The sequence below is a fragment of the Photobacterium sp. GB-56 genome, from assembly GCF_003026105.1.
Lineage (GTDB): Bacteria > Pseudomonadota > Gammaproteobacteria > Enterobacterales > Vibrionaceae > Photobacterium.
The window spans coordinates 115,343-173,013 of sequence record NZ_PYNW01000005.1 but is presented as its reverse complement, the minus strand read 5'-3'; the positions used below and the strand labels follow the sequence as shown (position 1 = coordinate 173,013).

Annotated in this window: 56 protein-coding genes (2 of these 56 running past the window's edge); 24 read left to right on the top strand and 32 right to left on the bottom strand. The window is 37.2% G+C overall.

Going from position 1 to position 57,671, the window contains the following annotated elements; translation table 11 throughout:
• The 5 genes from msrP to C9J42_RS08970 all read left to right on the top strand — a co-directional run.
• Positions 1–37: the final stretch of a protein-methionine-sulfoxide reductase catalytic subunit MsrP gene (msrP, locus tag C9J42_RS08990; RefSeq protein WP_107247185.1), read on the top strand. The gene continues 977 nt to the left of window position 1, outside the view; the window shows 37 of its 1,014 coding nt (coding positions 978–1,014); its start codon lies beyond the left edge, outside the window; its stop codon occupies positions 35–37.
• A gap of 2 nt (positions 38–39) precedes the next feature.
• Positions 40–705, top strand: coding sequence for a protein-methionine-sulfoxide reductase heme-binding subunit MsrQ (gene msrQ / locus C9J42_RS08985; RefSeq protein WP_107247184.1), 666 nt, complete (start codon positions 40–42; stop codon positions 703–705).
• 206 nt (positions 706–911) lie between these two features.
• Positions 912–1,538 (top strand): hypothetical protein, encoded by a 627-nt coding sequence (locus C9J42_RS08980; protein WP_233217636.1) that lies wholly within the window; start codon positions 912–914, stop codon positions 1,536–1,538.
• A 110-nt stretch (positions 1,539–1,648) separates the two neighbouring features.
• Positions 1,649–2,977, top strand: coding sequence for an MATE family efflux transporter (locus C9J42_RS08975; RefSeq protein WP_107287579.1), 1,329 nt, complete (start codon positions 1,649–1,651; stop codon positions 2,975–2,977).
• A gap of 281 nt (positions 2,978–3,258) precedes the next feature.
• A complete protein-coding gene (locus C9J42_RS08970) occupies positions 3,259–3,828 on the top strand; it encodes an outer membrane beta-barrel protein (RefSeq protein ID WP_107287580.1) in 570 nt (189 codons plus the stop codon).
• Positions 3,829–3,877: 49 nt separating this feature from the next.
• Here the strand turns inward: C9J42_RS08970 and C9J42_RS08965 are convergent, their stop codons facing one another.
• From C9J42_RS08965 to C9J42_RS08945, 5 genes are all read right to left on the bottom strand, one after another.
• Positions 3,878–4,351 carry a hypothetical protein gene (locus C9J42_RS08965; protein ID WP_107287581.1) on the bottom strand — a complete coding sequence of 158 codons (474 nt, stop codon included), beginning with the start codon at positions 4,349–4,351 and terminating at the stop codon, positions 3,878–3,880.
• A complete protein-coding gene (locus C9J42_RS08960; protein WP_107287582.1) occupies positions 4,351–5,130 on the bottom strand; it encodes a winged helix-turn-helix domain-containing protein in 780 nt (259 codons plus the stop codon). Before C9J42_RS08960 ends, C9J42_RS08965 begins: the two co-directional genes overlap by 1 nt.
• 149 nt (positions 5,131–5,279) lie before the next feature.
• Positions 5,280–6,674 carry a peptide MFS transporter gene (locus C9J42_RS08955; RefSeq protein ID WP_107287583.1) on the bottom strand — a complete coding sequence of 465 codons (1,395 nt, stop codon included), beginning with the start codon at positions 6,672–6,674 and terminating at the stop codon, positions 5,280–5,282.
• Between the two features lie 407 nt (positions 6,675–7,081).
• Positions 7,082–8,038, bottom strand: coding sequence for an electron transfer flavoprotein subunit alpha/FixB family protein (locus C9J42_RS08950; protein WP_107287584.1), 957 nt, complete (start codon positions 8,036–8,038; stop codon positions 7,082–7,084).
• Positions 8,038–8,871 (bottom strand): electron transfer flavoprotein subunit beta/FixA family protein, encoded by an 834-nt coding sequence (locus tag C9J42_RS08945; protein WP_107262104.1) that lies wholly within the window; start codon positions 8,869–8,871, stop codon positions 8,038–8,040. The genes C9J42_RS08950 and C9J42_RS08945 overlap by 1 nt, the downstream gene beginning before the upstream one ends.
• A 131-nt stretch (positions 8,872–9,002) precedes the next feature.
• On the opposite strand from C9J42_RS08945, the gene C9J42_RS08940 reads away from it, so the two are divergent.
• From C9J42_RS08940 to C9J42_RS08925, 4 genes are all read left to right on the top strand, one after another.
• Entirely contained in the window at positions 9,003–10,712 is a 1,710-nt protein-coding gene (locus tag C9J42_RS08940) for an electron transfer flavoprotein-ubiquinone oxidoreductase (protein ID WP_107301908.1), read from the top strand.
• A 383-nt stretch (positions 10,713–11,095) separates the two neighbouring features.
• Positions 11,096–13,393 carry a formate C-acetyltransferase gene (gene pflB, locus C9J42_RS08935; RefSeq protein WP_107207221.1) on the top strand — a complete coding sequence of 766 codons (2,298 nt, stop codon included), beginning with the start codon at positions 11,096–11,098 and terminating at the stop codon, positions 13,391–13,393.
• Between the two features lie 287 nt (positions 13,394–13,680).
• Positions 13,681–14,514 (top strand): C13 family peptidase, encoded by an 834-nt coding sequence (locus C9J42_RS08930; protein ID WP_107287585.1) that lies wholly within the window; start codon positions 13,681–13,683, stop codon positions 14,512–14,514.
• A gap of 285 nt (positions 14,515–14,799) precedes the next feature.
• Positions 14,800–15,213 (top strand): hypothetical protein, encoded by a 414-nt coding sequence (locus C9J42_RS08925; protein WP_107207223.1) that lies wholly within the window; start codon positions 14,800–14,802, stop codon positions 15,211–15,213.
• A gap of 155 nt (positions 15,214–15,368) precedes the next feature.
• Here C9J42_RS08925 and murP read toward each other — a convergent pair whose 3' ends face one another.
• A complete protein-coding gene (gene murP / locus C9J42_RS08920; RefSeq protein ID WP_107207224.1) occupies positions 15,369–16,823 on the bottom strand; it encodes a PTS N-acetylmuramic acid transporter subunit IIBC in 1,455 nt (484 codons plus the stop codon).
• A 31-nt stretch (positions 16,824–16,854) separates the two neighbouring features.
• The gene (murQ, locus tag C9J42_RS08915; protein WP_107207225.1) at positions 16,855–17,760 is read right to left on the bottom strand and encodes an N-acetylmuramic acid 6-phosphate etherase; all 906 of its coding nucleotides are present in this window, start codon (positions 17,758–17,760) and stop codon (positions 16,855–16,857) included.
• Positions 17,761–18,012: 252 nt separating this feature from the next.
• Here murQ and C9J42_RS08910 point away from each other — a divergent pair, with 252 nt between their 5' ends.
• Entirely contained in the window at positions 18,013–18,864 is an 852-nt protein-coding gene (locus C9J42_RS08910) for an SIS domain-containing protein (RefSeq protein ID WP_107301907.1), read from the top strand.
• A 66-nt stretch (positions 18,865–18,930) separates the two neighbouring features.
• Here the strand turns inward: C9J42_RS08910 and C9J42_RS08905 are convergent, their stop codons facing one another.
• Positions 18,931–19,446 (bottom strand): GNAT family N-acetyltransferase, encoded by a 516-nt coding sequence (locus C9J42_RS08905; protein WP_107207227.1) that lies wholly within the window; start codon positions 19,444–19,446, stop codon positions 18,931–18,933.
• 159 nt (positions 19,447–19,605) lie between these two features.
• Between C9J42_RS08905 and C9J42_RS08900 the strand changes: the two genes are divergently transcribed.
• Positions 19,606–20,409, top strand: coding sequence for an arylamine N-acetyltransferase (locus C9J42_RS08900; protein WP_107207228.1), 804 nt, complete (start codon positions 19,606–19,608; stop codon positions 20,407–20,409).
• A 165-nt stretch (positions 20,410–20,574) separates the two neighbouring features.
• Here C9J42_RS08900 and C9J42_RS08895 read toward each other — a convergent pair whose 3' ends face one another.
• On the bottom strand, positions 20,575–22,371 hold the full coding sequence (locus C9J42_RS08895) for a GTP-binding protein (RefSeq protein WP_107207229.1): 1,797 nt from the start codon (positions 22,369–22,371) through the stop codon (positions 20,575–20,577).
• 345 nt (positions 22,372–22,716) lie between these two features.
• On the opposite strand from C9J42_RS08895, the gene C9J42_RS08890 reads away from it, so the two are divergent.
• Positions 22,717–23,556, top strand: a complete 840-nt coding sequence (locus C9J42_RS08890) for an SDR family oxidoreductase (protein WP_107301906.1) — start codon at positions 22,717–22,719, stop codon at positions 23,554–23,556.
• Positions 23,557–23,776: 220 nt separating this feature from the next.
• Here the strand turns inward: C9J42_RS08890 and C9J42_RS08885 are convergent, their stop codons facing one another.
• A complete protein-coding gene (locus C9J42_RS08885) occupies positions 23,777–25,039 on the bottom strand; it encodes a dicarboxylate/amino acid:cation symporter (RefSeq protein WP_107207231.1) in 1,263 nt (420 codons plus the stop codon).
• A 972-nt stretch (positions 25,040–26,011) separates the two neighbouring features.
• On the bottom strand, positions 26,012–26,422 hold the full coding sequence (locus C9J42_RS08880; RefSeq protein WP_146144064.1) for a hypothetical protein: 411 nt from the start codon (positions 26,420–26,422) through the stop codon (positions 26,012–26,014).
• Positions 26,423–26,556: 134 nt separating this feature from the next.
• On the opposite strand from C9J42_RS08880, the gene C9J42_RS08875 reads away from it, so the two are divergent.
• Both C9J42_RS08875 and C9J42_RS08870 read left to right on the top strand, forming a co-directional pair.
• Entirely contained in the window at positions 26,557–27,480 is a 924-nt protein-coding gene (locus C9J42_RS08875) for a DMT family transporter (protein ID WP_107207233.1), read from the top strand.
• Positions 27,481–27,613: 133 nt separating this feature from the next.
• Positions 27,614–27,907: a hypothetical protein gene (locus C9J42_RS08870; protein WP_107207234.1), complete on the top strand. Its 294-nt coding sequence runs from the start codon at positions 27,614–27,616 to the stop codon at positions 27,905–27,907.
• A gap of 522 nt (positions 27,908–28,429) precedes the next feature.
• Here the strand turns inward: C9J42_RS08870 and C9J42_RS08865 are convergent.
• Positions 28,430–29,320, bottom strand: coding sequence for an acyltransferase (locus C9J42_RS08865; protein ID WP_107287587.1), 891 nt, complete (start codon positions 29,318–29,320; stop codon positions 28,430–28,432).
• Complete coding sequence (locus C9J42_RS08860) at positions 29,317–29,496, bottom strand: delta-aminolevulinic acid dehydratase (protein ID WP_107247169.1); 180 nt, start codon at positions 29,494–29,496, stop codon at positions 29,317–29,319. Before C9J42_RS08860 ends, C9J42_RS08865 begins: the two co-directional genes overlap by 4 nt.
• A 205-nt stretch (positions 29,497–29,701) precedes the next feature.
• On the opposite strand from C9J42_RS08860, the gene hemB reads away from it, so the two are divergent.
• Complete coding sequence (hemB, locus tag C9J42_RS08855; RefSeq protein WP_107247168.1) at positions 29,702–30,694, top strand: porphobilinogen synthase; 993 nt, start codon at positions 29,702–29,704, stop codon at positions 30,692–30,694.
• 150 nt (positions 30,695–30,844) lie between these two features.
• On the opposite strand, the gene nagE is transcribed toward hemB, so the two are convergent.
• Positions 30,845–32,326 (bottom strand): N-acetylglucosamine-specific PTS transporter subunit IIBC, encoded by a 1,482-nt coding sequence (nagE, locus tag C9J42_RS08850; RefSeq protein ID WP_107287588.1) that lies wholly within the window; start codon positions 32,324–32,326, stop codon positions 30,845–30,847.
• A 284-nt stretch (positions 32,327–32,610) separates the two neighbouring features.
• On the opposite strand from nagE, the gene C9J42_RS08845 reads away from it, so the two are divergent.
• Positions 32,611–33,492, top strand: coding sequence for an AraC family transcriptional regulator (locus tag C9J42_RS08845; protein ID WP_107287589.1), 882 nt, complete (start codon positions 32,611–32,613; stop codon positions 33,490–33,492).
• A 74-nt stretch (positions 33,493–33,566) separates the two neighbouring features.
• On the opposite strand, the gene C9J42_RS08840 is transcribed toward C9J42_RS08845, so the two are convergent.
• Positions 33,567–33,884 (bottom strand): DUF4144 family protein, encoded by a 318-nt coding sequence (locus C9J42_RS08840; RefSeq protein ID WP_107287590.1) that lies wholly within the window; start codon positions 33,882–33,884, stop codon positions 33,567–33,569.
• 281 nt (positions 33,885–34,165) lie between these two features.
• On the opposite strand from C9J42_RS08840, the gene C9J42_RS08835 reads away from it, so the two are divergent.
• A complete protein-coding gene (locus tag C9J42_RS08835) occupies positions 34,166–34,522 on the top strand; it encodes a YibL family ribosome-associated protein (protein WP_006643799.1) in 357 nt (118 codons plus the stop codon).
• A 138-nt stretch (positions 34,523–34,660) separates the two neighbouring features.
• Here C9J42_RS08835 and C9J42_RS08830 read toward each other — a convergent pair whose 3' ends face one another.
• The 5 genes from C9J42_RS08830 to C9J42_RS08810 all read right to left on the bottom strand — a co-directional run bounded on the left by C9J42_RS08830 (position 34,661) and on the right by C9J42_RS08810 (position 38,736).
• The gene (locus C9J42_RS08830; RefSeq protein WP_107208540.1) at positions 34,661–35,326 is read right to left on the bottom strand and encodes a YdcF family protein; all 666 of its coding nucleotides are present in this window, start codon (positions 35,324–35,326) and stop codon (positions 34,661–34,663) included.
• A gap of 436 nt (positions 35,327–35,762) precedes the next feature.
• On the bottom strand, positions 35,763–36,302 hold the full coding sequence (locus C9J42_RS08825) for a YaeQ family protein (protein ID WP_199187085.1): 540 nt from the start codon (positions 36,300–36,302) through the stop codon (positions 35,763–35,765).
• Between the two features lie 179 nt (positions 36,303–36,481).
• Entirely contained in the window at positions 36,482–36,790 is a 309-nt protein-coding gene (locus C9J42_RS08820) for a GIY-YIG nuclease family protein (RefSeq protein ID WP_107247164.1), read from the bottom strand.
• A 124-nt stretch (positions 36,791–36,914) separates the two neighbouring features.
• On the bottom strand, positions 36,915–37,574 hold the full coding sequence (locus C9J42_RS08815) for a YceH family protein (protein ID WP_199187080.1): 660 nt from the start codon (positions 37,572–37,574) through the stop codon (positions 36,915–36,917).
• 187 nt (positions 37,575–37,761) lie between these two features.
• Positions 37,762–38,736 carry a diguanylate cyclase gene (locus C9J42_RS08810; protein WP_107208536.1) on the bottom strand — a complete coding sequence of 325 codons (975 nt, stop codon included), beginning with the start codon at positions 38,734–38,736 and terminating at the stop codon, positions 37,762–37,764.
• Positions 38,737–38,971: 235 nt separating this feature from the next.
• Here C9J42_RS08810 and C9J42_RS08805 point away from each other — a divergent pair, with 235 nt between their 5' ends.
• Positions 38,972–39,424 (top strand): DUF3069 domain-containing protein, encoded by a 453-nt coding sequence (locus tag C9J42_RS08805; RefSeq protein ID WP_107208535.1) that lies wholly within the window; start codon positions 38,972–38,974, stop codon positions 39,422–39,424.
• 319 nt (positions 39,425–39,743) lie between these two features.
• Positions 39,744–41,027, top strand: coding sequence for a winged helix-turn-helix domain-containing protein (locus tag C9J42_RS08800; RefSeq protein WP_107208534.1), 1,284 nt, complete (start codon positions 39,744–39,746; stop codon positions 41,025–41,027).
• A gap of 35 nt (positions 41,028–41,062) precedes the next feature.
• On the opposite strand, the gene C9J42_RS08795 is transcribed toward C9J42_RS08800, so the two are convergent.
• From C9J42_RS08795 to cobU, 8 genes are all read right to left on the bottom strand, one after another.
• Complete coding sequence (locus C9J42_RS08795; RefSeq protein WP_107208533.1) at positions 41,063–41,512, bottom strand: NfeD family protein; 450 nt, start codon at positions 41,510–41,512, stop codon at positions 41,063–41,065.
• Positions 41,509–42,438, bottom strand: a complete 930-nt coding sequence (locus tag C9J42_RS08790; protein ID WP_107208532.1) for an SPFH domain-containing protein — start codon at positions 42,436–42,438, stop codon at positions 41,509–41,511. The genes C9J42_RS08795 and C9J42_RS08790 overlap by 4 nt, the downstream gene beginning before the upstream one ends.
• Positions 42,439–42,627: 189 nt before the next feature.
• Entirely contained in the window at positions 42,628–42,903 is a 276-nt protein-coding gene (locus tag C9J42_RS08785; RefSeq protein WP_105062330.1) for a hypothetical protein, read from the bottom strand.
• 506 nt (positions 42,904–43,409) lie between these two features.
• Positions 43,410–44,015 carry a histidine phosphatase family protein gene (locus tag C9J42_RS08780; protein WP_107208531.1) on the bottom strand — a complete coding sequence of 202 codons (606 nt, stop codon included), beginning with the start codon at positions 44,013–44,015 and terminating at the stop codon, positions 43,410–43,412.
• 325 nt (positions 44,016–44,340) lie between these two features.
• On the bottom strand, positions 44,341–44,820 hold the full coding sequence (locus C9J42_RS08775; RefSeq protein ID WP_107208530.1) for a hypothetical protein: 480 nt from the start codon (positions 44,818–44,820) through the stop codon (positions 44,341–44,343).
• Positions 44,821–45,549: 729 nt separating this feature from the next.
• On the bottom strand, positions 45,550–47,016 hold the full coding sequence (locus C9J42_RS08770; RefSeq protein ID WP_107291086.1) for a cobyric acid synthase: 1,467 nt from the start codon (positions 47,014–47,016) through the stop codon (positions 45,550–45,552).
• A 35-nt stretch (positions 47,017–47,051) separates the two neighbouring features.
• A complete protein-coding gene (locus C9J42_RS08765) occupies positions 47,052–47,678 on the bottom strand; it encodes a histidine phosphatase family protein (RefSeq protein WP_107247160.1) in 627 nt (208 codons plus the stop codon).
• Between the two features lie 15 nt (positions 47,679–47,693).
• Complete coding sequence (gene cobU / locus C9J42_RS08760) at positions 47,694–48,248, bottom strand: bifunctional adenosylcobinamide kinase/adenosylcobinamide-phosphate guanylyltransferase (RefSeq protein ID WP_107301905.1); 555 nt, start codon at positions 48,246–48,248, stop codon at positions 47,694–47,696.
• A 258-nt stretch (positions 48,249–48,506) separates the two neighbouring features.
• Here cobU and C9J42_RS08755 point away from each other — a divergent pair, with 258 nt between their 5' ends.
• A complete protein-coding gene (locus tag C9J42_RS08755; protein WP_107247159.1) occupies positions 48,507–49,610 on the top strand; it encodes a nucleotidyltransferase family protein in 1,104 nt (367 codons plus the stop codon).
• 90 nt (positions 49,611–49,700) lie between these two features.
• Here the strand turns inward: C9J42_RS08755 and C9J42_RS08750 are convergent, their stop codons facing one another.
• The gene (locus C9J42_RS08750; protein WP_107208525.1) at positions 49,701–50,156 is read right to left on the bottom strand and encodes a helix-hairpin-helix domain-containing protein; all 456 of its coding nucleotides are present in this window, start codon (positions 50,154–50,156) and stop codon (positions 49,701–49,703) included.
• Between the two features lie 380 nt (positions 50,157–50,536).
• Between C9J42_RS08750 and C9J42_RS08745 the strand changes: the two genes are divergently transcribed.
• A complete protein-coding gene (locus C9J42_RS08745) occupies positions 50,537–51,346 on the top strand; it encodes an alpha/beta fold hydrolase (protein WP_107208524.1) in 810 nt (269 codons plus the stop codon).
• Between the two features lie 93 nt (positions 51,347–51,439).
• Here C9J42_RS08745 and C9J42_RS08740 read toward each other — a convergent pair whose 3' ends face one another.
• From C9J42_RS08740 to C9J42_RS08730, 3 genes are all read right to left on the bottom strand, one after another.
• Positions 51,440–52,258 (bottom strand): alpha/beta fold hydrolase, encoded by an 819-nt coding sequence (locus C9J42_RS08740; protein ID WP_107208523.1) that lies wholly within the window; start codon positions 52,256–52,258, stop codon positions 51,440–51,442.
• A gap of 36 nt (positions 52,259–52,294) precedes the next feature.
• On the bottom strand, positions 52,295–53,641 hold the full coding sequence (locus tag C9J42_RS08735; RefSeq protein ID WP_107301904.1) for an MATE family efflux transporter: 1,347 nt from the start codon (positions 53,639–53,641) through the stop codon (positions 52,295–52,297).
• 87 nt (positions 53,642–53,728) lie between these two features.
• Positions 53,729–54,307, bottom strand: a complete 579-nt coding sequence (locus C9J42_RS08730) for a nucleoside triphosphate pyrophosphohydrolase family protein (protein WP_107247158.1) — start codon at positions 54,305–54,307, stop codon at positions 53,729–53,731.
• 346 nt (positions 54,308–54,653) lie between these two features.
• Between C9J42_RS08730 and C9J42_RS08725 the strand changes: the two genes are divergently transcribed.
• The 3 genes from C9J42_RS08725 to C9J42_RS08715 all read left to right on the top strand — a co-directional run.
• Complete coding sequence (locus C9J42_RS08725) at positions 54,654–55,376, top strand: glycerophosphodiester phosphodiesterase family protein (RefSeq protein WP_107208520.1); 723 nt, start codon at positions 54,654–54,656, stop codon at positions 55,374–55,376.
• 287 nt (positions 55,377–55,663) lie between these two features.
• Positions 55,664–56,947: a sodium:proton antiporter gene (locus C9J42_RS08720; protein WP_199187082.1), complete on the top strand. Its 1,284-nt coding sequence runs from the start codon at positions 55,664–55,666 to the stop codon at positions 56,945–56,947.
• 312 nt (positions 56,948–57,259) lie between these two features.
• On the top strand, positions 57,260–57,671 hold the beginning of the coding sequence (locus tag C9J42_RS08715) for a DMT family transporter (protein ID WP_107208519.1). 494 nt of this gene lie beyond the right edge of the window; only the first 412 of its 906 coding nucleotides appear in the window; its start codon is at positions 57,260–57,262; its stop codon lies off the right edge, out of view.

Here is a 57,671-nt window from a genome sequence, read left to right as displayed (position 1 = left end):
CTTGTATAAAGGCATGGATCTAAAAAGGAACTACTAATAATGAAATCTCAAAGAAAGAAGCGTTTTTTAAAGCTAACCCCTCAACATATTACTTGGCTGAAAGTAATAATTCATGCCGTTAGCTTATTCTTTCTTACTGTATTAGTTCTCCAAACATTCAATGGTGGTTTTGGTGCTGATCCAGTTAAGGACATTGAACACTTCACAGGAAAAGCGGCATTGAATACATTATTTATTACAATGCTTATTAGTCCAATTGCCATGTATTTAAAACAAGGGGCTTTGGTAAAAACACGGAGAGTATTGGGCTTATATAGCTTTTTTTGGGCATTGCTACACTTGAGTGTTTATGTCTCGCTTGACTTAGGATTTGACTGGTCTTTAGTCGGTGAGGAAATCACTCAACGTCCGTATTTAGCTATTGGTGCAATTAGCTGGCTAATTTTATTATTATTGACTTTGACTTCTACTCAGAAGTTACAACGTATATTAGGAACAAGCTGGCAAAAACTTCATAACTGGGTATACCTTGCTTTATTATTGAGCCCAATTCATTATTTATGGTCTGTCAAATCTGGTATTACTGAACCAGTCATCTATATCGTTATTGCAAGCTTGCTTTTATTAAGTCGCAGAGACAAATTTAAACGTGGATTAACTAACCTTGGTATCAACAGAGATCAGAAAACGACGACATCAAATTAATCCACACAACACCTATTAATTTTAGTGAATGCTTTTCACTGTCTAGTAACCTGTACCTAAATCCCAATTGGTACAGGTCTTTTTTTATCTACTTGTCATTTATTATTAAAACCTCATGAATTACATGACATTGCAAAATTTTATGCTACGATAAACTCCTTGCATCTTTAGTTGTTGTGTCTGTTATTTCATGAAGGTCATTCATTTTGTTCAGTGATATTTTAGCAACGAGCCTTGAGGAATTTGCTCACGATTGCATGTTGCTATGTGAGCAACACTACCCAACGATTCATAGCCGAGGCATGCAAGAAGATCATTTAGCGAAAACACTTTGCCGCCGTATTGCAGCTAATTGTGCCCAACAAAACACACCTGTCAAAATTACCCACACAGATCAAAGCCAACATGCATCGCAAGCTATCTATTGCTTACAGCACGAACATTCATATATCTGGGTGATTGCCCATCACTTCATTAGTGCCAATAAAGCCCGTAGAGATGCATTACTTAATACTATTGAGCAAGTGAAAAACAAGTTTTCTACTCATGGTGAACATTACCTTATGGTGATTGCTGATCATTGGTTCGATCGCAGTAAAGCGAGTAAGGAAATTCCCGCTTGGTGGCTTGGTGAATTACCTGATAATCATCTTGAATATGCTGCAACAGGAATCAAGCTTCAACCCAGTGAGAGCAGTTTTGCTGAGTCGGTAAAACAACGCTTTCATTTAACAAATGGCAGTGTGTCTCTAAAACATCCTTTTGTACGACATGATAATCAATCCCCTGTTTTACGTTATCTATTCTTAACTGCAATTTATAAGATTGACTAACGCCCCATTCCGATTAAAATGCGCCAAATTTTTAATCTAACCGAATAAGTGTAATGCAACTTAAACGGTTTTAGTGTGATATCTCCTATCACCATACACGGAATGTTCTTATGTCTGTCTCATCGTCTCAACCGTTATCATTACGTGACGATTCTATTTTTCGTTTATTTTGGCGTTATACACTTCCAACTATCGCTGCCATGTTGGTCACCGGCATTTATGTGGCTGTCGATGGCATGTTTGTGGGCCACTTTATTGGTGAAGACGGACTTGCAGCGATCATACTTGGCTATCCGATTGGCTCCATTCTTTACGCCATAGGTGCTCTTATTGGTATGGGTGCATCAGCATTAGTTTCGATAAAGCTGGGTGAAGATAAAACAGAGGAAGCGAGAAATATTGTTGGTAACGCATTCAGCTTATGCCTAATTGCTGCACTGATTATTTGTGGATTAGGGGTCACATTTGGCACAGATATACTGCAATGGGTTGGCGCAAAGGGAGAGATCCTATCAATGGCAGAAGATTACCTCTTCTGGTACTTCAGTATGGGTTTCTTTGCCATTATCTCAATGGCCTTTTCGTCACTATTACGTAATGATGGACAACCCAAACGCGTGACTTACATCATGATTTTCGGTGGTCTACTGAATATTTTCTTAGACTGGCTATTTATTGTGGTGATCCCTTGGGGATTAACAGGTGCAGCTATTGCCACAATGCTATCGCAAGCTGCTACTAGTATATTGTGTTTACAGCATTTCTTTAGCAATAAGTCAGTACTACGCATTCATTGGGAAAGCCTCAAACTTAAACTTGATACCTGCTTACAAATATTACAACTCGGTACTTCAAGTTTACTCATGTACATGTACCTATCTGTCGTACTAATTTTGCATAACAAAGCTTTCTTGATGGTCGGTAAACCGATTCATGTTGCTGCCTACAGCATCGTGAGTTATACGGAGGCTTTCTTCTATTTAATTTTCGAAGGCATTGCATTAGGCACACAACCGATCACCAGTTTTAATACAGGTGCAGGTTTAAAAGATCGTGTGATCAAAGCACGAAACCTTGCTTTTGCTGTTACTCTTGTTGTCGCGTTCATTGGCGTCACAATACTTTATAGTTTACCCGATTATGTCGTGTATTTATTCGCGGGTGATAATCAACTGCTTCAACCTGTTGCGATAAACGGTATGCACCTTTATTTTTGGGGATTACCTTTTGAAGGGTTATTACTCATTGGTGCAACCTATTTCCAGTCAATTAACATGGCAAAAGAAGCGTCGATACTAACTGGTGGCAAGTTAATCCTGATCTCTATCTTTATCTTTACGTTCGCGCATATTTTTGGCGTTGACGGTGTATGGGTCGCATTACCTTTTTGTAGCTTACTTCTGACATCATGGATGATATATAAACTCAAAAGCCTTTAATGTCGACAAAGATCGGTAGTGATTGTTAAACATTGCTACCGGTCTATTTAAAACACCACTCAATTAATATAAAGCAATGTATTATTACTTCATTCCTTGAGGAATAATTATAAATACTTCTAAAACAAAAAAGTTAACTTACTGTTTTAATTTGATTTATATTTTATCCGCGTTTCTCCTTGCTATTCCCTTAGCATTTAGGTCATTCCAACTTATTGTAATTAGCAACTTAGGGTGACAAACACTTAGTTTTAAAATTCATACAATAAATAGGATAAAACATGAAAAAGATTATTACTCCATTAGCACTTGTTATTTCAGCATTCGCAGTTACTTCAGCACATGCAGAAATTAAACAAGATTACTTTGTCGGAGCTGATCTTGGTTTACGACTTTCTGGCGCAATGGAAGCAAAGTCAGCTCTTGGAAATAATGATTCGGATTTGGACAATAGCGCGATTTACGGTATTCATGGGGGCGTAACGCTTAATGATCATCATCGCTTAACCTTAGGTTACACTCATGAAGAACTGGCTTTTAAAGACGAAAGTGATTCAACAGGCTTAGATACAGTAAAAGCTAAGTATGATTACGTCTTCAACTTAACTAATAATTTTAATCTTACCGCTGGTGCTAACCTAGGCTACGAAATGGCTGAAGACAACAGCAATCTTGATGGAATGGTATATGGTTTTCAAGCAGGCGCTGAGTATAACTTAAACCATTGGGCATTTGGTGGCGAGCTAGGCTATACACTTCATACTGCTGAGGATGATTCCACTTTTGCTCTATTAAAAACTAGCCTCCAAAACGAAGCAACGCTAATGACAAATGTGACATACCACTTCTAATTCGATCTGATGCTGAACGGCGATATTGCATTTCATATCGCCGTTATTTTTATTGACTAGGGTTACTCTTAACATATAACTGTACATAGTCGTTATCATTAACATGAATAATCACTACATGCTGGTCGTTATATATCATCTTAAAATTTCTATACTTTCCTTGTTGAGAAGTAAATAAAAAATGTGTGTAAGGGGATGCTTTTGTTGCGTTATCCACTTTTGCTTGTTGAAGTAAAGTAAGATCTGATTTCACACGGTAACTACCATTGTAGAAACTATACAAACGCCCTTTCTCTCTAAAAATGGCAGTTTCATCAATACCACTTCCATCAACAAAAACTTCTGCTGTATATTTATTGTTCGTAAAATTAACCTTGGTAAGAATATGCCAATCACCATGTAGTTCAGTGGACTCACGTAGTTCGGAAGAAAAATTATCGTGATTAACAAACTGATTATGGCTAAACCAGAGTGAAGAGCCGAATATACATGCTGAAATAGCAAACAGTAACCACATTTTCATTACTGCTCTCCTTGAGATAAGTTTACTCTTAACCTTTCAACAAGGTTTTTCTCATCAAAAATAAAGCTTTTCCCTTTTGCATTCTTGGGATCAAAGTAAGAAATATTAAAATGGCCTGAAATTTTATCGACGAAAAATAGGCAGTTACACTTCTGCTGCGATAATAAAAAGCTAAGCTTTGGGTTTAACTCCATTCCTTTACGAGTGATAACTGTATGAGAAAATCCGCCACTAGTCAGCTCTGTTACATGATAACCTTCTGCAATAAATTGTTCATTTTTAGAAGGGAGTAAACGTAAAAAATTAAATAACGATCCACCAATTAATAATATCGATAATGTAAGTAATATTTTATTACGCACACTTATTTTCGATTTTATTTTATATTCAGTAGGTTGAAGATTTTCACTTTCATCACTTTTAATTGTAATAGGTTCTTCAATACTCGTTTCGACATTAGCTATAGTTATCACATCGTTAGAAACAAATTTATAGCCTACTCTTGGAATAGTTATTATTAATTCTTCATCCTCGAAAAAAAAGACCAGCGCTTTCCTGAGCTTAGCGATAGATTTCGTTAAAGAAGAATCAGTTACTACAGTATGTTGCCAAGCAAACTCTTTTAAGGTTTCCTTGAACACTGTTTCATTAACCTTGCTTAACAAAATTTCGAGTAACTTAGCTTCTGTGAAGTTCAGTACTTGTTGTTTTTCACCATTACTTAAAACGGCACGGTTAGAGCAAAAAGTTACATTTTTAATTCTATAGTTATTTAGCATCTATAAGCTTACAGCCTTTTTCGATATCATTTATCTAATACCTGCCATATTAATTTTCGAATATCTAACAGTTACTTTTCAAATTATAACAAAAAAGCCCATAGCTATTCCTAACTATGGGCTAAACGAAGAGATGAATCGTTTAAATTTTAATTTGCTTCTGCAAGTGTAGCTTCCGCTTCTTTCATTGCAGTCGTTGGTTGGCCTTCTGCACCGTGCATCCAGTCAACTAACTTTCCTGAGAACACGATAAGAATAAGACCTGATAGCGTTGCAGCAATTGCGATACCACCAAAGATAGATAGCGCACCAGCATCGCCAATATGTGAACCAATAATACCCGCCGCATAGTTCGCTAATGCGTTAAACGAGAACCACACACCCATTAGTAGTGAACATAAGCGTAATGGTGCAAGTTTCGTTACCATCGATAAACCGATTGGTGATAGACATAGTTCACCCAATGTATGGAAGAAATACGCACCTACAAGCCATAGCATTGATGTTTTAACCGTTAAATCACCACCTTGTTCTAACGCTGCTCCCACCATGAATAAAAAGCCAATTGCTAGGAAGAACAATGCTGCTGCAAATTTAATTGGTGAGCTTGGCTCCTTCGAGCCCATTTTTACCCATAATGAAGCAATAACAGGCGCTAACGTAATAATGAAGAACGGGTTAAGTGATTGGAACCACTCTGTTGGTACAGTAAAGCTGCCAATAATACGATCTGTATACTGTTGGGTGTAAATGTTCATCAATCCACCGGCTTGTTCAAAGCCAGCCCAAAAGACAATAACGAACAGACCCATGACCATAATAACTTTTAAGCGATCACGTTCAACTTTTGTTAATGGCTCTTTTTTACCTGACTTGTTTTTAGCTGCATCACGTTTAGCCGCAGCCTCAATACCAATATCGCCCAAATAACGACGTGCAAATAACATTTGAAGCGTTAAACCAATACAGATACCGATACCAGCAGTTGCAAAGCCTGCTTTATAACCCCAGATTGTTACAGCTGTACCTGCAATAATACCAGCAAGTAGCGAACCTAAATTGATACCCATATAGAAAATGGTAAATGCACCATCACGACGGTTATCACCTTCATCATAAAGATCACCAACCATAGTTGAGATATTGGCTTTAAATAAACCATTACCGATGATCATCAACGTTAGGCCAGCATAAAAAACATGCAATGCAGAATCCCCAACAACCGAGTTAGGTAATGCAAGAACAAATTGTGCAGCAGCCATTGCCACACCACCTATCATGACGCAACGGCGTTGTCCTAAAAAGTTATCGGCAATCCAACCACCGATGAGAGGAGTAAGATAGACAAGTCCGGTATAAGTCGCGTAAAGACTTAGCGCATCTTTTGCTGTCCAGCCAAAACCACCGTCCATTGTTTTTGAAGTTAAATAAAGGACAAGAATGGCGCGCATGCCATAAAAGCAAAATCGCTCCCATAGTTCAGTACCAAACAATAAGAACAGCCCCTTAGGGTGTCCTAGTAATGTGCTAGAGTCTCTTCTCATAATTATTCCTTTTAATTCGTTTTTCATTCAGTAAATGAATACTGGCATTACTTATAAGGAATAACTATTCACATATCAAATTAGCACTAAATTGCTATAAGATTTGTTTTTTAATAAGCCTATGATTTTAAAATAGAATAAAAATACAACAACGATAATGAAAAATAATATTTAACTTTAACAGTAGATTAATGAACCACTCAACCATAAATTACTAGTCTTTTAAACCAAAAAGGAAGTGATAATTAGTGAATACCTATAAATATTTCATTTAACTTACAAATATAACAAAAATGCCATCATTTAGAGTGCTTTTTAAACAAGGATCAGTTTCTATAACTTGTATTGCTTAAGAAACATACTCATCCCTTTTAAGATAAAATGTGAAAAATTATTCTCAACGCACCCTATTTACATTTAGATGAAAGCTCAGGGACTAAATCGAATAAATCTCCCACTAAACCGTAATCGGCATAAGAAAATATACTTGCATCAGGATCATTATTAATAGCCACAATCACTTTTGCATCTTTTATCCCAGCAATATGTTGAACTGCACCCGAGATCCCAACAGCAATATAAAGTTCTGGAGCAATAATTTTCCCGGTTTGCCCTACTTGGTAATCGTTAGGTACGAATCCAGCATCCACGGCTGCGCGAGAAGCACCAACCGCACCGTCTAAGGTACCTGCTAATTGCTCAATCAATAAAAATCCATCTTTACTTGCAACACCTCGCCCACCTGCGACCACAACACGTGCTGTAGTAAGATCTGGTCGCTCATGGTTACTCGTTTGCATACTGACAAATCGGGTACGGGTTAATGAATGACTTATCTTTAGCAATTCTTGCTCGGCGGGTTGCTCCGATAACCCACAAGGCTCGAAACTAGCACTGCGAATTGTTGCCACCATAACAGCCTCACAAGACTTAACCTCAACCGTTACGTTACCGGCATAAATAGGACGAACGACTGCATCTAAACCAGTAAATGCCATCACATCGGATAATTGCTCTATACACAACATCGCAGATACTCGCGGCAATAGATCTTTACCTGATGTGCTACTGCTCATAAAAATATGACTATAGTTTGATGCAATATCCTTAATGACCTTAGAGACGTTTTCTGCCAAACCATGCTGATAACAAGCATCATCCACCAATAACACTTTATCAATATCGGCTAACTCTGCTGCCTGCTGTGCAACACATTCACATTGAAAACCAACCACGACAATATGGATACTTAACCCCTTGCTAAAACACTGTAATGAAGCTGCCGCAGTAACAACTTTACGTGTAGCTAACGAAATATTCTGATGATCATGCTCTGCGATAATCAAAATGTTTTCTGTCTTCATTAGATCACCTTTACTTCATGACTTAACTTATCAATAAGTGCATCAACATTGTCGACCATAACCCCAGCTGTCCGTGGTTTTGGCGCGTTATAGTGAAGTATTGTTTGAGACGTTGTCTTTATCAGATTTTCCAGCGATGGGTACTGCACGCTATTTTTTTCAATAAAGTCTTGCAACGAAATAGTCGTTAATGGTTTAGCTTTCGCTTTCATAATATTTGGAAGTGATGCAAATCTGGGTGTATTAAGTCGTAAATCGCAGCTAATCACACAAGGAACTTTAACCGCCAAAGTTTCAAGACCACCATCGACTTCACGAGTCACAATAAGCTCATCTAATATCGAAGGGTTGTCATAGTTAATCTCTGAAGCATAAGTCGCTTGTGGGCAGTCTAATATTCCCGCCAGCATTTGAGGTGTTTGATTGTTATCGCCATCAATAGACTGTTTCCCCATTAACACCACATCACTCTTGTTCTGTATAGTTAATACAGATAACAGCATTGCTATTTTTAGCGGGGTGATATTTGTTACATCGTCACTTTCAGTTTGATTAGTATTGATATGAATAGCGCTATCGGCCCCTAGCGCGAGTGCCGTCCTTAATGATTCATTGCAACTATCATCCCCAATACAAACAACAACGACCTCTGACGCTATCCCTTGTTCTTTAAACTGTACGGCTTGTTCAAGTGCGATTGCACAAAAAGGATTAATGGTTTTCTTCACATTATGATCGTCAATACCACTATTATCATCCTTAACACGGATCGCTACATAAGGATCAATCACGCGCTTAATCGCCACTAATATACGGATTGTAGATTCTGCCATATCACATACCTCTAATAAGAAGTCGTTGATTTAACGGCTAATACAGGAACGCCTTTGTTTCTTTGAGCCTAGTTGAATTTACGTTTACGTCAACTGGACTATAGTTAAATAAAGCAATAAAGGAGTCATCTATGGCAGAGGAAGAAAGTGCTCAAGACAGTATCTCTTTTGATGTTTTAATCGTCGGCGCAGGACCTGCCGGGCTTGCTAGTGCTATCCAACTTGCGCAATTAGCCAAAGAGCATCAGCGACCATTCTCTATTGCTGTAATAGAAAAAAGTGCCGAAATCGGCGGACATATTTTATCTGGCGCCTTATTTGATCCCCACGCACTCAACGAATTATTACCAAACTGGCAAGATACTGATTGCCCAGTCCGTACCAAAGTAAAACATGATGAGTTTTATTGGTTAACCAACTCACAATCAGTATTTTCAATCCCACCTTTATTACGTCCAAAAGTGTTTGAAAATCACGACCATTATATTGTTAGCTTAAGTGAGTTATGCCGTTGGCTAGCAAAACAAGCCGAGCTATTGGGTGTCGAAATCTACCCTGGCTTTTGCGCTGACAAAATACAGTTTGAACACCAAAGGAGTGACAGCGTAACAAGTGATAATGCCGATTTACCCATTTACATGAGCACCGTAAAGGGGATTACAACCAAAGCAATGGGATTAGACAAACAAGGTCACAAAAAAGAAAACTATCAACCCAGTATGCTGATTAATGCGCGTTACACTATTTTTGCCGAAGGTAGTCGAGGACATTTAGGAAAAGCGCTAATAAAACAACTTAAGCTCGATAAGCACAAACAACCGCAACATTACGCATTAGGGATAAAAGAAATTTGGCAGGTTCCCAAGCAACAGCATCAACAAGGCAGAGTGATCCATAGTTTGGGCTGGCCACTAAGCGAATCAAGTTCAACGGGTGGCGCTTTTATGTACCACCTTGGTGATAACCATATCGCAGTAGGGCTTATTACCGACTTAAACTACCGTAACCCTTACCTTAGCCCGTTTGATGAATTTCAACGGCTAAAGCATCACCCTCTATTTGCGCAAGTTCTTCAAAACGGAAAACGAATTGAATACGGTGCAAGAGCGATTACCAAAGGGGGGTTAGCCTCCCTACCCAAACAGTCATTCCAAGGCGGTGTATTAATAGGCTGTGATGCTGGTACCCTGAATATGAACAAATTAAAAGGCTGCCACACCGCGATGAAATCCGGGATGTTAGCGGCAAGCGCGGTATACAGTGAGTTAATTCGTGATCATTCCCATACCGAGCCTTGCTATAACGCTCTTTTTGAAAGTAGCTGGCTGTATGATGAACTTCATCAAGCGAGAAATACCACTGCAAATATCCATAAATTCGGTCAACTGAGTGGCGCTATTGCAACCTATTTAGAGCAAAGTCTATTTAGTGGTCGTGCAAAATGGCAGCTTAATAACAATGTGCCAGATCATACTTGCCTACTGCCTATATCAAAAGCAAACAAGATAAATTACCCGAAACCTGATAACCAATTAAGCTTTGATAAAACCTCTTCACTCTATCTTGCTTCTATTAGCCATCCTGACGATCAACCTTGTCACCTTCAATTACAAGATCCTCAAATACCAATAAGCCAACATCTAAAAGCGTTTGATGAACCTAGCCAACGTTACTGCCCTGCAGGTGTTTATGAAGTTATTGAAGAAAATAACCAAGTGAAATTTCAAATCAATGCAAGTAACTGTTTGCAATGCAAAGCCTGCGATATAAAAGATCCTTCTCAGAACATTTCTTGGACGCCACCAGAAAGCGGATCAGGGCCTAATTATAGAAAAATGTAATAAGTCTAAACTTTTTTTGAATTAAAGTTCTTAAACACAACAAAATGCTTCTAACATCATATTGATACAAATAAACGTATAACACATTGTTTATTAATACATATATCTATCTATACATCATGTATTATTCACATGTATGCATTCAATGCATTTAAAAAATGAAAACCATTCATTTTACTCATAGCCTTATAAATCATAGTATTTATCTCAAGCCAAGAAGCAGTTAAGACAGCGAAATGACGACTGTTGAATAATAAAAAATAGGCTTCCAAAGCAGTGAATTAAATCAGCCGATCGTGCTCAACACACATCAGATTTTAAGTTTATGGTGAGTCAGTTTCATCATAACGCATTCGCATATATCACCTATTGAGGTAAACATTATGACAATCCCTACTACAGAAATGTTAGAAGCGTGGAAAGGTTTTAGCGCAGGTAACTGGCAGCAAGAAGTTAACACTCGTGACTTCATCCAGACTAACTACACGCCTTATGAAGGGGATGAGTCTTTCCTAGCCGATGTTACAGAAACAACAACATCACTATGGAATACCGTTCTAGAAGGTATTAAAGAAGAAAGCCGCACTCACGCGCCGGTTGATTTCGATACTGATTTACCATCAACAATTACTTCTCACGATGCAGGCTACATCAATAAAGATCTCGAAAAAATCGTAGGTCTACAAACTGATAAACCACTTAAGCGTTCAATCATCGCTAACGGTGGTATTCGCATGGTGAAAAACTCGTGTGAAGTATACGGTCGCAAACTGGATGAAAGTGTAGAGAAGATCTTCACTGACTACCGTAAAACACACAACAAAGCATGTTTCGACCTATACACTAAAGAAATCCTAGCATGTCGTAAATCTGGTATTATCACAGGTCTTCCAGATGCTTACGGTCGTGGTCGTATCATTGGTGACTACCGTCGTCTAGCGCTATACGGTATTGATTTTCTAAAAGCTGACAAGCAAGAACAATACAAGTCAACTCAAGCATTCCTAGAGCAAGGCCATGATCTAGAAAAAACACTTCGCCTACGTGAGGAGTTAGCAGATCAAGTTCAAGCACTAGAAGACATCCGTCAAATGGGCTTGAAATACGGCATCGATATGTCTGCACCTGCTCGCACAGCACAAGAAGCGATTCAGTTCACTTACTTTGGCTACCTAGCAGCGGTTAAATCTCAAAACGGCGCAGCAATGTCACTAGGTCGTACATCAACATTCCTTGATGTATTTATCGAGCGTGATATTCAAAACGGCTTGATCAACGAGCAAGAAGCGCAAGAGATGATCGACCACTTCATCATGAAGCTACGTATGGTTCGTTTCTTACGTACACCTGAGTACGATTCACTGTTCTCTGGCGACCCAATCTGGGCAACAGAAGCAATGGCTGGTATGGGTGTTGACGGTCGTACTTTAGTAACGAAGAGCACATTCCGTTACCTACACACACTACACACAATGGGTCCTGCACCAGAGCCAAACATGACTATTCTTTGGTCTGAGCAACTCCCTATTGCCTTTAAAAAGTACGCAGCGAAAGTATCGATTGAAACATCATCTGTTCAATACGAAAACGATGATCTAATGCGTCCTGATTTCAACAACGATGACTACGCAATCGCATGTTGTGTAAGCCCACAAGTTGTTGGTAAACACATGCAGTTCTTTGGTGCACGCGCTAACCTTGCAAAAGGTCTGCTATACACTATTAACGGCGGTATTGATGAAAAATCTAAAGCCCAAGTTGGCCCACAAGTAGCAAAAATTGAAGATGAAGTATTAGACTTTGATTCACTAATGCCACGCTTTGATTCAATGTTAGATTGGTTAGCAACACAATACGTGACAGCACTGAACATCATCCACTACTCTCACGACCGTTACAGCTACGAAGCATCACTAATGGCATTAATGGATCGCGATGTACGCCGTACTATGGCATGTGGTATTGCAGGTCTTTCTGTTGTTGCTGATTCATTATCAGCAATTAAATTTGCGAAAGTAACACCAGTACGTGACGAAGATGGCGTAGCAATCGATTTTAACATCGAAGGTGACTACCCTAAATTCGGTAACAACGATCCACGTGTTGATGATATCGCTTGCGACCTTGTTGAGCGCTTCATGAAGAAAATTCAGAAAATGCACATGTACCGTGAAGCAATTCCAACACAGTCAATCTTAACCATCACATCAAACGTTGTGTACGGTAAGAAAACAGGTAATACCCCTTGTGGTCGTCGTGCTGGTATGCCATTTGGCCCAGGTGCAAACCCAATGCACGGTCGTGATGAAAACGGTGCGGTTGCATCACTAACATCTGTATCTAAACTCCCATTTGCTTACGCGAAAGACGGTATCTCATACACCTTCTCTATCGTGCCAAATGCATTAGGTAAAGATGAAGAAACACAGAAACAAAACCTTGCAGCACTAATGGATGGTTACTTCCACCACGAAGCAGCAGGCACAACAGATGGCATTGAAGGTGGTCAACACCTAAACGTGAACGTATTAAACCGTGACATGTTACTTGATGCTGTTGAGCACCCAGAGAAATACCCACAGCTAACAATTCGTGTTTCTGGTTACGCAGTGCGTTTCAACTCACTGACTCGTGAACAACAACAAGATGTAATTAGCCGTACCTTTACTAATAAGATTTAATAAATAGCTACTACATTGGTAATATCCGACTAACTACCTAGGTATTACCATTTTGTCGCCATAGTTCCCTACCTAACTATGGCGGCTTTTTTATTCATTATTTACAGAAAATATAATCGTGAAACCTACTCTTTCAGCTTCTTAATTAACAAAGTTTTTATACTTACAATGTAAATAAATTACAAATGAGGTTGTGAAGCCACTCGATAAACTGTATTTATTGCTCTAATTTAAGTCTTCAGTTTTGTATAAAGAATTATCAATGACTAAAAAGATCAATAAAGAACATGTTAAATGCAACCATTCAGCCCATTACTTCTGTTCCTAAATTAATACTTATCGCACTTTCTTTCGCAATTCTTTCAGGCTGTGCGTCGAAGGAACTTCTGCTAGCTCAACCATCTTTAGTTGAACAGCAAACTTCAAAATTGTTACCACAACGCCCAAATAAAACAGACTTATATTTTGTAGGTTTTGCTGCAGACTCTAGTCAGAACGTATTTAGTAAAGAAGTTAAATATGCACAACAGTTATTTGATAACAAATTTGATACCAAAGGACGCTCTGTCACATTGATTAATCACTCATCAACTATCAATGAAGCTCCGATGGCTACACTATCGAATCTTGATAATGTATTAAAAGATATTGGTAATACTATCGACAAAAATGAAGATATTGTTTTTCTTTTTCTTACTGGACATGGTTCTTTTGAAAAAGGCTTACACTCTAAATTTTGGCCGCACCATAAAGAGTTAATAACACCTAAAGATCTTAAAAAATCCCTCGTTGAGTCAAAAATAAAGTGGAAAGTTGTCGTGGTTTCATCGTGTTTCTCAGGACAATTCGCTAATGAAATTGCAGGTTTACATACTTTAGTTATTACCGCGAGCAATCCAAGCCAACCATCATTTGGTTGTACCAACACCTCTGAATTTACCTATTTTGGTGAAGCTTTCTTTAAAGAACAGCTTGCACAAAATGCTTCATTTATAATGGCCTTCATCGCGGCAAAAGCCAGAATCACAGTTAAAGAAAATAAAATGGGATTCGAGAATTCACAGCCAATGATGATTACGTCAAAACCCATTATCGATAAGTTAAAAGAAATATCTCAATAATATTATTATTTCAAACTATATCGTTCTCTGGAGTAACAAACGACAAAGCGGAGCCTTTTGCTCCGCTTTATTGCACAAGTGTTGGTAAACTTTTTTATAATTAACTTTTCAGATCGTAATAATAAGTCTTAAAGCTCCAAAAATTTTATATCGTTAATTTAACAAATTATTACACTTATCACATTCAGAATATTTCCCATACATAAAAGTAAATTTTTACTTGATAATGCTTAATGTTAAATACTACTATTTTATTCTTAATTAGTAAGTCAAACAGGAAGTATCATGTCTAAAATAATTCTTAGCTCTATTTTTTTGATGATTACATTGACAGGATGTCAAACATTAAGTATATCTCTTCCAGAATCTGAATATCAAGGAAATCTACCTCCGCAAATTAAGAATGAAATAGCAAAAAGTGTTAATGATACTGAAATTGAGGGTATGAGAGGCGCTACAGCTAAAGTATATTTTGATAGTGAAAAATCACTAATGACTATTGCATACATGTTACGAAACCCACACTGGCAATGGACAATATATAAATCAGATGTAGAAAAAGACTCCTTTCCTTACTTATGTGAAAAATACGGCTATGAGATACACAATGGACTTGGTATACGTTATTGGTTTTCAGGATCTGGTGGCTTTACAACTGACACTGTAACAAAAGAAGTTTGTAATTCATTATCTAGCTAATGATTCTTTATTATATAAAAAATTTAATTTTTATGAGCGGTAAGTTAAACCATAAATATATCACTTTTAAAAACTCAACTTACCCTGAAAACGGTGCACTTTGCACCGTTTTTTATTTACTTCATCTTTTATACTAAGAAGCCTTCCTTATCATTTTAACTTAAATCGACATTTTTCGTACCAAAGAACCATGTTGCGACAAAACCTACGATATAAGCAATCAGCAAACCAATGGTAAAAATGGCCATACCTGCAAAGATACCAGAACTTGAGGTCATTAACGGTAAAGCAACAATACCAGATGGACCAAATACTGTATTTAAACCAATCGGTAATCCCAGATACGATACTAACCCAATAAAGAAACCACCCGCAGAGCCCCCCACACATGCAGTAACAAAAGGTTTAACCCGCGGTAATGTCACACCATAGATAAGCGGCTCGCCGATACCTAATAATCCCGGAATGATCGCCCCTTTTACCTGCAGACGTAACAAAGATTCTTTTTTCGCTTTAGCATATAAAGCCAGTGCTGCACCTACTTGCCCTGCTCCTGCCATGGCTAAAATCGGGAAAAGTGAGTTAAATCCTTGTGCGTCCATAAGAGCAAAGTAAACCGGAACAAAACCTTGGTGAATACCAAACATCACTGAGATTAAGAATAAACCGGCTAAGATCGCACTACCGAATGGATTACCATTTAAGTTGATAAATAACCATGACATCCCCTTAAATAGCTCACCACCAATTGGCATGATAATCACAAAGGTAACAGCGCCCATAATCAACAAGGTGATCATAGAAGTTAAGATCATATCTAAATTATCTGGAATATATTGGCGGACTTTTTTCTCAACGCCTGCACCAATAATGGCAGCAATCAGAACCCCAATAATATTGCCTCGTGGATCGATACCATTGCCGAAAAAGTCGTTCATTCCAGAGAAAATGCCAGACGTTGCATCTGGGTTATAACCAAGTACAAACAGTGACGCTAAAATCGCACCGTTTACCCCTGAACCACCAAACGCTTGCTGCGCATTGTAGCCAATAAGGATACTTAAGAAGCTAAATAAACCTTTACTGAAAACTTTCATATACGCAATTAAATCAAGTAAATGCGCATTAGGCGAGGCCTGCCCTATAACAAAAAGTTGTTCCAGCAAGGTCGCGATACCGAGTAATAAACCTGCAGCAATGAAACCGGGGATTAAAGGCGTAAATATAGTTGCAAACTTGCTTAGAAAGCGTTGTGCTGCACTGGTTTGTTTTTTCTTTAATTGCTGTTTATGTGCAGAAGCCACATCTTTTAGGTCGGAATGTGTTTTTGGAGAAGTTTTCTCCTCACCTTGCTCGTTCTCAAGCATACTATTCATCATTTCAGCTGCAGTTTGTGCTTTGCCCGGTCCTAACACAATCTGAAATTGATCGTCACTTTCAACTAACCCCATCACGCCTGCAATACGTTTGATTGAGTCACGATCAGCTAAGCTGTCATCTCGTAGTGTAAGACGTAATCGCGTCATGCAATTACCGCATTTAATAACGTTTTCGTTACCGCCGATTGCAGTGAGTATCTCTTGCATCATTGAAGCAGTTACTTTGGCCATCTTATGATCCTCGATATAACCGATTGTTTTATTATTTTTGGTCTAAAAGTGCATGACGAATAAAGCCATGATGCTTACCGAGTTTTGCAGTCGCCAACTCAGCATCAATATCAAGTAAAATCATAAGGATTGCGGTTTTACAATGGTTATTACACTGCGCAAGTGCCTCCGCTGCTTGTAATTCACTGCACCCTGTCGCTTCAACTACAATATTTTTTTGACGTTGGATAAGTTTGGCGTTGGTTGCTTCAACATCAACCATTAAGTTTCCAAAGACTTTCCCAGTACGGATCATTGCCCCTGTGGTTAACATATTTAGTACTAATTTCTGTGCAGTACCGGCCTTCATTCTTGAAGAGCCCGTTACCACTTCAGGCCCAACAATGGGGGTTAATGAAATATCTGCTATCTGCGTCATTGGACTATTCGCATTGCAACTTAAGGTAGCAACGGTTGCACCGATACTTTTTGCGTAATTCATTGCACCTAAGACATACGGCGTACGTCCGCTTGCAGCAATGCCAACAAGCACATCTTTTTCATTAAAACCAATCTGTTGTAAGTCACTTGCACCTAATTCAACATTATCTTCTGCATTTTCAACCGCCTTTAAAATCGCTGTATGACCACCAGCAATTAAGCCAACCACCAAATCGGGATTAGAACCGTATGTAGGAGGACATTCACTGGCATCCAAAATACCTAATCGACCTGATGTACCCGCACCGGTATAAATCAAACGTCCACCAGATTGGAAAGCATTAGCGATAAGATCAACAACCTTGGCAATTTCAGGAATAATGGCTTCTACTGCAAGTGCCACTTTCTTGTCTTCTTGATTGATAACTTTCAACATCTCAACCGTTGATAGCATATCGATGTTTTCACTATCTTTATTTCGGCTTTCTGTCACTAAGGTTGTTAGATCAATTTTCATTATCTGCTCTCTTCACTTGGAGGTTTTGTTGAGAGGCATCATATAGAATAAAAAATTCATTTAAGTGATAGTTATCACAACTAAAATTATTCATTTTGTGCCAAAATTAGAGAATAAATACGAGTCACAACTCTTTTAAACATTCTAAAGAATATAAAAATAACTTATTTATTCAGATAGTTAATTCCATTCAGGTTAAATGAATAATGTTTAGGTCTCGTTGAATAATTAATTCAATAAAATTAGGGAAATATGAGTATTTTAGAGCGAATGCAAAACCAAAGAAGTAGCTTATCGAGTAATGGAGTAAAGATATTAGACTTTATTCTTGAAGACCCAGCTTCGTTAAGTGCCTATGTCAGCCAAGATATAGCGAAAAAGGTAGGTGTTTCACAATCTGGTGTGATCAAATTTGCTCAACGGCTTGGTTTTAAGGGGTTTACAGCACTAAAACTTGCCATAATTGAAGATCTTGCTCAACAAAATGCCATTCTAGAACCCAAAAGACCTATTCATAACAAGATCCATAGCGATGATTCTTCAATAACGATTGCACAAAAGTTAATACAAGAGAAAACACACGCTATGATTGCGACAACCAACGCTATCAACTTTTCAGAATTTGAAGCTATCGTAAAACGGCTAAATCAAGCGCATCGCATACAAATTGTAGGCATTGGGGGTTCAGCATTAACCGCCAAAGATCTCACTTTTAAGCTGTTAAAATTAGGTATTACTGCACTCACTGAACAAGATACACATGTGCAAATCGCAACAGCGAATACATTAACGAAAAACGACATACTCATCGCTATTTCATTTTCAGGAAAACGGCGTGAGATAATAATGGCAGCACAATCAGCTTACGACAAAGGCGCGACAGTCATTGCGTTAACAAATATAAAAAAGAGCCCCTTACGGCAATTAGCCCACTATACGATTGACACTATTGCCGATGAAAAACAATTTCGAAGCTCTTCAATTTCTTCGCGAACCTCACAGAATGTTATCACTGATCTCCTTTTTATGGCCTTATTACAGCTGAAAAGCGATGATGCAAAACTACTTTTAAGTGATATATCATCAGTCATTGATAGAATTTAGCTTAATAATTACCAATACAACATTTGCAAATGTATTTTAATGTCAGACCGTGTCATTAAAGTGAGCTTATAATGTAGAAAGGTAAACACAAACCTCACGCTCTTTTCCTTGCATGTGGTTTATCTGATTACCTTTATAGGTTACGCCAAGCTTGTTGATAACCGATCTTGAACGTGCGTTATCAGCTAAATGGGTTACTTGTAACTGCGTTAAGCCACAGTGCTCTTTCATGTACGAAATTAATAAGCTTGACGCTTCAGTCGCATAACCATTTCCCCAAAAAGGAACACCCAGCCAGTACCCAAGCACACCTACGCCATTTTCTATTTTCGGGAAACTAACCGTACCAATGACTTCCATTGTTTGTTTTAAAACGATGGCGTAAACAATACCTGTACCGCTTAAGAACATGTTGCTATGTCCCTGAATCCAAGTGTGTGCATCCGATACAGAGTATGGATAAGGTATATTTGCTGTCATGTCAGAAATTCTTTGATCACTTAGCAAGTTAGCTACTCGTTCAGCATCTGTTAGCGTAAATGGTCTCAAAATTAAGCGTTGGCTTTCTATTGTTTGCTGCATCACATTTGGCTCCGTTTCCTTAATGATGAAATATATGGCTTAAGTGTAAATAATATTCAGCTCCCCCTTGACCTCAACTTAACTTGAGGGTGCAAAGTCGCTTTAACAAATGAATGTATTGAAGCATTCCCTCAGCAAGAACAAGTTTAGAGATCCAATATGAATAAAGAAATGCTATCAGCTTATTTAGAAAAAATCGGTTTTCAAGGAAACACATCCCCTGATTTAACGACTCTATTCGCTCTGCATCAAAGCCAACATAGCAGTATCCCTTTTGAAAATCTTGATATCGTCAATGGTTATACGATCGAACTTGAAGAAGATAAAATCTTTAATAAGCTCGTTTATTCTAATCGAGGCGGATATTGCTTTGAATTAAATAGCTTAATGAATCGCGTACTTAAAACGCTTCAATTTAATGTGGAGAAAAAGTTAGCTCGAGTCCACTTATCTGAAAATCCATCCGGTCGCGGGCATTTAGTCAATATTGTGACTTTCAATGAACAACAATGGCTTGTTGATACTGGTTTTGGCTCAAATACCCCCAGAGCACCACTACCAATTACGTTTAATCAAGAGCTTAAAGAAGAGAAACAAACCTTTCGATTTATCGAAGATGCGTTCTTTGGAATGATGTTGCAATGTAAAGTTCAAGAGCAATGGATAAACCAATATAGCTTAGATATGAGTTATGTCTGTGATGGCGACATTGAATATGCAAATCATTATGCATCCACCCATAGCAACTCACGATTTACAACTCAGGTAGTTGTCGTGGCAAGAACAGAGTATGGTAATAATATTCTTTTAAATAACCGTTTGAAGTTAGCTCACGCCGATGCCGTTACAGAAACTTTTATCAATGATGTCTCGTCTTTTCATCAAATATTAAAACAGCACTTTGGTATTGATAATCCAGTGCAGTTAGAAACATTCGAACAATACTTAGTCAATGAGAAATAACAGATTAATAGCCTAACAAGCAATGGATTAACTCTACAATTAAATAGATTTATTGCTATAAATGTTAGACACAAAAAAGCCCAGCAAAACTCGCTGGGCTTAAAGTGTAATTATTTTAAAACATGCGCTTATGCACAATAATGGTTAAGCCTGTTTTGTTATAAACTAATAGCTGTACATCGCTTTTCTAAGACGAATAGCTTTTGGCGTTACCTCAATCAGTTCATCACTATTAATCCACGTTAGTGCTTGCTCTACACTGAAATTCATAATGGCTTTCATGGCATAATTTTTATCTGCCACTGTTCTCCACATCCGAACGAGGTTCTTACCTTGGCGGCAGTTCACCCATAAATCGGTGTCATTAGATGCTGCTCCAATAATTTGCCCCTGATAAACCTGTTCACCATGGTTAATCATCAACCTTCCTCGCTCTTGTAACGAAGATAAAGAGTAAATTAAAGCTTTGCCAATACCATTTGAAACCAGTACGCCTTCACGCCTACAACCAATATCACCAACGATTTTTTTACCGTAGCCAACATCTTCCTTATGAATACTTGCAGAACCTTCGGTCAAACTTAGTAAAGTATGTCTAATACCTAACAATCCACGTTTTGGCCCTAAGAATAATAATCGTTGATGACTATTATCCAATGGCTGACTATGCTCGAATTGTGCTTTACGGTAAGCCATCTCTTCAATAACCTTGCCCATAAATTCATTGGCGCAATCAACGTAACATTTCTCGTAAGGCTCTTGCGTCTTACCTGCATCGGATTTCAACAAGATCGTCGGGCGAGATACAGAGAACTCGTACCCTTCTCGACGCATACTCTCAATTAAGACCCCAAGGTGTAATTCACCACGACCTGAAACTTCATAGACGCCTGCCTCTTCTGCCTCAGTAACATGCAGAGATACATTGTGTGAAGCTTCGAGATACAAGCGTTCTGCTAATTCTCGAGATTGTAATACCTTACCTTCTTGACCTGAAAAAGGAGAATCATTCACGCTAAATTTCACAGAAACAGTTGGCGTATCAATTTCTAGTGCTTCAAGCTCAACATCATTGCCACGTGAAGTAACAATATCTGAAATCGCAATATCAGATATCCCTGTTAAGGCTATAATATCGCCAGCCACACCGTAATCAACGGCAACACGACTTAATCCTTGTTGATGATAGACTTCTTTGATCTGACAGAAACGTGCATCTTCACCAGGCGCATTAACTGCTACTTTTTGGCCTCGATGAAAGGATCCTGAAATAACACGCCCTATCCCAATCAAACCAAGATATTCTGAGTAATCAAGTTGATGAATTTGAATAACAGGTTCTTGTTCAACGGTTACCGTTGGTGAAGCGACGTTTTCAACTAACATATCTAACAATGGCGCCATGCCATTTTCAGTATCAGCCTCACCAAAGGTGTCATAGGCAAATGCTTCTTTCGCAGAACATGATACTGCAGGAAAATCGAGCTGCTCGCAATCAGCACCTAGCGTTACAAATAAATCATAAAGTTGATCAATTGCCTTTTCTGGCTGTGCCTCTGGACGATCGACTTTATTCACTGCAACCAATAGTTTCAAACCTTTATTTATCGCTTTTTGAGCAACAAATCGTGTTTGTGGCATCGGTCCTTCAACTGCGTCAACAATAACAAGTACCGCATTTGCCATATCTATAACACGTTCAACTTCGCCACCGAAATCAGCATGTCCCGGCGTATCGATAATATTTATTCTTACCCCTTTCCAGTCGATTGCCGTGACTTTAGATAAAATAGTGATGCCTCTTTCTTGTTCTTGAGCATTACAGTCCATCACCAATCGTTGTGTGCTTTCTCTACGTGTTAATGCATCAGCTTGTCTTAATAGTTGATCGACAAGTGACGTTTTGCCGTGATCAACATGAGCAACAATCGCAATATTACGAATGTCTTTAGTATTTAACATTTTGTTATCCCCATATCGATGTGATAGCAACATCTTACATGGGTTTAATGAGCACCCAATAACGACATTTAGACTATAAGTATCAATTTAAGGACATTTATTAAATTAACTATTGGGAGTTATGGGTTATATATTTTATTTGTAATCCACAGAGACTTTGCAACGACAGTAAAATTTATTCCCCCGTATACATTCAACAAAGCTTCACTCGACTTTGGCTAAACCATGATTTTCAACGCTATTCAGCATTCCATATCACTGCAAACCTCAAAACTGTTGACACCTGTAAATTTAAAGGTGTATTTTAAATGCAACTTTATTGACCTAGATTAAGGAAATATTAAAATGAATAAGAAAACGGTATTTATTACAGGTTCAAATTCAGGTATGGGCTTATCTACAGCAAAACTTTTTGCGGCAAAAGGATATAAAGTTTACGGAGGAGTTCGTAATGCTGAAACTGGAGAGACATTAAAAAATGATTTTACTGTTAATGACCTAACTATTACGCCGGTTATCTGTGATGTAACAAATACTGATAGCGTCAATTCGGCTATTGAATCTATTGTCAAAGATTGCGGTAAAATTGATATTCTCGTTAATAATGCGGGTTATGGCCTCGTTTCTAGTGTTGAAGAAGGGACTGATGAAGAACTCATACTCCAATACAATGTAAACGTATTTGGTGTGTTCAGAACTTGTCGTGCAGTAATTCCATTCATGCGTGAAGCCGAAAGCGGTATGATCATTAACGTTGGCTCGTTCTTAGGTAAGATGGGTCTTCCACTGTTAACTCATTACAACTCAAGCAAGTATGCGGTTGAGGGTATTACTGATTCGTTACGCTATGAACTAAATCCATTTGGTATTAAGGTTCATACGGTCGCGCCAGGTCTATTCAAAACTGGATTTGTAAAAAATGGGCTTAAAGCGAACACTAAAACAACAAGTGAAGATACGCCTTATGCCACTCAAGCGAGCGCCCTTCTCCCTCAACTTGTAGATATGATCAACAATGGACCTTCACCAGATTTAGTCGCTGATGCCATACTGTCAGTCGCCGAAGGTAAAATTACAGATGCACGAGTTCCTGTTGGTGAAGACTCGGTTTACTTCAGTGATACATTGAATAAGCAAACCCAAGAAGAATTTGAAACCACAGTTAAAAACGCACTTTCACTATAACGAATTCAACACAGTAGCCTATTTTATTACCAAGTTGTTTTACAGCTTTATTCAGAGTCGCTTGGATTGATTTTAGTTGAATAATCGATGTAATAAGTTGAAAAAATTGATTTACGGGAACGGAAAGATAAACAGTAAGTAGTTATAAAATCCGAATTATCAATCATCAACTATAAAAAAGCGGAGCCTAAGCTCCGCTTTATCATTGTGTTAATTTCGTTTAAGCAGGATTTACTTCTGCATTTACTGGCTCTTCAATAGCACCTTCGGTTTTAGCAACAATGGTATTTACTGCCGTATCCCCAACTACATTAGATGACGTACAGAACATATCGTTAATACGGTCAACAGCTGCAACAATAGCTAAACCTTCTGCAGGTAGTCCTAATTGGTTAAGCAATACACCTACCATCACGATACCGCCACCCGGTACACCACCCGCGCCCACAGACAGTAGCAAGATAGTTAAACCTAATGTCACAATATCTGAAGAGTTAATAGGTTGACCAAATGCGTTAGCCACAAAGATGGTTGCTAGTGCAATATAAATAGATACGCCTGACATGTTCATTGTGGCGCCTAGTGGTACACCAAAACCTGCAACAGATTTCGAAACGTTTAACTTTTCCGTTAGGGTTCGCATGGTAACTGGGATGGTTGCATTTGAACTTGCTGTTGATAGCGAGAATAAAACCTGCTCACGTGTTGCACGCAAAAATGTCTTAGGTGATGTACCCGTTGCAATGCTTACAGCCATTGGATAGAAAATGAAGATCCAGAACACCAACATGCTAACAACTAACGCTACGTAACCTGCAACAGATAACAGCGTATGTGAATCCAGTGTTGCCCCTAATTGGATCATTAGCGCGAATACACCGTATGGCGCAAGACTCATCACTAAGCCAACCAGCTTCATCATAATTTCGTTAGCTACTTTAAAGGTACGAATAGCTGGACCACCACGTGAATCTAATGCTTGAATCGCAAGCCCCGTTAAAATTGCCATAAAGATGATTTGTAACATGTCACCATTAGCAAAAGCTTGAACTGGGTTACTTGGTACGATATTCACCACTAAATCAAAGATATTAGGCGTTTCTGTTGTTGTAAGTTTAACGGATTCAGACACGCTTCCTGCTAAATTCGCGCCTTTACCCGGTTGGAAAATCATACCTACAGCTAACGCAGCACTGATCGCAATAATGGTATTAATAATGTAAAGCGCAAAAGTTTTACCACCAAGACGACCAAAAGCTTTAACATCTTTTAGCTCCACGATACCGCAGACAATAGACACAAAAACTAAAGGTACAACAAGCAATTTGATTAGGGATACAAACATCCCCCCAGCCCCTTCTGCTGCCCCTAATAAGTAAGTATCAAAGAGTGCGATATCATTAAAAATATATTGGATTGCTGTGCCGATTATTAGACCTGCAAAAAGACCGACAAAGATCTTTTTTGAGAGCGATTTATCCATTGCTCATCTCCGATTGTTATGTTGTATTTTTATAATTTGATAGTGGCTAATAACACTATTTTGCTGTCGAGCCAGTGCATAATACACAACAACATAACAATTCAAAGTATTTATTTACAAAAGTGCAACATCGATCATTTAGAGTAAACAACTAAATTTACATCCATTTATCGCATAACACATTGAGAGATAATGTGTAAATCACCTGTTTCACCTCCAAAAAAGGATATTATCTTGCGAGCAACAAAAAACACCACTGGCTATTTTTCATACAAGGTTTTACTGAGTGTGTTACATGCAATATCTTGGTGAGAATTAATTTTGTATTATGTAGCCATTAAAAAAGGCCACCTAAGTGACCTTTAAATTATTTTTAGTTGCCTACTAACTCTACGTTTACGCACTAAAAACTGTACCAAATAGCAGAAAAAGAACTATAAAATTAAGACTGCCGCCACCGCCACCATTATTATTATCGTTATTGTCATGATCATATGGAATTAAGTCATCAGATTTGGCCTTATTAACAACATTCACTTTTAGTGAATTACCTAAAGAGCCTAACTCAATAAAAGCATCTTTTTCATTATTAACGCTAAAGCTTAATTGACAAACATTAAATGGTTTTATTAATCGATTACAGTCCGAATCAGAGTTTAAGGTAATATTATTTACCGTTAAATTCTGAACCGTAATATTATAATCTTTTCCAATATCATTTACTTCAACAACAGTTGGCGCGTTCCAACCATTAATTTATTGGGTTATTACATCAATCGCATTTTTACTGAATGTTTGATAAATGACTGTTTTATTTGTCATGTGAGAATTTGGTACTAGTGTACCAACAAGTGTTACACCATAAGTAAAATCATTACCATGTTCTGTATAATTATAGGCATATTAGGGAGTAGTGAAAATATCGCTGACACTTTATCTTTTTATAAAGTAAAAGGCACGTTTATGGATTGATCATTTAAGCCAAATTACCAGCCCTACGATAAGCAATAACGAAATGATTGGAGTAATAAAGTAAAACGCACCGATAAAAAAGACTGTCTCTTTGCGGTCTGCTTTATCTATTTCGATGTAGTTCCATGCTTTTTTTACATTATCGATTTTACTGACAATATGATTAATCATCAATGCAGGTCCAATAGTAGCAGCCCCTATCAAAACAAACATCAATTCAATAGGAATATGAACGCTAAAAAAACTCTCTAGGATGATGTTAATGGTTAAAAGTACCATCTGAAAGGGTATAGTGAGAGCGAGAACCGTCTCCCAAGATTTCATTCTCCTATTAGAATGAGTTAAATTCTTAGGCGCTATACTGATATAGACAACAGATAGTAATAGCTTTAACTGATCAATTTTTTTCAATGGCGTAACCTAATAGTTAAAATCTCGCTTTTATCCAAGTATTTTCACATCTGGTTTCTTTCTGGTTCAGCATACCTCTTTATAATTACTTTTTGATATGTATACAGAACGTTTAGCAAAATGGCTAGAACATCATGAAACCTCAATACAATAATATGCTTGGCGCACTCTTAATCATTATTGCGACACTATCACTTACTATTAAAGACAGCGCTGATAAGTATTTGATACAGCATGGTTACCATCCCGTTCAAATGGTATTTTTCCGCTTTGCGATCCCGTTTGTATTTATGCTGCTTTTTATGCCAAAACAGACGAAAACCGCAATACTGGCCACCAACGGTAAATTATTGATCCGTGCTGCGATGTTCCTAACCTGTGCTGTAGTTTCGGTGATCTCTTTAAAATATATCCCTTTAGAAATCTATATCGTTATTGTACAAATGAGCAGTGTAGCGTATATGCTCGGTGGTGCCATTTTTTTTAAAGAAACCCTAACCTTACCAAAAATTATCGCAACAATCTTAGGCTTTATTGGCGTAGTTGTTGTTATCAATCCCACTAATGTCGATGGCTTGCATTGGGTCTATTTATTGCCGTTACTTATTGCAGCAACGACCTCTGGCTATAACCTGATAACCAAGACTATCGACTCAAAAATATCTCTTATTTCTGTTTTAATTAACTCGTTTTTTGTTTTAGGTTCAGTTGCAACAATACTACTCATTGCTCAGCCTGATATTTGGAAAACACCGACATTAACAGCATTACCCTATTTTCTCACAATTCCAATTGTGACTATCGTGTCACAATTGTGTTTAATCAAAGCCATGAACGTGGCTGAAGCCTCTCACGTAGCGCCATTTTTCTATTTTCAGATATTGTTTTCATGTATTTTTGGCTACTGGCTTTTCAATGAAATTCCAACAACATATACCATCATTGGTGCAATTTTCATTGTAATATCAGGCTTAATTATAACTTACGCTAACTATAAACCTGGTTGTGGAAAAGCCCTAAAGCAGTCCAATAAAAAGTTAAATTCTGCACCAGAATAGTTCAAAAGCTCACCCTTTAAGTGCAAGATCATAGGATCCATACATATGTGACAAATAACTTATTGTTATAAAAGGATTAAATATTGGTATAGATTTTGGATTTAATTTTGTGGCAGATATATAAGGAGTGAATATGTATATTGAACATAAGCATTTTAAACTACCTAATAATACCTCAGAGGTTGACGTTTTCATTAGTCCAACAGGCGATATTGAAGTAATGATAGAAGGTAATCAACAAGTTCTAAAAGGCGATTTTCATCATCTTTCATTCAAGATAATAAATACAGGAGTTGATTTGATATATAAAACACGTTCAAAAAAAAGTTCTTGGGATATTATCCTTACTCAACAGGATGCAGAAACCGTAAGTAAAATGATGAATGAAGCCGATGAATATTATGAAATTATTATGCGCGATTTATAATAACATTGGGGTTAGATACATAACCCCTTTGATAATAAAATTTATAACGCTCATATAATTACTCTCATAGTCAATATACAGTTAACAATATAATTAAGAATATTAAAAAAAATATCACCACTTCAACCACCCATTAGAAAATTATTATTAATTTTTATTTGGCCTGACAAACTCATATAAAGATAAAGTTTATGATGTTGACATGTATTTTATTGGAATCAATTGTAATCATATATAAATGATATGTTATGTATAACATCACGCCATGTTATGTGTAGAAGTTGAATACTCGATAAATACTATAATACCAATAAGATAAATAGATGTATTTCCTACCCAATTTACTCACTGTTATCAATCCATTTTTCTAGCCTCATCTTTTAAATAGCGGCTTCTTTTGCTCGCGGTAATGTTTACCAACAAAAAAACACCAGCTAGCATATTGCAATAATGAGTAAAATTATCTGCATTCCTTTTGTGGCTTTATCCATTGTTCTTCTTATATCACTGCAAATAATCACTTTAAAATATCTCTTTAAGCTTCGGTGTTTTACAAATCACACCAGCTAAAGCGAACGCAATGATCACGCTTGGTATACCTACGACAACAAAGTTAATCAGTGGGGTTTGTGTCATCAAGGGCTGATAAATCTTAGCGACAGAATATAAAGCGATATCTTGAAAAACATAGGCTGCAAAAGCAGTTCTAGATAACCATTTAGTCCAGTCATTATTTTTATTGAAAAAAGTTTTAAATACATAAAGTACACACATTGACATACCGATAGCGGTAAAGCCTCTAATCAACACATATGAAGATGAAGCGTATTCGCTATTAATTGCGTGTAAGTAAAACATAGTAATAAATGCGAACAGCCACATACAAATACCGACACTTGCATGTTTAACGGTTAGCTTATCTAACCATTGATATCTATAGGCTTGAATACCTAAACAAAACATGGCCATATAAGCAGGGAAATTACCCAAGCTACGAAAGCCCATTAAATTATATCCACCCACGTTTTGTAAGTATAAGAATATGTTATTTAAAGGTATCAAAATAAATGCAAAGACAATAATTATCCAAACAGTAGGGAATGGTGAATCTATACCCTCTTCTACCATAGCTTTATTATTTACAACAATTGAGTAAACAATAGAAAAAACAATTAGTGTCCAACAAAACCATGTTACATCAAGTTCTATATTTCCAGTTTTAATAAAAATGGTGAAATTATTGATAAAACCATTATCAATAAATGGATTAATAACGACTAATGAGATTAAAACCGGGATACCTAATCGAATACATTTATCTTTTATAAATAATCGTTGGCCTTTACGTTCTTGAGAAGATGTTACAAAGTAAGCTGATATGAAGAAAAAACAAACTTGTGTTATATGGTTCAATTATCATTGTCAATCCATCGTTCAAGTCTCGCTTTTATTATAGCGGCTTCTTCTGATTTTTCTTTCGCAAGATCGGCGTGTTCACGATAGGCTTGACCTGCAAAAAAACCGGCTACTAAGAAACATAAAACCAACAAGATGAATAAGCTAATTTTCGCTTTCTTTATATTTAACATCGCTATATGTCTTCTTTTTCTCTCTAAATTGTACCTTAAAAGTATAAATTCTAACTTTATAATAATAGTTATAAATATCCAATATGACCGCTCTAACTACTCACCTTCCTATTGCTGTAATAGCTACTTTCTTTGCATAAAAATTTGATCTGCGTTGTAATATTTGTATGATATATGTCTAATTATTATTAAAAGACATAATCCAATGACTACTACACTAACTTCCCCATTAAAACGTATCCGTCGTATGCGTCGCAGTGCAAATATGCGTGATCTTGTTCGTGAACACGAATTCAAATTAGCCGATCTGATCCACCCTATCTTTATTGAAGAAACGTTAACTGAAGAAGTGCCTATCAGCACGATGCCAGGGATCTCACGTATTCCTGAAACTCTGTTGGCAGATGAAGTGAAAACGCTTTATAAACTGGGCGTGCGTTATGTTATGCCTTTTGGTATTTCGCACACCAAAGATGAGATTGGTAGCGATACATGGAATGATGATGGCTTACTGGCACGTATGGTGAAAACGATTAAAGCAGCATGCCCAGATATGATGGTGATCCCTGATATTTGTTTCTGTGAATACACTACGCATGGTCACTGTGGTGTTTACCATGACGAACATGTTTTAAACGATGAAACATTAGAACTATTAGTTAAACAAAGTGTTACGGCAGCCCGTGCTGGTGCAGATATGCTTGCGCCATCAGCCATGATGGATGGTCAAGTTAAAGCTATTCGCGAAGGGTTAGATGCCGCAGGTTTTGAGCATGTGGCTATTCTTGCTCATGCGGTTAAGTTCGCCTCATCATTTTATGGCCCATTCCGTACTGCGGTTGATTGTGAATTAACAGGTGATCGCAAAGAATACCAAATGGATTGTGCTAATGGTCGTCAAGCATTACAAGAAGCATTACTTGACGAAGAAGAAGGCGCAGATATTTTAATGGTGAAACCGGGAACACCTTACCTTGATGTTGTTGCGAATCTTCGTCGCGAAACTCACCTTCCTCTTGCTGTTTACCAAGTCGGTGGCGAGTACGCTGGGATCAAATTTGCAGCGTTAGCAGGTGCGCTTGATGAAAAACGTGTGGTATACGAAACATTAACAGGCTTCAAACGTGCAGGTGCTGATTTAATTGTCAGTTACTATACCAAGCAAGTGGCTGAGTGGATGGCGCAAGACAACGCGTAAGAAACTTATTTCTACTTCCATCTTAAACCTTGTGCAATCTACAAATGGTTAAGACGACATTTAAATGAATATTTAATCGAAAAAAGTAAACAAAAAAGGAGTAACTGGTTGGACAGTTACTCCTTTTAGCTTAAAAATTAACTCAAAATTTTAACTCATCGTCGCCTTAATACTATTGGCTATAGATTCCGCTTTAGGACCTAAAATTACCTGTGCACTTTTCTTACCAATCCGCACTACACCTTTTGAACCAAGGGCTTTAAGTGCTTCTTCATCAAATAAACTACAGTCATTCACACCTAAACGAAGTCGTGTAATACACGCATCAACAGAGATAATATTACTTTCGCCACCCAACGCTTCAATATAAGCCACAGGATTAAGCCCGACTTCTTGTGATACTTTACTTTCGTCATCATCAACTGAAGGTGTAGGTAATTTAAATACCTTGATAACAAAGTAGAAAATCACAAAATAAATCATAAAATAAGCACCAATTAATGGCACCAGTAACCATGGCTTCGTTGCTAGTCCCCAGTTGAGAACAAAATCAATCAATCCAGCTGAGAATCCAAAACCATGTAAGATACCCAGTGAGTTACAAATCACCATCGATACACCAGATAACAGTGCATGAATACCGTATAAAACTGGCGCGATAAATAGGAAGCTAAATTCAATCGGCTCTGTAATACCGGTTAAAAATGCTGTAAAAGCAAGTGATAACAACATTCCACCGACTAACTTACGTTTGTTTTTCGGAGATGCTAGCGTTAAGGCTAGAGCCGCTCCAGGTAAACCGCCCATCATTACTGGATATGCCCACGCCATATAAACACCAGCAGTTGGGTCGCCAGCAAAGAAACGATTTAAATCACCACGGGTTGTAATATCAGCAATCTTAGTAATAACTGAACCATCAATATTCGGCACCATTTGCCCTATTGATAAATGTGAAACAATACTTGGGTTTAAACAAATCTGATGCAGTGATGAACCGAGTTCATACGACACTTTGGTACATTCGCCAAGACTGAACCAGAACACAGAATGTAGGAAGTAATGTAGACCTAAAGGTATTAACGCACGATTTAATACGCCATAAATAAATTCACCGATATAGCCACTATGAGCTATCCACCCACTGAAATTATCAATACCTTGCTGCACATATACCCATACTTCACCGCATACGACAGCCATAATTAAACAGCACAATCCAGCAACAATCGGGGTTAATCGCTTCCCTGAGAAAAACGCTAAGAAATCAGGCATTTTTGCTTGATAGGAATAATTATAAGCATGCCCTGAAATAATACCGGCAATAATGCCAGCAAAGAATCCTAGTTTTACGTCAGGATTAATAGCCGTTGTCGCTTGTGTCAAAATAAAATAACCCACAACCCCAGCTAATGCTGCAGCACCTGAGCCGTCTTTTGATAAACCTACCGAAATACCTAAAGCAAAGATTAAGGGAAGATTATCAAAAATACTGCTACCCGCTTTGGCAATAAAAGAGATGTCTAACAAATCGGGTTGTCCAAAGCGCAGCAATAACGCCGCTATCGGTAATGTCGCGATAGGCAGCATCAATGCTTTACCTAATCGCTGAAAATAAGCGAAATTAACCATATATGTATGCCTTTTATAGAGGATAGATAAGGCAGGTGAAATATAAGGGGGAATTTATATTTCACCTTAAGTATACGGACAACATTCATTGTTTATCCCTACGCTTGCCTTTAGCCATACAATAATCTTTTCACCAATCAAGCTTTGATACTTTTTTACCAGATAGTAATACTTTTTTATCACAACCGTATTTTTAGCGGTAATTTCGATACTATGTTGCTAGAAAATAATACTTTTCTATCAGTTCTTATTTTTTAGTTAAAATCATCTTAGGGGTTCAGAATTTGAAAGCGACATTAGAAAAGGTACCACAGCGTATAGGTTGCTCATGGCGATTTAAAAAGATCCTAGAGCCGGCAAAAGAGTTTAGTTGGCATTATCACCAAAAAGAATTTGAGTTACTGATCCACCGTAACTTCCGCTCACGCTGTCATATTGGTCACTACCAAGATGACTTCGATCAAGCCACGATGATCTTAATTGCACCTAATGTGCCGCATGGCATCGAGTCAATTAACCCTCCTGATAGCAAAGACTATGAAACTTTGGTGGTGTGGTTTAAGCAAGACTGGATCGCGAATATGATGTTCAGTTGTCAGGAGTTAAGGAAAGTTGACTCGCTACTAAAGCGCGCAGAGAAAGGCTTACTTTTTAGCCCAGAGACGACACAAAAGGTGATCACTATCGTCGAGGCTATCGATGAAAAACATTTTGATCCGATTAACTTATTGGCTGCCTTGATTCATATATTTGAAGCGCTTTGCCAAGATAAAGCCAGTCAAACCTTGCTCTCCCATAATGTTGAAAGCAAAAACCACGACCAATGTAATAAAGAGAAAATTGAGCGTCTGTGTGCATTTATCGATCAACATTACGCTGAACCTATAACGTTAGAAGATGTGGCTAACTTTATCTGTACCAGTGAAAGCACTACAATTCATCGCTTATTTGAACAGCATTTTAATGAAACCTTTATCCAATATCTGAAGAAACTTCGCTTAAACCATGCATCTGAATTATTGGTATCAAGCCGTGACCCTATTTCTCATGTTGCAGAGCAAGTCGGTTATCGAAATCAAGCCAATTTTAACCGCCAGTTTAAACAATATAAGAGTATGACTCCGCGTGAATATCGGCGTACTTATAAACTTGATGCTAAGGTCTAAAAGGTGTGTTTTAACTTTCTGGTTAGAAATGATTAGGCCGATTAAGCGTTGATAAATAAACAAACCTTTTATTGTTAAAATGACAATGATTCAATCGCATCATCTATTGCTCTAAACTGAATTTTGGTTAAACATATTTCTGCTTTTGAAAATTCATGGGCTTGAATCAAAGCTGTCACGGCCCCTAATGATAGAGGATCACCTTGCATTTGAAAGCAAAACGTATTGTTTTTGGAAAGAGTAAACGTAAACTGTTGACCATCACTATCGACGATAACATCTGCATCACTCCAAATAAGTGACTGGCATTCATCCATTAAGTCACTTTCTGAGCCTAGGTAAATGAGTTCATCATCACCTTCTAACTTAAAGAAACACGGCCAATTAATCATCACTCTTACCTCTTAAGTAAGTCGATATTTATCAAAAAAGAACCACAATACAAACACGGTTTACTGTCCGATAAGTGGCTAAAATAAGCGCTATACCATGTCACCAAAGATGAGTCGTGCTGCTTTTAAGTCTGTTTCCCTATCAGAACTAAAAATACTTTCATGATATTGCTCACGATTTAGCATATATAAGGTATAATATTCAGAACTCAATACCCTACTCGCTGAAAACACTGCGATTTGGTGTATTGCGAGCGTAAATACGAAGGTAATGAAAACACATGAATTTAAACCAAGAGCTTCAAAATCTTAATAACCGTATGGACAAGTGCCAGCGTAAACTTGCTGCTGCTATTCAACGAGATGACAAAGTTATCATCAAACAGTTTAAAGATGAGCTTACCAAGCTAAATAAAAAAGCTCAAAACGTTAAACACCGTAAATCATCTGAAGTGAGTAGCAAAGGTAAAGATGTTAAGTCTCTTGCTTTTAACCGTGTACTAACTAAAGCTGAACAAGCAGATATGGGCAAACTGAAGAAAACAGTTAAAGGCCTAGTTGTTGTTCACCCTATGACGGCTTTAGGCCGCAGCATGGGTTTAAAAGAAGTTACAGGTTACGCACCTAAAGCATTTTAATAGACTTTAAGTGTCAAAGAAAAAGGCGAACATTCATTGTTCGCCTTTTTGCTTTCTAAACGACTTTCTAAACTATAAGTTATTAAATAAAAATCAACTCAGCTCATCTTCTTTAACCAATACTATACGATAAAAGCATTAAGACGCTTTTGCTGTTAATTCTGCTGATAAATGCTGATCAAAACCGTAACTGACTAAACGCTCAAACGCATCCCATACTTCATTAGGTATTGGTTGTGGTGTTGAGAATCCTAACTCTGGGTAAAAACGGATACGCTGTAAATCACCAACCATCACGTTAATCAAATCACCAAAACTGATTGTATCATTTGCATAATCATCAAAACGAATTACCGGAGATGTCACGATAGCTTTCATGTTAGGCCATTGTTGTTCAAACGTCGCCAGTGTACGTCGCTCCATAAAAGGCTTTTGAACGAGAATAAAGCTGCTCGGTGTCAGCCCTTTTTGCTGTAATAAACGACGGGTAAAAAGGACATTCTCACCTGTATTGGTTGACTCAGGCTCAATCAAAATCGCCTCTTTTGGCACCCCCATATCTAGCGCTATTTTTGCAAAATGTTCGGCTTCTGAAGTGTTAAATAAGCCTTCGGTTAGCTCACCGACGCCACCAGAGAAAATGATACAAGGTGCAAGTCCTTGCTTATAAAGTTCTACCGCTCGCTCAGCGACACGTTCATCGTTACTTCCTAGCACAAAGATACAATCACTCTTTACTATCTCATGATTCAACTGGTGATAATCCCAAATTATGGTTGCTAGTTCATAAATTCGTTTAGGCATAAATCGTCCTTATTCGCAGCAAGATGAATGAATACTCTCTGATATTTCACGCTGTTGATACAGCCCTACATTGTTTTGTAATAAGGGATAAGTAGCATAATGCGTCTTAGTTATGATTGCATAATGACAAAGATAAGAAACTCACTTAATACTGATAAAACTGTTTCAATATTGATAATCATAATTAATCACAACTTACAAAAACGTAAAGCTGACACTGCTTTATTATATAAGGCACCGACTAATAAAAACTGAATCAAATCATAAAACAAGCAAAAAAAAGGTGACATAGACTCGTCTACGTCACCTAGTATGTTTGGTCTTAACATTATAACTTACGGTATGACACGTTTAACTCGCTACTAATCCACTTCGGGGTTATGTCGTAAATTATTCGTATACAACCAATGTTAAGCGAAACATTTAATAATTAAAATTAGCGCTTCCACCATTCAGGGATGATTGTTACGTTCGCATTCGCCGCACTCAACCAAGCCTGTTCACCTTCGATTGTTAGCTGTAATTGCATGGTACGTTCCACCACACTTTCTAGCTGTTTCAACACTTCATCGCGAATATAGACCACAGAAACATTATCTAATGCATTGATTTTACTTTCATTTGCTTGCCACCAAATAGAAGCGGCATTATCACCATAAGCAAAAATAATCACCTTCTCTGATTTATGTGACGCTTTACGGATACGTTTCTCATCAGGCAAGCCAAGCTCAACCCATAATTCAATATCGTCAATTAAACTTTTCGTCCATAAATCAGGCTCTTCCGTACTACTTACACCTTTTGTAAACTGCAAGTTGTGATCCGCATTTAAGCCCCAAGCAATGACGCGTAACATGAAACGTTGTAAAGTTTCTGATGGATGACAAGCAATAGTATGTTGCTGATCTAAATAGACATGTCGATCCATGTCTGCCACGTTCATTTGTACTTTGTAAATAGTGGCATTGGTAGCCATATAGTAAACCTTATTATTCTGTTGCATGTTATACGCCCTCCGTTGAGGTTATGTCTTACATAATTAGTGCCATTTCTGGCGCGAATAACAGTAAAATTTTTGTCCTTTCGGCTAACTGTTTAAAAACAATTAGTTATCAATATGCTTTACAGCGGATGAGGATTGTATGTTACTGCGGCTTAATTTTGCGGAAATAACAGATAAAGATCAGTGTTTATTTTTATTAACTGTTCTTTGCGTGCTCTAGTCAGTGTTTTTTTTATTTTATATTCAAACACCATCGCATCACGCTTATTGAGTACTTTTTGCGACCAAGCCAATGTGAGTGGTCCTTTTCCTTTAAGGTACTTTGCACCTTTTTTACCGTGTTGATGCTCTGCAAACCGACGCTCTATATCGGTCGTTACACCGCAATATAACGTATTAGAGGAAGTTCTGATTAAATAGACATACCAAGATGTTACGTCTTTTGTCGTTTCTTTACTCATCCAATACTCGTCTCATGAAAACAAAAACAGGTTCAGCAATGCTGAACCTGTTCGTGTGGGTATTCAATCATGGATGGTTTAATAGCGCAATAAAACAATGCTAAACGTATCCATTTAATCAGATCTATTCAGTTAATGAAGTAATGATTGCCTGTAACTCTGCCACTTTTTGTTTTAATTCTTCTACATCGTTTTCAAGTTGGCTAATACGTTCATTATTGCCTGAACCACTTGTTACAGCTTGTACTGCACTTTCATATGCTGAAATATCAATCTGACCACTTAGCAAATGCATGTAACGACAATCACGTTTACCTGGCTCTCGAGGTAGTTTTACAACATATGGGCCTTTCTCATCACTTGATAGCTTAGTTAACACAGCTTCAGCTTCACGTACGTCAGTAAATTCACACAACCGATTAGTACGAGTACGAATTTCACCGGCAGTTTGCGGCCCTCGAAGTAATAACACTATCATTGCTCCGAGCTCTTGTTTTGTAAATTGTAAACTACCAAACTCGGTATTACAGAAGCGATGTTGAAATTTTGATACTCGACTACCAAAACTGCTGACATCGGCAACCATACGTTTTGCTTTTAATTCCTCAACAGTGTCGAGTACTGTTGCTTCATCAAGTGACATAACAGGTTCACGGCTACTTTTTTGATTACATGCCGTGGTTAACGCATTAAGTGTCAATGGGTATTGATCTGGAGTTGTGATTTCTTTTTCAAGCATACAACCAATTACGCGAGCTTGATTTTGCGTTAAATTAATTTCCATGCCCATCTTTCACCCTTTATAAAACTAACTCATTAAAATTAGATAATATCGATATATTAACGACTACATTGAAGCTTTATTTTTGTTCTTAACAAGAGATTATCACGTTATATGCCAACAGCAAGCTGTAAAATTACAGTTTGTCTGCTTTTCAGACAACAATAACTTACTCTATTAACTCACAATATTAGTTTTCACTTTGATCAACAGGTAGATTAAGGTAATCCGCAGCAACATAATGATTACGCCCTTTTGCTTTCGCTTGATAAAGCAACTTATCTACTTCCTGATATAAATTCTCAATACTTTCTAAACCTGTAGGTATCCAAGAAATAGCACCTTGGCTCACGGTTAAAATTTTCGCTGTATCAGAATATTCATGTTTAATTGCTAAAGAGATAATCCCTTCTTTCAAGCGTTCACACTCTTTGATAGCTTGTTGACTATTACAATTACTTAGAAGGATAACGAACTCTTCACCACCATATCGTGCACAAATTTCTCCCGCACGGCTGAATTTAGTTTTCAACTGATATGCCAACAGCTTTAAGATAGTATCTCCTTCAATATGACCATAATGATCATTGAATGATTTGAAGTGATCGACATCAAGCATAATAATCGTTAGCGGCAAACCATTTCGGCCATGTAGCGACACTAGCTCACTCAATTTTTGATCGAGATAACGACGATTGGCTAAAGTAGTAAGGCCATCTTCATTGACTTGCTGTGACAATAGATCATTTGCTTGCTGTAGCTGAATTGAGGTTTGTTTTAATTGGCGTCTCATGACCGATATACGTTGCATAGCTTTAATTTTAGCCGATAGCACCATGCTATTAACAGGCTTGATCAGATAATCATCGCCACCTTTATCAATCGCCTCTGCGATGAGTTCAGGCTCTGAATGCGCACTCAGAAATATAATTGGTACCCATTCAGGAAAACACGCACGTATTTTCTGTGCAAGTTCAGTACCTTGCATATCTGGCATACAGATATCTAAAAGCACTAAATCGGGATCAAAGCTAGCATAACTGTTAAGTGCATCCTGTCCTGAAGAAAAAGCTTTAACCATATGACCCAGATTTTTCAACCTTAGTTCAAGATACAGTCGTTCAGATAAGACATCATCAACTAATAAAATGTTCATCGGCTTCATCAAGATACCTTAAGAGTATTTTTAGTCTAAGTTATTAAGCATTTTACATGCCTAATTTAATTTAGGCTTACAATGGATCAATAGTTGAGATAAAAACAAGCTTTTTAAGCATGATGGGACAATAATCACATCAAGGTAAAACATCGATTTATTACTGTTCTCTACATGATATATTGACATTTGACGTTAGAAATATAGGATTCTCCTCCTTAAACTTATGCTGTAGGAAAAAGCCATGTCTGAGATGAACAAAAACGATGATCAAATCGTTGAAGAAGAAACGTTAACGCTAGAAGACTGTTCACCAGAACTTCGTCAAGTTGTAAAGTTTGAGAAAGTACCAGCAGAACTTATTGATATGCTAGTTAATGTCTACAAAGTTTCTGAGCCAAGTACACGCGAAGCATGGAATTCACTGCCTGCAAGTGCGCAAAATGTATTAGATAACTTCGAGCAATTTCATGCTCTAGTTGCACTAAGCCAAAGCTACTCAGGTGTTGATTTCCTAAGTGAAATGCAAGGTACAACGTTCCCTGAAGACATGAGTGCTGAAGAGCAAGCAGAATACAAAGCATCTGCACTTGATAAAGTTCTTCATAGCTGTGTGAAAGATATGTGTAAGCAACTTAAGAAAGCACGTCAAAATCCACCAATGAAACGTGAATTCAATATGATCTTTCAAAAGTAGTTATATTTTTATAACTATAGAACATAAGGAGTAGCATTTGCTGCTCCTTTTTTTGTTGGAAAAATGAAGTGCGAATGTAATCAAGATAACAAAGGAATAAGCATAACATCAATTTATAAAATGATATTCAACGCCTCAATTTGTCTTTTTGACTGCTGATATTATTTTCATTTTACTAATCATACTCTACGGTTAAATCCCCTCTTAATTAAAAAGTTGCAACAATTTAAAATGCTCAATGCAAACTTAATGCAGCAGTTTTACATAACTTCGTGATATTATACAAAATTGAATGATTTCAATAGTTAGAGGTTCATGGATGCCAAATACTGAGCAGATAAGATTCCAGACAAATGTGTGTTATGTAGAGAGCCAAGGCGTTCTTAAAACACCAGAATCTACGCTCAAGTTAAACTTATCTGAGCAATACATTTTATCGTATCTCATAGATAATTATGGTAAACCCGTAACAAAAAATGAACTCTTAAATGTAGGTTGGCCCGATCGCATTGTAACTGAAGCTTCTTTATTTCAAGTCATTCGCGCTCTACGTGTGAAGCTGAATGAAGAAAAAAAAGGTGATGTAATAGAAACATTGCCACGTGTCGGTTATCAAATTCGAGAATTCACTCGAGAGACGGTTGATTTATCAGACTCTCAACGTTTATCTCCATTAAAGAAAATCGGAAAAAAAACAATCGCTCTTTCCGCCATTAGTTTAGTGGTGATCATAAGTGGAATCGCTTGGATGAAATATCCTTATTCTGGATCGCCAAAATACTATTTAATTGATAAAGATCGAGTTGGTAGCAATGATTTTACTTATATAGCGTCAAATGCTGAAGATCTCGCAGATCTACGGGGTAAAGTAAAAGAGATTATTAATCAACAAGTTAATAAGTTCGGTTCAATTACGACTAAAAATCAACGAGTCTATCTTTATAAGACAGATAGTTTTTATTCTGCGGCATGGTGCACTGTAGACAGCAATAAAGTTTGTAAAAAGAATAGTGATTTTAGCTATAAAATAGTACCAAATGAGTGGTCGACATTTGCTGATATTGTCGTTAACAATAAAAAGAACTATCACGGTACACCGATTATTCATACTGAGAATACGCAAGAACCAACGTCAATTGCCTACACGTCATATATTGATAAATCAGGTATTCAATCAAAGGTTACGCATCTCTTTCTTACTCCAACAAATAAAAACGGCATCTTTAATTATTCAATGATGTCTTTTATTCAAGAGAAAGAGAGTGGCATGTTTCACCCTCTCTCTATCAGCGCAGCCAAAGCAATATTGTATGATAAAGGTTCTCAATTTTTGAAAACGGTAAAAATTGAACCTGAAATGTTTCACTGGTCTTATCAACCAAGTGTAAATTTTGATGAAAAGAAATCACTCGCTTTAAAGCATAGTAGTTTAGTTGAACAAGGTTTTCAAAATAATAAACCTTTTTTTAGTTACTTAGTGTACGAGCAACCTCATCTAGTATTAATGCTTGATAATACAACAGGATTTGTCTGGAATAACACCAGTGAAGCAAATCCTTATGCGATTTTTTCATACTCTTCATCAAGCTCAACAAATAAATAACTAAATGCGCAGTACTCTGTACTGCGCATTTTTTATTATGAAGGTTTTACAATTAAGGTTATTCCTTCTACATCAACGACCACAACCTTCTGCCCTTCAACTAAATCAACGTCTGTTTTAACACTCCATGTGGTATCACCAAGTTGCAATCGGCCATTTCCAGCATTCATTGCTTTTTCTACTGTAATAATTTGACCAATCAATTGAGCGCCACGTTGATTTAATTTTGAAACAGAGGCATCCGTTTTGTCTTTTTTATGCTGGTATCTCCACCATAACCAAGTGGTAAATAGCGCAAATACTGCAAAACAAACCCACTGTAAGGGCCATGAAACAGGTAACATTATTAATAAGACGCCGACTAGAACAGCTGAAATACCAAGCCATAATAAATACCCAGCAGTGCCAAGTAGTTCAAGTAGCAATAACACTAAGCCTAATGCTATCCAATGCCAGAAATTCATTTGTTCTAGTAAGTCGATCATGCATTCCCACCTTTATCTGTTTTATTACCCCATAACTCGGCAATACCGGCAACAGAACCCATCAAGCCCGTGGTTTCTAATGGCATCATGATGACTTTACCATTCTCAGACTGCCCTATCGCTTTTAGTGCTTCCGTATAGCCTTGCGCGACAAAGTAATTAATTGCTTTAACATCACCATTCGCTATTGCATCTGATACCATTTTCGTTGCTTTGGCTTCAGCTTCAGCTTCACGTTCTCTCGCTTCTGCTTGCAGAATCACTGACTGTTTTTCACCTTCAGCTTTTAAAATTTCTGATTGCTTTTGTCCTTCAGCACGGAGAATTTGAGCTTGGCGCACACCTTCAGCTTCCAAAATTTCAGCACGTTTGTTTCGTTCAGCTTTCATCTGCGCGTTCATTGCTGCGGTTAAATCTGTAGGCGGTTGTACGTCTTTTATTTCAATACGAGTGATCTTAATACCCCACGGATTGGTTGCTTGATCGACAATTGTGAGTAGGCGGCTATTAATGGTATCTCGTTGCGATAACATTTCATCAAGCTCCATAGAGCCCAACACCGTACGCATATTCGTTAACGTTAGATTACGAATAGCGAGTTCAAGATCTGATACTTCATATGCTGCTTTTGCCGCATCGAACACTTGAATAAAACAAACTGCATCAATTGTTACTGAAGCATTATCACGAGAAATAACTTCTTGCGCAGGAATATCTAACACTCGCTCCATCATATTCACTTTATTACCGACTTTATCAATAAAAGGAATAATCAAATTTAGACCTGGACGAAGTGTTTTGGTATAGCGTCCAAAACGTTCTACTGTCCATTCAGATCCCTGAGTAACAGTTTTAACACAGGATGCAATAATGACTATCGCAACAAAAATAAATATAGCAATGGTGATTAACGAATCGTATGGCATAGCGTCTCTCCCTAATAAGCGTTAAAGCATTGTACCATCGGGGTAAGTAAATATGCATCAACACACAAGAAATGAGACATAGTTAAAACAGAACAGTAAATCGTAGTTGACCAGAAAAAGAAAACGCCAAATGAATAAACATTTGGCGTTTAATTAAGTACTTATTGTGTATTGGTGATTGCTACATAATTAGCATTTACGCATAGTTACATCTTCAAACTCACCATCAATCACTGTATGTGCTGATTGTTGACGGTAATCCGTGTCAACTTTGCGATCTCGTCCAGCAAAACCTTCACTAAAAGTACGCTCTTCAAATTGAACACCTTCTGATGCTAATTTGCGTTTAATAAATGGTTTTGCAATTAATGCCACGACGCCCATTAAAAGAGCCATTATCGCAGCAAAAGAAACAGTAAATAATCCAATAACTACAGCAACAAAACCAGTAAGTAAATTTTTCATGGCTAAGCCTCTCTCTATAAAATTTAGATAGAACAATAGTTAACTCACTTGTTACTATTTTCTTTCTAAACTGATCTGCACTCTCTCGTAGCAGTTATTTTTAGCTTACAACTAAATTAACTGACTGAAGATGAACCGAAGATGAACATATAACCTATTGTTCACAATCTACGTATTCTCTAACGAAAACTGAAACTTACAAAAGACCGTTAGTGATAATACAAACTATAAAGAGCCTGTTTCTATATAAGGTGGGAGGTAGGACTATGGAATACCTACAACAATGAGTCAGCTCCGATCTCATCGAACCTTAATCCCGCCATGTCGGCGATGTCCTAACTTAACGTCACCGCAAGTTAGGTCGGCACAACCCGTGATAAGCCAGATTATAGTCGCTGATTACTATTATTCTCTGCACTCCCTGCTTCAAGCCGTCGCCTAAAGCTTTAAAACTATAACACTTTAAAATTTATAAAAGCAATAATAAACAGCGAGTACGTGTTGTTTTACACAGCTTCCACTGATACTTCACACTGTATGCGGCTAATCTTATGATCTGCTAATAAAAAAAATGCATTTTGTGGTAAATCTTGCTCAAAGGTTTCACTGTAGCTCATGGCAGCATATACCCCTCTGAACACTGCACCTGTTAGACCATGTGAAACAACGATAAGATGATCAGGAATTAAGTCATCATGTAAAAAATCTTTAATTCGATGAACAACTGATTCATATGATTCACAATTTGGTGCTGAGAGATACCAATCACGATGATTCAATAGCTTCGGATTATTCTGAACTAAATCAGGAATAAAACATTTTTCCCAGTCACCTAAACTAAACTCTTTTAAGCGCTCATCAGTCGTTATTAAATTGCTATCTATTCCTAACTCTTCACAGACTATTTTGGCTGTTTCTATCGCTCTGCCAAGTGGACTGCAATAAACAGCCCAATGCTTTTTATTACCAATTTTTAGATTGATAGATGAGCCAATCATAGATGCTTGTTCTTTTCCTAATTCCGTCAAGCCTGAGTTACAATGTCCTTGTAAGCGTTGTTGAGCGTTAAACGTTGTTTGACCATGGCGTAATAGATAAATGCTTTTTGACATTGTATTCCCCTTGCGATAAGAAGAAATTACACCACTTACTACCTTACGACAAGTTGAATAGCCTTTTAATAGCAAAAAGGCATACATCAAGCCTTAACATAATGAACACAATGGGAATGGCTTGGTTTACAGGAACAAGAACGAATCAATAGTCTAACTGTTCTAAATTAAAAGTATCGTCTATATAGATCAAGACAACTCCTCCTTGAGGATAGTCACAACTCAGATTGCTAAATCGACTACGTGCATGTGTGCAGAAGGAGAAAGGAAAGAGAGGGAGAATAGTGAGTAAACCTTCTCCCATACATATGGTATAGCTATATATTTAGCGGCTCATCCAAATATCACTGAAGCGCTGTGTTGATATATGAAAAAACAAATCATCTTTTTGCTTATAAACATTAACAAATGTTTTTTCTATATCTACAAATTCTGTATTTCTAAATTGAGATACAACAAAGGTTAAATCATTATTAGTTTTAGGTGTATAAGCCCAGTAATTCAAATTGTCTTCATTTCTCTTACAATGCTTTTCCATCTCAATTTTCTTGCCATTAATGAGCATGGATACGGTACCATTAAGACCTTGAATATTGCATTGACTTAAAAAACGCTCAAAGCCATTATTGTTATACTTCGCTTTGTAGAGTTTAAAGAATAACTTTTTTCCACCGAGTTCTGGTGGCGTGATCAATGCAGATAAAACGTAATGTCCGTCAATACTTGATGAGTTCCAATCCTCTGCTTTCACATTTAATGAACACATCATCATTAATAAAGATGCGATACATAACAGCTTACTCATATTATTCCTTTAACATCAATAACAGCCACAATAAAAGAAGAACGTTCTTTTTAATCAGTTTAACAGCAATGTTATGCGTCATCAAAAGAATCATTGGCCCCATTAAAGCTAAACATGAAATTTTTATACATACTTTCTGTATTTTATTACCAACCTGTAAGGTAATTAATATTATGAATAGACATTGAACTGTATGAATCTGGGATTTATATCACTTTAATCTTCAGTCAATATTACTATTACATACTTAAATTTGCCCCTTATCGCAAAATGGCCAATTAAAATTTCATTTAATTTATGAGAGATTAACCGCACAAAATAACAACTAAGTAATCAAATTACTTGCTTAATTGTGAATCCTTTTCAGATTTCTCAATAGTATAACCCCATGTTAAGACTAGTAATATATTGACAACGATAATACTAAATTCTCTATAAAAATAATTATTGTCAACTCCACTGCCTTTAAATGAAGGGATTTAATACCGCAGTTAAACCACTACTTGATGTTATATTTTTACATATATCCAATAAGTACCACGCCTGTCAATAAACTACATACTTAGCTTTTCCATTTTTTATGTCAATAGAATAAAAAAAGTACGTATTAAATATTATAAATACTTAGATTACTTGATATAACTTAATGATAGCGTTTGTATATACCGCGTATTCCAGTCATAGAAAACCAATATAATATATTAATAACTATCTTTTTGATTCGACTAACTAAAACCCTAAGTTATTTAAGTCTAAATACTGCTCTACTGCATCTGCAATTATGTTAATCCCATCTTCTTTCGTTTGTTGAAAATCAGAAGTTCGGATATCTGTTAAACCAGCCCAAGCTAAGATTTCATTACAAGCCGATTGCAGCTCAAAGATCCCATGTAAATACGTACCAAAAACTTGATTATCTACACCTAACATACCATCCACTCCATCGGTGAGTTTAATAGGCGCATCTTGCTCTGTTTCAACAGACGTAACCCCCGCATGGATCTCGTAGCCTGTGACAGCAACGGTATTATTCGCGGTTAATGTTAAAGAGCCAGAAACTTGCTTAAGTTGCTTATGCTGCTTAATTTCAGTCGTTATAGGTAAATACCCAAGCCCTTGTGTATTTCCACTTTTCCCTTCAATACCATAAGGATCTGAAATTGACTCTCCAAGCATTTGATAACCGCCACATATTCCCATCACTTTGCCACCGAAACGCAAATGACGTTGTATCTGTTTATCCCAATGTTGAGATCGTAGATAATCTAGATCGCTGCGCACACTTTTAGAACCCGGTAAAATAATTAAATCAGCAGGGGGGATCGCTTGTCCTTTACCAATAAATTGTAAGTTAACCTGTGGGTGCATCCGCAACGGATCAAAATCGGTATGATTACTTATACGTGGAAACACGGGCACTATAACCGTAATAGCATTATCTTCTGCATCGATTTGTTGAACGTTAATGGCATCTTCAGCCTCTAGCATTAGACCATGCAGATAAGGCAACACACCAATAACCGGTTTACCTGTTTTTTTCTCAAGCCAATCAAGCCCTGATTCTAATAATTTAATATCTCCTCTAAATCTATTTATAACAAAGCCTTTCACTCGCGCTTGTTCAGATTTAGATAACAGAGCTAATGTGCCATAGAGATGCGCAAATACTCCTCCTCTGTCTATATCAGCAACAATAATCACAGGGACATCCGCTTCTTCAGCAAAGCCCATGTTGGCAACATCATTTTCACGAAGATTTATTTCAGCAGGACTACCAGCGCCTTCTATGATTACCGCATCATATTCTTCCGTCAGCCGCTGGAAAGATTCTAATATAGGCTTCATAACAACTTTCTTATAGCTGTTATAGCCAATCGCATTCATATCTTCCAACACCTTACCCTGAACAATTACTTGGGCTCCAATATCCGTATTGGGTTTTAATAACACTGGATTCATATGAACGGTGGGCTCAATACCACAAGCGAAAGCTTGTACGGCTTGTGCTCGACCAATTTCGCCGCCATCTTTCGTTACAGCACTATTAAGCGCCATATTTTGTGATTTAAATGGCGCAACACGAATGCCTTTACGCGCAAGTACACGACATATTCCAGCGACAAGCACACTTTTCCCTGCATCTGATGTTGTGCCTTGAACCATTAATGTCCGTGTTGTATTCGCTATTTTATCCATGTTTTGTTTTATTAAATCCTGTAAAGATATTGCAATTAATCACAAAATGGCGGCCATTGTAGCTGAGGCCAATCTTGTTGATTATCATGATAGACAGTAATGCGCATTCTGGCGGCATAAGGTAAATGAATGCGATGAAGGTAGGTGTTATTACGTGGCATTTCTAGTAACAGACGTAACAGCTGACGCATAACGCCAGAATGCGTAACCAATAAGATTTTTTTTCCTTTATGCTGTGTTAATAAATCTTGCCAAGCTCGCTTTATCCGAATATCAAACTGCTCTAGCGTTTCGCCATTATGTGGCGCTGTTCCGTCTTCACAAACGTGCCAGGGATCGTGCCAATAATGGTCAATATTATCCCCAAGTTGTTCAACTAACTGCTGACGCGTTAACCCATCCCAATCTCCAAAATCCATTTCTCGCCAACTATCACTATGCAAAACATTAATCATGAATTTATGTGCCATAAAATCAGCAAATGAAGAGCAACGTTGTAATGAGGAGCTTACAATACAATCAAGGTCTTTGAGATTTTCGATGGCCACCTTCATTTGCTCAAAACCTTGTTCAGTTAGTACAAAATCAGTGTGGCCTCGTAAACAATTATCACCTTCAGGTAAACCATGCCGTAGAATATCTATTTGGGTTATCTTTGCCATTAGATCCTCATCCTTTTATACAACGCTTAACGTCGGGCCTTTTAATACTTGTGGTATACCAGCAGTTACAAATATTACCCGTGCAGATTGTTTCGCAATCGCTTGATGCAGCCAACCACTCTCATCGACAAATCGACGAGAAACTTCACCTAGCGGCACTATTCCTTGCCCTACTTCATTACTCACTAAAATGATATGCCCTTTTGCTTCACTAATAGCGTGTAGAAAGTCTGTTTTTGCCTGTTGCCATGAATGGTTACCAATAGGTTGAAATAAGCAGTTATTTAACCATAACGTTAAACAATCGATCAGTAAGCATGTCTGATTGTTACTATGTTCACGAATAATATTTGCCAAATCATAAGGCTCTTCAATCAGTATCCACTTAGAAGGACGTTGCTGTTTATGAATTAGAATGCGTTCAGCCATTTCATTATCACAAGCGGTTGCTGTTGCTACATATTTAACAACCAAGCCAGATTGTTCTGCGAGCTGTTCCGCTAAACGACTCTTACCAGAACGTGCACCACCCAAGATCAATTCTGTACCCAGCAACGGCTTTACATGCATAATAAACCTATTAATTATATAAAATACAGAATGTTAACTTATTAATACCATGCTGTATTGTGGCATTTCACAGTTATGAACATGGATAGAAAATATTTACAGTCACCAAATTTCAAACGGCAGCAATAGAAGCCAAAAGTGTCTTAATTTCAAGATTGCCTAGCAATAAAAATTCTCTTTCATTATGAGTAAATTTGATTTTTATTATTAAAGACTAATACTTAGACTATGAATTAAACAATCTATTAGGAAGAAATTATGGCTTCTCAACAAGTACGACTGGTTGATGTGTTGAGACTTCCAACGGTTTTGCTTTCCTTAGATTCAAGATCTCTCTACCAAATTATTACGGAAGCTCGATATTTATCATTACTAGGACAATTAAAAAAAACCTGTGAACGTAATGAAATTTGGCAAGATCTTCCTCTTTTCTTCCAGCAACAGCTAATTTCAGGCTTTCATAGTTATGAAAAACAAAAGCAATCATTAGAATTTGAACATCAGGAGTTAACCAAACAGTTTCAAGGTATATTACCGTCATGGCGCTATATTCGCGGTAGCGCATTACAACTTTCTGAAGTTGAGGCATTTTCAGGTAGGATTAAAAACAATATTGAGATATTAATTTCTAAGTCATTTGTAGAAGCTGTTTTACAACGGTTGTTAAATAATGGATGGCGTTATAAATATATAACCGACTACGAGGAAACTTTCTATTGTCGTTGGTCTCAGCAAACGACGCCGTTAGTTCATAAAGAAAGACGAACTGAGTTAGCTATTCATTATCATTTATTACCTAAAACACTAACCCATAAATTAAAAGAAGCACCTTTACTTCACCATCATATATCTCCCAGTATTGCCCTACCAGCAACGCTTTTATCTCCTGAGGCTATGGTACTTCATCAGGCTATTATGCTCTTTAATCAAGTTGATTTTCATCATGGCTTACGTGATATATACGACTTAAATTTACAATTTCAGCATTATGGACAACAGCGATTATTCTGGCATAACTTAATTCAACTTCACCAGCAAATTGGAAAAGATAACAGCCTGTATCTTGCACTTTCGTTATGTCAAAAATTATTCGATTTACCGATTCCTAGCAACATGCAAGAATATTTAAATCAATCACAATTCCAGCGTACAATTTTCTGGCTTTATAAAGATAGATTTACTGAAGTTATCAATCATGCTTTTCCAAAACACCAAAACTCTAATTACCATTTTGCAGTTAAATCATTACGCTTTCGTGGCCGTTTAAAACGTATGCCTATTTATGCAATTGTGCCGCACATTATTAAACGGAGTGTGCTTAATTTGATGCCACATGAGGAAGATGAAGAAATCATTTACTAATGCATTTCTCTTTAATCAAAAAACCTCTTAAGCACTTTCAACCAATAAGTAGCCTAGTGTGTTTAAGAGGCTTTATAGCGAAGATCTACTTTAGAACTTTAAGTATTTCTTCATTTTACCGACGCTTTTTTCGCCAAGCCCTGTGACCTTTTCTAAATCTTTACTACTTTTGAATTTTCCATTCTTTTTGCGGTAGTCAACAATCGCTTTTGCTTTTGCTTCACCAATACCAGGAAGTGATGCTGCAAGCTCTGAGGCTGAAGCAGTGTTCACATTAACGGCTTTAAGTTGCTTTTTAACTTCTGTTTTTGACTTTGTCGTGGACGCTTTTTTACTATCAGTTACTTTAGATGAAGATATCTTTTTTGCTTTATCTGCTTCTTTTTTCGCAGACTTCTTCACCTTGGTAATACAATCCATTTTTTTCTGCTTATCTGCCTTATATTTGGTTTCACATTTCTTGATAAGCTTAGTGGTATCGGTTGTAGCAGCCTGAGATGCAAATGGCACAATGAACGCAAGTGTTAATAATAATTTTTTAAACATTAGAAAACTCCTTTATAGATAATCCAGTGTAGATTAAAGACGATTGATACAAAAAAATAAAATAAAACATCATAAAGCGTTTAAACCATCGTTTTTATTCACCTTTACGGCTTAAACCATCAGTAAAGACTCTCACTTTCTTTTATTTATAGATTTATCCATATGTTTTTAAAGTGATTTTTATATCTAGTAAAGAAAACATAGCATGTAGTTTAATTTGTGTTCAATGTAGTGTTGGGTTATGCGATCTTGTTAGAATTATTACAATTATTCATTACTAAGTGGCTACCTTTGGCTATAAGATAGCTATCTTGTGGTCAGGTGAGCTAATAAATAACACCATGCTATGATTCACGCTTCTTGCGTATAAAGGACTTTTGATGACAGACAACATGCTTTTTTATAAAACCTACCCGCACCCAAGCAGTAATGAATGGGTAGTGTTTGTGCATGGTGCCGGTGGCAGTTCAGCAATTTGGTACAAACAGATTAAAGCGTATAAACAACACTTTAATTTGTTACTTCTCGATCTACGTGGTCATGGTAAATCCAATAACATGTTCAAAGACATGATCGCTAATCCCTATACCTTTAAAAGTGTGACGAAAGATATCGTTCATGTACTTAATCACTTGAAGATTCAATCAGCACACTTTGTCGGAATATCTCTGGGCACAATCATTATTCGTAACTTAGCAGAGATAGCACCAGACAGAGTTAAAACGATGATTTTAGGTGGCGCAGTAACACGTTTAAACACTCGTTCTCAAATTTTAGTGAAACTAGGTAATATGTGTAAGCACATTATTCCTTATATGTGGTTATATCGTTTATTTGCCTATGTTGTTATGCCGCAAAAAAATCAACGCGAGTCTCGACATTTATTCGTCAGAGAAGCGAAAAAGTTGTGTCAAAATGAATTTAAGCGATGGTTTAAACTGGCAACAGAAGTAAACCCCATCATGAAGTATTTTAAAGAAAAAGAACTGTCGATACCGACATTGTATTTGATGGGGGCAAATGACTATATGTTTATCAAGCCAGTAAAAGAGATGGTTCAACGACATAAATTTAGTTTTTTGACTGAATTAAAAGATTGCGGGCACGTTTGCAACGTAGAAAGACCGGATGATTTTAATCAACACTCGATCGAATTTATTAAACAACATAAAGCCAGTTATACGGCTTAACATTCTATTGTAAAAAAGGCATAACGCTGCTTAATGATCTTTTTCTAGATCTTTAAGTGCACGTTATGCCATTTTTTTCTGTTTATTTATTAATTAGCGTTCAATGTGCTTAGCTAAGAAAGCTTCAAGTTGCTTGGTTACAAATTCAGGTTGTTCCAAGTTACTAATATGCCCAGCCTCTGGGATCAATACATATTCGCTATCTTTGATCTCATCATGCATCAACTGCGCTTCTAGTGGCGGACGTGGATTATCTTCCATACCTGATAAAATCAAAGTAGGTGCTTTAAGTTGCGCTATATCGTCAAACGTATCTCGACGACCAAACACCATTTTACCCACTTGTGCAATGGCTACTGCTTTATCACCTTTCAGAGATACTAAATGTTGTCTAAAACTATCAACAAGCTCTGGCGTATATTGCTCGGCTTGACGACGGAAAAATAAAGGAACAACACTATCAATAATTGCCTCAGGAATAGCCTGCTGCTCAATAATTGTATTTAACATTGCAAAGTATTTAGCATGTAATACTTCAGGCTCGTAACCTAAAAAAGTATCCATCAATACTAATGCTGTAACACGTTGAGGTACTTTTATGGCAAGCTCTGCTCCCCACATGCCTCCCACTGATAAACCAATAAGCGAAAAGTTATCTATCTTAAGGTGATCAAGTAGTGCAATAACATCATCAGCGTAATCACGCAGCGTACGTGTTTTTTCAGGTGCAGCATCAGCCTGACCATGTGCCCATAACTCAGGCACGATACAACGATAATGCTGACTCAATGCCTCTATTTGTGGTTGCCACATTTTGCTGTCCCACAAATAGCTATGGCCCAAAACGAGTACAGGGCCTCTACCTTGATCTAAATACGTTAATTTACGATCTTCAATTACATAACTTTGCATGCATATCCTTGTCATCATTTATACGTGTTTCACACGCTATCTTACTGCATCTACTTCAAATTGATATTTTTTATCGATCAAGGCAAGTCCCTTTCGATAAAAAATCCATGCGCTGATCCCTGCCGCAAAATTACCAAGCATTGCTCCAGTAAATAGACCTGGAAGACCTGCAAGTTGCGATCCTATCCATAAAATCGGTAGGAAACAGATAAACAAACGCCACGCTGAAATAAATAATGCGCGCATCGGCATTGCTAGCGCATTACAAATCGATACCATAATCATACAAACACCCAATGCGCCTAGACTAATAGGAACGCGTGTTAGATGCATTAAAAGCACTTGCTGTACTTTGACATCAGATGACAATAATGAACTTAATGGTGACGACAGTAAGAAAATGATGATTGCTATAATAAATTGCCATGCAAGGACAAAAGAGACGGCAATGTTGATCAAGGTTTTGATCCCTTGAATATCTCGTTTACCTAACCGCTTTCCTACCATCTGAGGCATAGACATAGTCAAAGCCAATACAACGACGATAGAGAAAAATTCAATTCGCGACCCCAAAGCCCAAGCGCCGACTGTAGCGGCACCAAAACCTGCGACTAATTTCGTCGCTAACATAGAAGATACAGGAGGCAATAATTGACTCATCATGGCCGGTGCCATGATATGTCCAAGCTCTTTAATCGACTGAATGATATTCAAGCCAGCCCAATGAAAGCTTAACCATTTTTTTTTCATCACTAATGGGAAAACCACCAGCATACCAATAATAAATGCAGTAATCGTTGCCCAAGCTGCACCATTAATACCCAGTCCAAATTTAAAGATGAACAACGGATCTAAAACAATATTCAATAAGCTTGTTACCATCATCATGGTACCCGGTAACAAAGTATTACCATTTGATCGACATAAGCTATAAGCAAAATACAACATCGAACCACACCATGCACTCATTAGCCAAATAGGCCAATAAGTATCAATGATAGGAAGTACATTTGCTGGCGCATCAAGTAAATGCATGATCACATCACGAAGTGACCAAATGACACCACAGAGTAAAGCGATACCAATACCGCCAACAAGCACAACTAAACCGCCGAGTTGTTGCGCTCTTACTTCTTCATTGGCACCTAACACTCGTGAAATCAATGCAGTAGTCGCGATACCTAAACCAACTTGAAGACCAATAACCACCATTTGCATTGGTAGTGTAAAGCCTTGAGCAGCGAGTGGAAGTACACCAAGCTGAGAGATAAAGGCACTATCTACAAGTTGAAAACTCATCAGCGATAACACACCGAATAACATCGGCCATGTCATTTTAAAGAGGTCTTGAGTTAAAGTTCGAGTATTAGAAGGTAGTTTCATAGATCACTTCTCTTACTGATATAAATAGTTATTACATAAAAACAAAAAATCCCCGCATGAGCGAGGACAGTTGTTCTAATTAAACAATTAGCGGATAACAAGTTTGACCAAATCGGCAGGTCGATAATAAACCGATTTTAGTACCTTACCTTGACGAATAATTTTCCCATCAAGATCTACATCTTGAGCACACTTAGCAATAATATAATCACCTTTGGTGCTAGCCGTTAGTGCAACGCCCTGCTTTGCATAAAACGCTTCAGTGTCTGCGTATTCCTCAGCATTACGGCACACTTTACTCATATTGCTAGAATGGACTTCATTCCAGCAAGCCATAAAATCAATACCTAGGCGAGCTGACATTTGCAACAGAATATCAATCAAATAACTAATACCGATATTATCTTCTACTTGTTTATCACCTAGATGAACTAAGCGCCCCATTAACACATAAACAGAGTCAACGATCGCATCCGCTTGCTCAACTAAAGAATCCGCTTCTGCTAGTTCTGTCATTTCTTCAACAGCAAGTGATGTATGTAAGGCGTCTGCTTGAATATCTAGTGTTTGAGGTGATTCGATATCAAGATCGAATGTAGAACGAAACTCTCTAATATCGCGGTAAAGATGATCAAAAAGAGGTTGGTCTAGCACTGACAGTCTCATTCGTTTTCCTTGTCTCAAATTATAATGGTCTAGTCATTAAAAATACGACGTAAATAGTAACGATAAATATTTTTAATCAGACAACCACAGAATACTAATCTAATCAGAGACTAGATACAAAACCAATTATGAAATCAGTTTTCGTTTGTTGCTAAAACCATCACTTCAAAGATATGCAACGTAACCCTTATGTCTTGTTAGTAGAGAAAAAATCATTGAATGTATGTGTACAAATGTAACAAAATGACATCATGATATTGCGATATTAACACTTGATTGTTCATTAAAATAGATGAAAATCAGTTTGTTAATTTACAACCCATGGTTATTTATTTTGGACTCTCATATGATTGCAGGACACCGTGGTGCACGCGCTGTTGCACCAGAAAATACATTGATTTCCATGAAAGCTGCCGCTGATGCAGGTGCAAAGTGGATTGAGACTGATACTCAACTTTGTGAAGATTTAGTGCCTGTTATTATCCATGATAAAAGCGTACGTCGATGTACGAATGGTTCAGGGAGTGTTCGTCATAAAACGCTACAGGAATTGAAACAACTTGATGCTGGCAGTTGGTTTTCACCAGAGTTTGCAGGAGAAACCATCCCTACGTTACATGAGCTACTTGCCGCTTGTGATGAATATGGCCTTAATCTTAACCTTGAAATAAAGGTACATTACGAAGAAGAAGTGGCCTTACAAGTAACAAAAACAATTGAAGCGATAAAAAATTATGGCTTTGATCCAGAACGTCTTATTTTATCTAGTTTTTCTTATAACGCAGTTCATCAATGCTTAGAGCAATGGCCTGAAGTACGCCGAGGGTTAATTATTGAAGATTGGGTACCTGATATTGAACGATTAGATGAAAAATTGAAGTTGTACAGTATCCATCTCGATCATCATCTTCTCAATGAAAAACTTGCAAAAGAAATTATCCAAGCCGGTAAAGTACTGCAAATTTGGACAATGAATGACCCTAAAAAAGTAGCTAAATTTACTCGATGGGGCGTATCAACAATCATCACAGATGATCCTGCATTACTCATTTCAGTGCTTAACGACTAACATCTTTTCTGTAATAAGCGCTTATTGGCAAGCGCTTATCTCCCCCTTACAAGCTAAGGGATAAATTATAATTCAAGCTATATTTTTGATTATTTATATTCCGAAATAATACAAATAATTCTAATAGCAATCTGTATAAAATGTTTCAATATGTGTGGGTAATATTAATACTATATGAATGATATATTGATAGTGATTCTCTCTGTTTGAAAAATCGCTCTATATTATAAATAACCGTAACTGAATAATATTGTCAGAAAATAATCAGAATTGGGAGAAAAATCTTCATGTCAGTATATGACACTATATGTATTATGGCGGCAATTGCAGTCTTTATTTCAATAATTAACCATAAGATTGGACGTTTTCAAACAACCATTGCGATTACAGGTTGGTCTATCGCTATATCGCTTATTCTTTTAGCATTAACTAGCTTTGGTTATATTTCAATAGATAAAGAAAATGCGTTAATAGAGCTTATTCAACATATAAAATTTGAAGACTTCTTACTAAAAGGTGTGCTTGGTTTCTTATTATTTGCAGGTGCACTAAATATAGATTTAAACCATTTAAAAGACCAAAAATTTGAAATTACCTTTCTTGCTCTTGTCGGCACGCTATTTTCTACTTTTTTTATCGGCATTGTCATATGGTTAATATTCAATCTTATCGGTATTGACCTCAATTTTATTTATTGCTGTTTATTCGGCGCACTTATTTCTCCTACCGATCCAATTGCTGTATTAGCAATTGTGAAAAAATTAAAGGCGCCACAACGTATTTCAACTCAAATTGAAGGTGAATCATTATTTAATGATGGCGTAGGTTTAGTTATTTTCGTTACTATTTTTGAAGTCGCTTTTGGAAAAACAACGCCAACGGTATCTGGTACTGCACTACTTTTCATTCGTGAAGCCCTTGGCGGTATTGCTTTTGGTGCAGTGTTAGGCGGTATATTCCACTACCTAATTAAAGGTTCAAGCGATAATATGATGCGCTTAATATTAACCATGCTTATTCCTACATTTGGTTATGTATTAGGTGAACATTTAGAAGTTTCAGCCCCTCTTGCAATGGTTGTTTCAGGGATCCTAATTGGCAATATCACGCGTAAATACATTTCAGAACAATCGGCAGACCAAATGGCACATTTATGGGAATTGGTCGATGAAATTTTAAATGCCGTATTATTCCTTCTTATCGGTTTTGTGATGATCACCTTTAGCTTCCACCGCATTGATATCATCGCGGTAATTATTGCAATCCCACTAGTATTATTAAGTCGTTATCTAAGTATTCGTCTCTCTTATATCGGTTTTACACGTTACCGCCAATACAACCCAGAGTCTGTTAAAATTCTTACATGGGGCGGCTTACGTGGTGGCTTAGCACTTGCTATGGCGATGGCTATCCCAGCCCATATTTACTTACCATCACATCCGGATGTCAGTGTTAAAGAAATCATTGTCTTAATGACTTACGCTATTGTGATCTTTTCAATATTGATCCAAGGCTCAACCATTACCCCAATGATCATGAAAGCAAAAGCGGTTGACAATAAACCATTCTAAGGAGAGAACATGTATTGGATCCATCACCATCACATTATTATTGCATTTGTTGGTCTAATTGCTGCCTTTGGTGCCGGCCTTATTGGGCTTTATAAGCAGAAATAAGAACAGCCAAACCAGAGACAAATCCATACAAAAGAGATAAAGAACCGTTATGTTTTTATCTCTTTTTTTATGATCAACGTCTAATTCGAGCAAGTATTGCATTGATCGTTACTTTTGAATAATTAACTACATTTTTACAATCAGCCATTGTTAATAAAATCGCTTCCTTTATGATATTTTTAATCACTTTAAATAAGACATATATTAATGACCACCAGCAATGAGAGTTTAATTCCATTAGGCGCACGTTTTATGCTCCTTTCTGCCCTCGGTTTTGCCTTAATGTCTTCTACCGTTAAATACGTTAACCAAATAGGCATTCCAGTCTTTGAAATTGTTGCGGCGCGTGCTGTTGTTTCTCTTATCATTAGTTATTTAGATATTAAGCGTAAAGGCATTTCGGTCTGGGGGAATAATAAGCCATTATTAGTTGTTCGAGGTATTGTAGGTACTATTGGACTCTCATGTGTTTATTATGCTGTTACTACACTTCCCCTTGCCGAAGCTACCATTTTGCAATACACCAATCCCGTATTTACTGCTTTACTTGCCGTCATCTTCTTAAAAGAGCGCGTTCAATTTTCAACGCTAGTGTGCATTTTTTTGAGTATCTTAGGCT

Coding starts and splice junctions, on each gene's coding strand:
- msrQ (WP_107247184.1), top strand. CDS start 40: ATGAAATCTCAAAGAAAGAAGCGTTTTTTAAAGCTAACCCCTCAACAT.
- C9J42_RS08975 (WP_107287579.1), top strand. CDS start 1,649: ATGTCTGTCTCATCGTCTCAACCGTTATCATTACGTGACGATTCTATT.
- C9J42_RS08970 (WP_107287580.1), top strand. CDS start 3,259: ATGAAAAAGATTATTACTCCATTAGCACTTGTTATTTCAGCATTCGCA.
- C9J42_RS08965 (WP_107287581.1), bottom strand. CDS start 4,351: ATGAAAATGTGGTTACTGTTTGCTATTTCAGCATGTATATTCGGCTCT.
- C9J42_RS08960 (WP_107287582.1), bottom strand. CDS start 5,130: ATGCTAAATAACTATAGAATTAAAAATGTAACTTTTTGCTCTAACCGT.
- C9J42_RS08955 (WP_107287583.1), bottom strand. CDS start 6,674: ATGAGAAGAGACTCTAGCACATTACTAGGACACCCTAAGGGGCTGTTC.
- C9J42_RS08950 (WP_107287584.1), bottom strand. CDS start 8,038: ATGAAGACAGAAAACATTTTGATTATCGCAGAGCATGATCATCAGAAT.
- C9J42_RS08945 (WP_107262104.1), bottom strand. CDS start 8,871: ATGGCAGAATCTACAATCCGTATATTAGTGGCGATTAAGCGCGTGATT.
- C9J42_RS08940 (WP_107301908.1), top strand. CDS start 9,003: ATGGCAGAGGAAGAAAGTGCTCAAGACAGTATCTCTTTTGATGTTTTA.
- pflB (WP_107207221.1), top strand. CDS start 11,096: ATGACAATCCCTACTACAGAAATGTTAGAAGCGTGGAAAGGTTTTAGC.
- C9J42_RS08930 (WP_107287585.1), top strand. CDS start 13,681: ATGTTAAATGCAACCATTCAGCCCATTACTTCTGTTCCTAAATTAATA.
- C9J42_RS08925 (WP_107207223.1), top strand. CDS start 14,800: ATGTCTAAAATAATTCTTAGCTCTATTTTTTTGATGATTACATTGACA.
- murP (WP_107207224.1), bottom strand. CDS start 16,823: ATGGCCAAAGTAACTGCTTCAATGATGCAAGAGATACTCACTGCAATC.
- murQ (WP_107207225.1), bottom strand. CDS start 17,760: ATGAAAATTGATCTAACAACCTTAGTGACAGAAAGCCGAAATAAAGAT.
- C9J42_RS08910 (WP_107301907.1), top strand. CDS start 18,013: ATGAGTATTTTAGAGCGAATGCAAAACCAAAGAAGTAGCTTATCGAGT.
- C9J42_RS08905 (WP_107207227.1), bottom strand. CDS start 19,446: ATGCAGCAAACAATAGAAAGCCAACGCTTAATTTTGAGACCATTTACG.
- C9J42_RS08900 (WP_107207228.1), top strand. CDS start 19,606: ATGAATAAAGAAATGCTATCAGCTTATTTAGAAAAAATCGGTTTTCAA.
- C9J42_RS08895 (WP_107207229.1), bottom strand. CDS start 22,371: ATGTTAAATACTAAAGACATTCGTAATATTGCGATTGTTGCTCATGTT.
- C9J42_RS08890 (WP_107301906.1), top strand. CDS start 22,717: ATGAATAAGAAAACGGTATTTATTACAGGTTCAAATTCAGGTATGGGC.
- C9J42_RS08885 (WP_107207231.1), bottom strand. CDS start 25,039: ATGGATAAATCGCTCTCAAAAAAGATCTTTGTCGGTCTTTTTGCAGGT.
- C9J42_RS08875 (WP_107207233.1), top strand. CDS start 26,557: ATGAAACCTCAATACAATAATATGCTTGGCGCACTCTTAATCATTATT.
- C9J42_RS08870 (WP_107207234.1), top strand. CDS start 27,614: ATGTATATTGAACATAAGCATTTTAAACTACCTAATAATACCTCAGAG.
- C9J42_RS08860 (WP_107247169.1), bottom strand. CDS start 29,496: ATGTTAAATATAAAGAAAGCGAAAATTAGCTTATTCATCTTGTTGGTT.
- hemB (WP_107247168.1), top strand. CDS start 29,702: ATGACTACTACACTAACTTCCCCATTAAAACGTATCCGTCGTATGCGT.
- nagE (WP_107287588.1), bottom strand. CDS start 32,326: ATGGTTAATTTCGCTTATTTTCAGCGATTAGGTAAAGCATTGATGCTG.
- C9J42_RS08840 (WP_107287590.1), bottom strand. CDS start 33,884: ATGATTAATTGGCCGTGTTTCTTTAAGTTAGAAGGTGATGATGAACTC.
- C9J42_RS08835 (WP_006643799.1), top strand. CDS start 34,166: ATGAATTTAAACCAAGAGCTTCAAAATCTTAATAACCGTATGGACAAG.
- C9J42_RS08830 (WP_107208540.1), bottom strand. CDS start 35,326: ATGCCTAAACGAATTTATGAACTAGCAACCATAATTTGGGATTATCAC.
- C9J42_RS08825 (WP_199187085.1), bottom strand. CDS start 36,302: ATGGCTACCAATGCCACTATTTACAAAGTACAAATGAACGTGGCAGAC.
- C9J42_RS08820 (WP_107247164.1), bottom strand. CDS start 36,790: ATGAGTAAAGAAACGACAAAAGACGTAACATCTTGGTATGTCTATTTA.
- C9J42_RS08815 (WP_199187080.1), bottom strand. CDS start 37,574: ATGGAAATTAATTTAACGCAAAATCAAGCTCGCGTAATTGGTTGTATG.
- C9J42_RS08810 (WP_107208536.1), bottom strand. CDS start 38,736: ATGAAGCCGATGAACATTTTATTAGTTGATGATGTCTTATCTGAACGA.
- C9J42_RS08805 (WP_107208535.1), top strand. CDS start 38,972: ATGTCTGAGATGAACAAAAACGATGATCAAATCGTTGAAGAAGAAACG.
- C9J42_RS08800 (WP_107208534.1), top strand. CDS start 39,744: ATGCCAAATACTGAGCAGATAAGATTCCAGACAAATGTGTGTTATGTA.
- C9J42_RS08795 (WP_107208533.1), bottom strand. CDS start 41,512: ATGATCGACTTACTAGAACAAATGAATTTCTGGCATTGGATAGCATTA.
- C9J42_RS08790 (WP_107208532.1), bottom strand. CDS start 42,438: ATGCCATACGATTCGTTAATCACCATTGCTATATTTATTTTTGTTGCG.
- C9J42_RS08785 (WP_105062330.1), bottom strand. CDS start 42,903: ATGAAAAATTTACTTACTGGTTTTGTTGCTGTAGTTATTGGATTATTT.
- C9J42_RS08780 (WP_107208531.1), bottom strand. CDS start 44,015: ATGTCAAAAAGCATTTATCTATTACGCCATGGTCAAACAACGTTTAAC.
- C9J42_RS08775 (WP_107208530.1), bottom strand. CDS start 44,820: ATGAGTAAGCTGTTATGTATCGCATCTTTATTAATGATGATGTGTTCA.
- C9J42_RS08770 (WP_107291086.1), bottom strand. CDS start 47,016: ATGGATAAAATAGCGAATACAACACGGACATTAATGGTTCAAGGCACA.
- C9J42_RS08765 (WP_107247160.1), bottom strand. CDS start 47,678: ATGGCAAAGATAACCCAAATAGATATTCTACGGCATGGTTTACCTGAA.
- cobU (WP_107301905.1), bottom strand. CDS start 48,248: ATGCATGTAAAGCCGTTGCTGGGTACAGAATTGATCTTGGGTGGTGCA.
- C9J42_RS08755 (WP_107247159.1), top strand. CDS start 48,507: ATGGCTTCTCAACAAGTACGACTGGTTGATGTGTTGAGACTTCCAACG.
- C9J42_RS08750 (WP_107208525.1), bottom strand. CDS start 50,156: ATGTTTAAAAAATTATTATTAACACTTGCGTTCATTGTGCCATTTGCA.
- C9J42_RS08745 (WP_107208524.1), top strand. CDS start 50,537: ATGACAGACAACATGCTTTTTTATAAAACCTACCCGCACCCAAGCAGT.
- C9J42_RS08740 (WP_107208523.1), bottom strand. CDS start 52,258: ATGCAAAGTTATGTAATTGAAGATCGTAAATTAACGTATTTAGATCAA.
- C9J42_RS08735 (WP_107301904.1), bottom strand. CDS start 53,641: ATGAAACTACCTTCTAATACTCGAACTTTAACTCAAGACCTCTTTAAA.
- C9J42_RS08730 (WP_107247158.1), bottom strand. CDS start 54,307: ATGAGACTGTCAGTGCTAGACCAACCTCTTTTTGATCATCTTTACCGC.
- C9J42_RS08725 (WP_107208520.1), top strand. CDS start 54,654: ATGATTGCAGGACACCGTGGTGCACGCGCTGTTGCACCAGAAAATACA.
- C9J42_RS08720 (WP_199187082.1), top strand. CDS start 55,664: ATGTCAGTATATGACACTATATGTATTATGGCGGCAATTGCAGTCTTT.